Here is a 57671-nt window from a genome sequence, read left to right on the forward strand (position 1 = left end):
CGACGCCTGCTATGAGGGCATGGTTATTGGCGAGAACCCCCGCGCCGAAGATCTCGATGTGAACATCACCAAGGAAAAGAAGCTCACCAACATGCGTTCGTCGACTGGAGACGAACTCGAGCGGCTCCAGCGTGCTACGAGGCTTGACCTCGAGGGAGCGCTCGAGTTCTGCGCCGGTGACGAGTGCGTCGAGGTCGGACCCGATGTAGTCCGGGTGCGCAAGGTCGTCCTCGGTGGTACCGAACGCGCTCGTGAACGTTCTCGCGCGAAGGCCCGCGACAACGCCGTCACCTGATTCGCGCCCCGCGCCACGCTGCACGCAGTGAGGTTGCCGGGTTGCGTGCCGCTCCATGTGACGCATGGCACGATTGCAGGGAGACGTGCAGGGGGCAGGGGAGGTTCAGTGCTGAGATCCCGGAAGGCGGGTGGCGCGCCGCGGCGGGGCAGATACACATCGGTTCTAGCTGCCGGTGGTGCTGCCGTGGTGGTCGCGATCACGAGTTGTACCGCGAGCCCGCCGCCGCCGATCGAGAGTACTGGCACCGTCACTCCCACCGCGGCGCCTCCGGCCGAGATGACCAACGAGGTTGTCGTGGCTATCGACGACATCGGCCTCGGGTTCAACCCACATCTGCTGTCACACCTTTCCCCGGTGAGCCGCGCGGTCGCTGACTTGGTGCTCCCGAGTCCATTCCGGCCGGTGCACGATCCCGCGATGTCTGGGGGAGTGGCGTGGGAGCCGGATCCGTCGCTGATCGTTTCGGCCGACGTCATCGACGACGGGACTGGCGAGTTGCCCTTCACGGTCGAGTACGTGCTCCGCAACGAGGCGCAGTGGTCCGATGCGGCACCTATTGCCGCGGAAGACTTTCAGTACCTATGGCGCCAGATGACCACCCAGCCGGGCGTCGTTGACCCCGCCGGATACGACCTGATCGAGGCGATCACCTCGTCTTCCGGCGGAAAAACGGTCAACGTCCGCTTCAGGGAGCCGTACCCTGCCTGGCGCGAACTTTTCACGCACCTTCTGCCGGCGCATCTGATCAAGGATTCGCCGGGTGGTTTTGACGCAGGCCTCACCGATACCATCCCGGTGTCTGGGTCACGCTTCCACATTGACCGAGTCGATCGAGGGCGCGACGACATCCGATTGGAGCGCAACGACCGCTTCTGGGGTGTTCCTGCTCAACTCGATCAGATTCAGTTGCGGCGCGGCGGAACGTCGGCGCAGATCGCCGATACGCTTCGCAGCCAGGACGCGCAGATCGCCGACGTTCATGGGGGCGGCGCACTCCAGGCGCAGCTTTCCGCGATTGCCGGTCTCGAGACGGCTCGCAGCTACCAGACCCGGTCGCTGCAGCTCGTGCTGAATACGCGCGTCACGCCGTTAGACAGCGCTGATGTCCGCACCGCACTTCTCAGCTTCCTGGATCCCGATGTGCTTGCCACTGTTGGTGGAGGCGGAGCGGCGACCGTGGCGCCAGATCGGGCGCAGATTCTGCCGCCTTCCTCGCCCGAATACGTTTCCACCGCACCGGCGCGGCCTCGCTACGAAGATGCACTCTTTGCGCTGAATAGTGCTGGATACGAAATGGTCGACGGGGTACTCCGGGAAGGCGGAATCCCTACCGGGTCTGCGCTGACGATCGTCATTGGGGTACCTGCCGGTGATGAAGCAGCACGTGCAGTCGCCAACACGGCTGCCGATCAGCTCCGGCAGGTCGGTGTGCGGCCGCGCGTGACACAGATGGCACCAGCTCGGCTGTACGGGGAAGCGCTCAGCGGCGGTGAAGTTGACGCCGTTGTCGGCTGGGTGCAGGCGGGATACGATCCGGCGACAGTCCTGGCCTCCCGGTGGGCGTGCCCGCCGCCCAGGCCAGACGCTGATGCGCCCGACCTGGATGGCGAGGAATCTGACGACCCCGCTGAAAGGGACGGCAGTAGATCGTTGCGGGACGTGATGCGCGCACCGAGCAACCTCTCGGGCGCATGTGTCCCTGAGCTTGCCGACCTGATCGAGTCAGTCCTGACCGGCCGTCAGGATCTCCGTGACGTTCTGCCGGGCATTGAATCTCAGCTGTGGCAGCTTGGCGCAGTACTGCCGATATTGCAGGACGTCACACTGCTCGCAGTGACCGATTCGGTTGCGGGAGTGCAACTCGATGTGCCGGTGCCTGTTGGAATGTTCACTTCCGCTTCAGAATGGGTCAGGCTTCCTGAATGAGCATAGAGACCCGGCGTGTCATGTTCGTGCATGCGCATCCCGATGACGAAACCCTTATTACCGGAGGAACGATCGCGCGCTGCCTTCGGGACGGTGCAGAGGTAAGGGTGGTGACCTGCACTCTCGGTGAGGAGGGCGAGGTGATCGGCGATGAATACGCGTTGCTCTGCTCCGGCGAAGCCGATCAGCTCGGCGGCTACCGCATCCTCGAACTGACAAGGGCTCTTGAAGCGCTGAGCGCGGCGGCACCTGGCCCCACGGTGAGACCGATTTTTCTGGGCGGCGCTGGAAGGTTCAGGGATTCGGGGATGGCCGATATGCCGTCAAGTGAGAATCCGCGAGCCTTCGTGAATGCCGACATCGCCCGTGTCGCGGCCGAACTCTCTGAGTTGATCTGCACGTTCAGGCCCCATGTTGTGGTCACATACGACCCTGACGGGACGTATGGGCACCCCGACCACATTCGGGTACACGCTGTAACCCACGCGGCGATTGACCACGCAGCCGCGACGAAATGGGATGTCCCCAAGCTGTACTGGGCAGTGGTCGGCAGGGAGTATGCGCGGAGCTCCATCGAAGCTCTGCACGACATCCCAGCTGGCTGGGGAGACTCCCCGGAAGAGGGCCTCGGCAGATACCCAGACGGGGCGATCACAACCCGAATCGACGTCACCGATGTATTGGAGGAGAAACGCAGCGCTATGCGCGCACATGCGACGCAGGTATCGGTGAGCCGGGACGGCCGGTGTTTCGCGTTGTCCAACAATATCGCTCAGCCGGTACTGGCAGAAGAGCAGTTTGTGCTGGTCAGAACGAGTTCACAGGCTGCTCAGTCGACTCACGCCGGTGGCAGGGACGAAACGGACCTGTTCGCCGGACTGTGACTGCTTATCAAGCGCTACTCTGTGCATAACATCGTGGGAGGTTGGAAAGCATGGACATTATCGCCTGGATCATGGATCCGGTTCGCTACGAGGCGGAAATTTCCGCAGCGTATTGGGATGCGATTTACGCGTGGGTCGACTCGGTGAGCGCGTACCTGACGCAGATGGGATACCCACCGGTTGGATGAGGCTCAATCGAGCCGGCAACCGAGTGACGGCCGAGAGAATGCTGTGAACCGAACTTTCGCAGATACCGAGCCCGGGCGTACATCTCCGCAGACCAGGACGCTCAGCGTGAGGGGAGTCGCGGATGCTGCTCGCGCTGCTCGCCTGCCGTTAGGCGATCCAGCAGATCTTGCCAGGATTGACTACATCATCCTGGGGGTCCTGTGCGTCGACGGGTTCGTTCTTGGGCTTATTTCCGTGTTTTACCTGCCCAGTTACCTCGGCGGCGTGCCTTTCCCATTCTCTGTGTTCCTGGCGGCGGTCGGCAACATACTGCTGGTGGAGGCCGCGCGCAGGCTGGGGTTCCGCCGCTCGCTCGCGGCATTGCCCGTTGTTGGCTGGGTGATAGCGGTCCTGCTTGCGTTCGCGGGCGGGCCTGGTGGTGACATCGTGGTTCCCGCAGCCGACGCTCGTGGCTTGTTCCTCGTTGTCGGCGGACTGGTTCCCGTCGGATTCTGGCTCTTTCGCGATGTGGTGCAGCGCGACCCGTCGCAGGCGTCTTCGGAGCGAAAGCTCTGACCTTCTAGTGCTGGAAGGTGCGGCTCATTCCAGGCGTTACGGCCTCAATCAGGTCCCACGCGTCCTTGGCGGGCATGTCCTCCACGAAGTAGCCGCCGCTGCCCGCAGGCGTCGCGGCGGTGACAGTTGCGAGACCCGCGCGTCGCTGAAAGAACGTCTGCGTCACGGTCCAGCCGATAATGCCCTGTGCTGCCACACAATCGCGCGCGCGAGTGAGCGACCCGCTCTGGCAGATCAGCCAGCCCGGAACTGTCGCATGGCCTAGCCCGCGGTACCGGTCGATTCCCAGGATCACGGAGAGGACGACGACAGCCGCTGCGAGGAACCACACCCAGCGCGGCAGATCAGCGACGGTGGCGTCAACGACGACAAGCGCTGCGACGGCCACGACAGGCAGCGCGAGGGCGCGGAAAAGCCTGCGCTGGAGTGCTTTCGGTCCGTGGCGCCGTAAAGACACCTGAGCGAGTGTGTCGTCATGCAGTACGGCCCCGAACACTTCCAGTGCTCGCTGGTGCGGTGCGTCGGGAAGGATCAGCGACGACTCACCTGAGCCCTCGCGGAGCCCGGTCATGATTGCCCGTGCCCGCGCGCCGCCCACGAAGCGCAGAAGTATCGGATTCTCTACCGTCACCCCGCGAAGGCGACGACGATCGAGCGTGCTTTCACGGGTGTTGAGTAACCCGTGGCGGACCCGCAAGGTCCGCCCGTCATCGTGGAGTGTGAACCCCGAGTAGGTCACAAAGTAGCGCGTCATAGCAATGAGGCTCGCAAGCACAATCAGCAGCACCACGGCCACCGCGCCCGCAAGGATCGGATCCAGATCCCTTACAGTGTTGGCGCTTTCGGTGATGAACTCTGAGTCGAGCAGCCGCTCGTACACCGCACCTGACTGGAAGATCAGACCCAGGCCAGCAAGGATGATCAGCACTCCGGTGAAGCCGAATGGTGCATACCACGTCCACTTAGGCGACCAGCGCGCGAGCTCCGGACCCGGATCGCGGGGCGTGGGCAGACCGTCGCGACTGGTGTCCGGTGACTCTCCGGGCTCTTGCGGAGCGCCCTCGATCTGCGCCTCATCACCCCGTACGCCAGCGAGCAATTGTTCGCGCAATGCGTCGACGTCGCTTGCTGCGATCGCATCGAGTTCGAAGCTGGAAGTACCTGCTCCCGAACCCTGCCCAGTGCCGATTCTCAGGACGGCGAGCCTCAGCAGCCGGTGCATCACGGTGGCGCGGACATCGACGGAGCGGATGCGTGAGCGCGGGATCGAAAGCACGTTGCGGCTGATCAATCCGGTTTTCAGTTGTACATGAACGGGGCCCACCCGGTAACGCGTCATGAGCCAGTCGATGCCAGCGACGTAGACGAATGCGGCAGCGCCAACCAGGATCCATGTTGGGTTGCCGGTTTGGGCGCCGACGAACAGGGGGACGATAATCGCTGGCAGCGCGCGCACTCCCTGCGTGATGGGCTTGACCAGAAGCATTCTGGGGTCGAGTTGCTTCCAGGGCACAGCCTCATCTGCTGGCGTGGTTTTTTCCGCCCCGGACACTGGCTGGTCAGGGGGTTCGCCGTTCGGGCCCGCGGGGGGTGGGGGTGCCCACACGTCACGCGGCTCATCCTGGCGCCCCAAATGTGGGCTGCTCACGTCGCATCCCCCCGCGTGCGTGCCGCAATCTCGGTCAGGTCCCGGACAGTCCGATCGGCGATTTCCTCGTCGAGCGCCGTGATCGTCACAGCCCCGGCTGATGACGCGGTGGTTACTGTCACTGTGGCGAGGCCGAGGAGCCGGTCGATCGGCCCGCGTGTGGTGTCGACGGTCTGGACACGCGAAATCGGTGCGATGCGCCGTTCCTGAACAAACCAGCCCTGCCTCGTGTAGACGGCTTCGTCACTGATCTCCCAACGGTGGACGTGATACCGCCAGATGGGGACGCCGATGATGTGCATCGGTGCGAGAACCAGTGTTGCGGTGAGAGCGGCGATGTGCGGCCAGCTTGTCGGGTCGCTATCCGCCAGCGCCCAGATGAACTGGGCAATCAGGACGAATGCCCAGCCCAGCGCCGCGTTGAAGGCCCACAGCAGGGGCGCTTTCTTACTCGGACGCCAGGCTGGATCAGCCATTCGTACGCTTCCCTGCTGCTGCAGCGACACAGTCACTCACTTCCTCGCCGACAATTTTGGCGGCCTGGATTGCCCGTCGTATTGACGTTGACGTGCTCAAATCCATCGTTTGTCAGTTCAACTCTACGGGTTTGTGGCCGCTGGCCGCTGGTCGCAGCCCCACGTATGGAGCATGATCGAGGGGTGACGTTTCCCATGCCGGACCTGCCCTCACCCTCCGCTGTTCGTCGGGTACTGCGGCGTGCACGTGACGGGGTGACCTTCAACCGCGACGAGGCGGCGGTAGCCCTGCGGATGCGGGGTGACGATCTCAAGGCGCTGTGTCAGGCGGCTGCGAATGTGCGTGACGCGGGGCTGCGAGAGGCGTATGGCGGCGACGGGCCGCTGCCGATCACCTACTCGAGGAAGGTGTTCATCCCGCTGACGCGCCTGTGCCGTGATCGGTGTCACTACTGCACTTTCGTCACTGTTCCTGGCAAGTTACGAGCCGCCGGGCACTCACTGTTCCTTGACCCGGACGAGGTCATCGAGATTGCGCGCCAGGGTGCGCAGCTCGGCTGCAAGGAGGCGCTGTTCACACTCGGGGACCGCCCTGAAGACAGGTGGCCCGAGGCGCGGGAGTGGCTTGAATCGCGTGGGTATCACTCCACCCTTGAATACGTGCGGGCGATGGCGATTCGTGTTCTCGAAGAGACTGGGCTGCTGCCGCACGCGAACCCTGGTGTGATGTCGTGGGACGAGATCGCGGCCCTCAAGCCGGTGTCGCCTTCGATGGGAATGATGCTGGAGACCAGTTCACGCAGACTCTTCGAAACCCCTGGCGAGTGCCACTATGGGAGTCCGGATAAGGACCCTGACGTGCGATTACGGGTGCTGACAGACGCGGGCCGTCACTCTGTCCCGTTCACTACGGGCATTTTGGTGGGAATCGGTGAGACAGTCGAGGAGCGCGCCGATTCAATTTTCGCTATTCGCCAGGTGAACAAGCAGTTTGGCCACATTCAGGAAGTCATTGTTCAGAACTTCCGCGCTAAGCCTGATACCGCAATGCGAGCGGTTCCCGACGCGGATATCGAGGAGTTCATCGCCGCTGTAGCGGTGAGTCGTCTGGTTCTGGGACCCGCAATGCGGGTGCAGGCTCCGCCGAATCTCGTCTCGCCCGAAGAGTGTCACGCCCTTCTCGCCGCCGGTGTTGACGACTGGGGTGGTGTGTCACCACTTACCCCTGACCACGTCAACCCGGAACGGCCATGGCCGCAGCTTGATGCTCTCGCCGGGCTGACATCGGCTGCGGGTTATGCGCTGACCGAGAGGCTCACCGCCCACGCACCGTTCGTGCGTCAGGGCAGTCCCTGGATTGATCCGCGCGTCGCCCGACATGTCAGCGCGCTCGCGGATCCCGCAACCGGGCTTGCGCGTGACGTTCACCCGTCCGGACTTCCCTGGCAAGAGCCGGACCCGGCGTGGGAATCGCGCGGCCGCACCGGCCTTCACGAGGAAATCGACATCTCGGGCCGCGCGTCCGAGCACCGCAGCGACCTTGCCAGCGCATTCGGCGACTGGGATTCAATCCGCGAACAGGCGTTAGCGTCGCGGGCGCCAGAGCGGATCGAACGTGATGTGGCTGGACCGCTTCGCCGAGCGGAAACCGACCCCGCTGGACTTTCGGATGCGGACTACGTCGCGCTCGCGAGCGCTGAGGGTCCTGCGCTAGATGCACTGGCTGGGCTGGCCGACAGCATTCGCCGTGACGTTGTCGGCGACGACGTCACCTACGTCGTCAACCGCAACATCAACTTCACGAACATCTGCTACACCGGGTGTCGTTTCTGTGCGTTTGCACAGCGCAAAGGCGATGCCGACGCATTTACCTTGTCAGCGGATGACGTGGGGGACCGCGCCTGGGAAGCGCACGTCGCCGGCGCTACCGAGGTGTGTATGCAGGGCGGTATCGATCCGGAGCTTCCGGTCACCGGGTATGCGGACCTCGTGCGAGCCGTGAAAGCGCGAGTGCCTTCTATGCACGTGCACGCTTTCAGTCCCATGGAAGTGGTCAACGGCGCATCTCGGTCGGGCGTCAGTATCCGGGAGTGGCTTGGCGGTCTGCGGGAGGCAGGTCTCGATACGATTCCCGGCACCGCTGCGGAGATTCTCGACGACGAAATCCGCTGGATCCTGACGAAGGGCAAGTTGCCCGCGAGCACATGGATCGAGGTGGTCACCACCGCCCACCAGGTGGGGCTGCGTTCAAGCTCGACAATGATGTACGGCCATGTAGATCAGCCACGCCACTGGGTGGGGCACTTGCGAGTGTTGCAGCGAATCCAGGATGAGACGGGCGGCTTCACCGAATTCGTACCGCTCCCGTTCGTCCACCAGAGTTCCCCGCTATACCTAGCCGGTGCCGCTCGGCCGGGACCGACGATCCGCGACAACCGCGCTGTGCATGCTCTCGCTAGGATCATGCTGCACGGCCGCATCGCGAATATTCAGACAAGCTGGGTGAAGCTCGGGGTGGCCGGCACTCGTGTGATGCTGCAGGGCGGCGCAAACGACCTGGGCGGCACGTTGATGGAAGAGACGATCTCGCGGATGGCAGGGTCCCAGCATGGCTCCGCGAAAACGATAGGTGAACTGCGTGATATCGCGGAGGGGATCGGCCGCACTGCCCGCCAGCGCACAACAACCTATGACGCGGTAGCTCCGGCCGCTGCGGCGACCATCGCGGTCAGGTGACCGCCCTTATCGGCGCCCAGATTATGGGCTCCCAGAGGCACGACGGTAGGCTTGGGTTTGCTTCAGCAATGAGGGGCGATCGTAACGATCGAGCTTGAGCGAGACGCACTTCAGACGCTGAAGTGAAGACAACACCACGTACCGCACAGCCCGCGGTTCGTGTTAGCCGACAGGTGGCCAGATCGCGAGGGCCTGGTGAGAAGGACAGGAGAGCTGCTGTGACGTACGTCATCGCAGAGCCGTGTGTCGATGTGCTGGACAAGGCATGCATTGAAGAATGCCCTGTCGACTGCATCTACGAGGGGGAGCGGATGCTCTACATCCACCCCGACGAGTGTGTGGACTGCGGCGCGTGCGAACCTGTCTGTCCGGTCGAAGCGATCTTCTACGAGGATGACGTTCCCGACGAATGGGACGCCTATGTGGCAGCCAACGTCGACTTCTTCGATGAGCTTGGTTCGCCCGGTGGCGCCGCGAAGGTCGGGCAGAAGCCGTTCGATCCACCGTTCATCAAAGAACTCCCGCCGATGAACGAGGAGTGACGTGCACCGTACTCCGGTCGCGCGCACACTCCCCGACTTTCCGTGGGATTCACTCCTCGAGGCGAAGGCCCGCGCCCAAGCGCATCCAGATGGCATCGTCGACCTCTCGGTTGGTACGCCGGTTGATCCCGTAGCGCCCCATATTCGTGAGGCGCTGTTGTCGGTCGCTGACCAGCCGGGTTACCCGACGACGCACGGCACCCTGGCTTTGCGGACAGCGGCCGCGGAGGCGCTCCACCGCCGCTACGGAGTGACTGGGATCGACCAGGCCACGGTGCTTCCCGCTATCGGCACCAAAGAGCTGATCGCCTGGCTGCCCCGGCTTCTCGCGCTAGGGCCGGGCGACACAGTGGTTATTCCGGAGTTCGCCTACCCGACCTACGAAGTCGGTGCCCTGCTCGCGGGTGCTGAGGTAATCCGCTCCGATGGTGTCTTCGCGCTCGGTCCGCAGCGAGTGGGAATGATCTATCTGAATTCCCCATCCAACCCGACTGGGCGCGTACTGGGGGTTGAGCACCTGCGGAAGGTCGTCGAATGGGCGCGGGAACGTGGCGTGATTGTGGTCTCGGATGAGTGCTACCTCGGCCTCGGGTGGGACACCGATCCAGTGTCGCTGCTGGACCCGCGGGTGTGCGAGGGCGTGTTCGATGGGTTGCTCGCTGTGCATTCGCTGTCCAAGACGTCGAACCTGGCGAGCTATCGGGCGGGGTTTGTGACGGGTGACCCTGAACTGATCAGCGATCTCCTCGAAGTGCGTAAGCACGCAGGCATGATGGTGCCGCTGCCGATTCAGGCCGCTGCAGCGGCGGCACTTTCGAGCGACCAGCACGAAGCCGAACAGAAGCAGCGGTACCGGCATCGGCGTGACGTCCTGCGTAGCGCTGTCGAAGCGGCCGACTTCCGGGTTGACCATTCGGAGGCGGGGCTGTACTTGTGGGCAAGTCGCGGCGAACCGGCGTCCGACACTGTCGCATGGCTGGCCGAGCGCGGAATTCTCGTGGCACCAGGTCACTTCTATGGTCCACGTGGTGCTGAGCACGTCCGGATCGCGCTCACGGCAACCGATGAACGTATCGAGGCGGCCGCGAAGCGACTGGCCGCATAATTCCTGACCCGTCTGATTTACGGCACCGTAACCACTGATACCGTTTCGTTTCCGCAGGCAGGGTGCATGTTGTCCGGGTTCGCGGTACCGTTTGGTGTCGAGAGGAGAGCGAGATGGCATTGCCACTGATCCCCATTGCTATCGGGGTGGGTGTTGCCGCGTTCGGTGCTGGGCGAAAACTGCTCAAGAGCATGGAGACGACCCGCCTGGCTGATGAGTCAAAGGCGAAGGCGCGGGGCGCGTACCTGCAGCTCGCATTCGCTGTTGACACGATCCGTGCGGATGATGACCCCATAGCCAGCGAACACCTCGGTCGTGCGAAGGACTTCCTGGACAGCGCTCGGGTGATGCTCGACGTGGCGACCACACCCGAGGCCGCCGACGCGGCAGGTGAGGTTGTGTCTGAAGGGTTTGAGCAGGTTGAGATGGCCTGCGCAGCATTGGGAATCGAGCCCCCCAGGCGGCTGAGCGAGCTGTGACGGCTGCCGCCAGCCCACTATGCTGGCGGTGTGCTTCTTACCTCACTGCACGACGCGGCCATCAGTGATGACACTTCGCCTGCCTTCACGATCGGCGGTGAGTCCCTAACTCGGCAAGCGCTGATTGGCGCAGCGACGGCTGCTGCGGCGCGTGTCCAGGGTGCGGCGGCGGTAGCGGTGCTGGCCAGTCCTACGGCGAAAACCATTGTCGCAGTGACTGGGGCGCTCCTCGCTGGCGTGCCCGTGGTACCTGTGCCGCCGGATTCAGGGCCAGCAGAAGTAGGCCATATTCTCCGTGACTCCGGTGCGCAGGCATGGCTCGGCTCCGCACCGGACTTGCCTGGAATTCCGCAACTGCGCGCAATCCCTGTGCGCATACACGCCCGCGATTGGCATCAACTGTTCGAGCCGCTCCCGGACACTCCGGCCTTCATTATGTACACGTCCGGAACTACTGGACCGCCAAAAGGAGCGGTACTCAGCCGGGGTGCCATCGCAGCGGGCCTCGACGCACTTGCTGAAGCCTGGGCATGGACCGCGGAAGATACTCTCGTGCACGGTTTGCCGCTGTTCCACGTTCACGGTCTGGTTCTAGGGCTGCTCGGCCCGCTTCGCACGGGCTCACGTTTGATCCATACCGGTAAACCCTCGCCCGAGAGCTACGCGGGGGCGAAGGGCTCCCTGTACTTCGGTGTGCCAACTGTGTGGTCACGGATAGCGGCAGATCCCTCAGCGGCTAAAGAGCTTTCGGGAGCCCGTCTCCTGGTGTCAGGAAGCGCCGGCCTGCCAGCGCCGGTTTTCGAGAGTATGAAGTCGTTGAGCGGGCATCGGCTTGTGGAGCGTTACGGGATGACCGAGACGCTGATCACCGTGAGTGCACGGTCCGATGGTGAGCGCCGTCCGGGCTGGGTGGGACAACCCCTTCGGGGAGTGAGTACGCGGATTGTCGGCGAGGATGGCAGTGAAGTCAGTCATGACGGGGAGTCCATCGGACAATTGCATGTCCGCGGCCCCATGATGTTCAGCGGCTACACCGGCCAGCCAGAGGTGACTGCCGCTGCGTTCGCTGCGGACGGGTGGTTCCGCACGGGCGATATTGCCGCGATCGACGAAGGCGGATTCCACCGGATTGTGGGGCGAGAGTCCACGGACCTGATCAAATCAGGCGGCTACCGGATAGGCGCAGGCGAGGTGGAGTCCGCGTTGCTCGCTCATCCAGGAATCACTGAGGCCGCGGTCATCGGCGTGGCTGATGACGATCTCGGGCAGAAGCCAGTCGCGTACGTGGTGGGCGATGTCGACAGTTCCGACAATGGCGCTGCCGTCATCGAGTTCGTGGCGAAGTACCTGTCAGCGCACAAGCGGCCCAGGGAAGTCCGAGTCGTCGATGCGTTACCCCGCAACGCGATGGGGAAGGTGCAGAAGAGGCAGCTCAGCTAAATTCGAGTTCACCCCGGCGTAGGCCTCGCCGCCGTTCGTTCAGGAACGCGAGAGCGGTCAGTATGAGGCACAGGATTGCCGTCGAGATCAACTGTTCGCGTGCAGCGGTGTCTGTAAGCATCAGCATGATGAGACCACCGAGAAGCACCAGCGTGAACCACGTCAGATAGGGAAATGCCCACATGCGCAGGGGCAAGTTCCCTTCCCGTTCGAGGCGCGGACGCAAACGCAACTGGGAGACAGCGATAAAGATCCAGATGACCAGGAGCGATGCGCCGACGGCATTGAGCAGGATGCCGAGCAGGGTGTCAGGAAGCCACCAGATGAGCACGACACTGACGAGGCTGAAGAAAACGGAAAGCGATACCCCATAGATCGGCACGTCATTCGCGGAGAGCCGTGTGAGGATCCGCGGCCCGTCGCCGCGGCTTGATAGCGAGTACGCCATCCGTGAGGTGGCATAGATCTGGGCGTTGTAGGCGGACAGCAGCGCCACGACGACGACGAACTCCATGAAACCCGCCACGCCGGGTACGTTCGCGAGGCTCAGCACGGAAACGAAGGGGCTTTGCGCGAGGCTTTCCGAGTTCCACGGCAACAGAAACACCATGACAGCGACAGAGCCTATGTAGAAGACGCTGATCCGCCAGATCACGCTGCGTACCGCGATTCCGATGCTGCGCTCCGGGTCGCGGGATTCGGCTGCAGCGATTGTCACGATCTCAATCCCGCCGAATGCGAAAGCGACGATCAGCAGCCCGGCAGCAATGCCCGCGATGCCGTTGGGCAGGAAACCTTCATGACCGAGCAGGTTCGTGAAGCCAACGGGATCGGTGCCGGGCATAAGGCCGAAGATCAGCAACACTCCGAGAATCAGGAAGCCGATGATGACTGCGACCTTGATGAGCGCGAACCAGAACTCGAACTCACCGAAGTTGGCGACGCGGGCAAGGTTTACCGCGGCGAAGAAACCGACGATTATCAGCGCAATGACCCACTGGGGGACCGCAGGAAGCCAGGTGTGCATGATCGCGGACGCGCCGGTGATCTCCGCGCCGATGACCATGATGAGCAGCGCCCAGTACAGCCAGCCCATGACGAAACCCGCCCAGGGGCCAATTCCGATGCGAGCATAGTGCGAGAACGATCCGCTGGCCGGGATTGCTGAGCCCATTTCGCCCAGCATGCGCATCACGAGGACAACAACAATCCCTGCGATGCAGTAGGAGATGAGGATTGCGGGGCCCGCGGTGGCGATTCCCGCTCCGGTGCCGAGAAATAACCCGGCGCCGATAGCTGATCCAAGTCCCATCATGGTGAGATGGCGGACCCTGAGGCCATGCCCGAGGTGTGCGGGCCGTGGCGTCTGAGTAGATGTTGTCAATTTCTCTGCGGTCTCTGTGTTTCCGTGTGCTTCGGGCTTTTCGTTAGTCGTTAGCGTGCAGTGCGGCGTTGAGTTCGATTCCTGTGCCTTCCCGTGCAACGACTTCCACAGCGCCGGACTGCGAGTTGCGCCGGAATAGGAGGCCGCTGGCGCCGCTGAGTTCACGCGCTTTGACCGTCTGGGTCTCGTCCGGCGTGATGACCGTTACTTTGGTTCCTGCGGTGACGTACAGTCCGGCTTCAACAACACAGTCGTCGCCCAGGGATATTCCCACTCCAGCGTTGGCGCCGAGAAGACAGCGCTTGCCGACCGAAATCACTTCTTTGCCGCCACCAGAGAGCGTGCCCATGATCGATGCGCCGCCACCAACGTCTGAACCGTCATCGATCACCACTCCGGCCGAGATCCGGCCCTCCACCATCGACGTGCCAAGCGTGCCGGCGTTGAAGTTCACGAAACCCTCGTGCATGACGGTGGTTCCAGAAGCAAGATGAGCGCCGAGTCGTACCCGGTCGGCGTCGGCGATGCGAACACCAGAAGGAATGACATAGTCGACCAGGCGCGGGAACTTGTCGATGCTGTAAACCGTCACGGGGCCATGCCTGCGCAGAAGGGCGCGCACCTTCTCGAAGCCCTCGACAGCGCACGGGCCGTAGTTGGTCCACACCACGTTGGACAATTTGCCGAAGACACCATCAAGGTTGAGTCCGTGCGGCTGAACCAGGCGGTGCGAGACGAGGTGCAGGCGCAAGTATGCGTCGTGAGCATCGACAGGAGGCTCATCGAGGGACGAGATAGTCGTTCTCACGGCGACTTTCTGGACACCGCGCTCATCGTCATTGCCGACCAGACTTATCAGGTCCGACGGGGTGTCCGCCATGTTCAGAGTTTCCGTGCCGGCCGCCCCGAACGTCCCAAGTTCCGGTTCCGGATACCACGTGTCGAGGACGGTGCCGTCGGTCGTAATGTTGGCGATGCCGATCGCTTGTGCACCCGTTGCTGCAGTACTGTTTGTGCTCACGGGCAGACAGGTTACCGCCCCGCTCTGACACATGGGGAAATCTCGGCGTCATGAGGGTGACTGGAACCCCTGCGGCCTAGCGGACCGGAGCGGCCGATAGCCTGGGACCTGTGACTCTCGACCTTCGTGCAGACCCCATCGCGCTCACTGCGGCGCTCGTCGACATTCCGAGCGTCTCTCACGATGAAGCATTGATTGCTGGGGAAGTTGAAGCAGCGCTGCGGGAGCAGACCACAGGATACGAGATCGTCCGTAACGGAAACGCGGTGCTCGCCCGGACCAGCAGGGGAATGCCGAGGCGGGTGATACTCGCTGGACATCTGGATACAGTGCCGATCGCGGACAATGTCCCATCGAAGCTTGACGGCGACATCCTTCACGGTTGTGGCACGGTGGACATGAAGTCAGGGGACGCGGTCTTCCTCCACCTCGCCGCCACTCTGGAGAATCCGCGCTTCGATGTCACGTTGATCTTCTACGACTGTGAGGAAATCGCGGCTGTTCACAATGGTTTGGGCCGCATTGAACGTGAATTGCCGGAGTGGCTTGAAGCCGACGTTGCGATCCTCGGTGAACCTACGGCCGGTGTAATTGAGGCGGGCTGTCAGGGCACGCTCCGCGCTCGGCTGACTGCGAACGGCGTGCGGTCCCACTCCGCGCGATCGTGGATGGGCGAGAACGCAGTCCACAAGCTCGGACCGGCTTTGACTCGCCTGGCTGAGTACATCCCACGCTCAGTCGACATTGACGGGTGTGTCTATCGGGAGGGCCTGTCCGCGGTGAATATTCGCGGAGGAATAGCGGGCAACGTCATCCCCGATGACGCATCGCTAGATGTCAACTTCCGATTCGCTCCCGATCGGTCCGTGGAGGACGCGGTGGCGCACGTGGCCGGTGTCTTTGACGGCCTCAGCCTGAACTTCGAGATCACAGACAGCTCGCCCGGAGCCTTGCCGGGCTTGTCGAATCCGGCAGCTGCGGAGCTGGTCGCCGCAGCCGGAGCGGTGCGTGCGAAGTACGGCTGGACGGACGTGTCGCGTTTCGCTGCCCGTGGCGTGCCGGCGGTGAACCTGGGGCCGGGCGATCCGAATCTGGCTCACCGCCGTGACGAGCACCTTCCCGTTGAGCAGATCACCTCGGTGACGGCACTGCTGCGGTCTTATCTGGCGGACTAACGGCTTCTCGCGAGAGGCTTCCTGGCCACCAGATAATCGGTCCCGCTTCGCGCACGACTGCGGGCACTATGAGGGAACGCATGATGAGGGCGTCGAGTAGCACGCCGAAGGCGACGATAAACGCGATCTGCACCATGAAGATCAGCGGTATCACCGAGAGTGCAGCGAAGGTCGCCGCGAGGACGATCCCCGCGGAGGTGATCACACCGCCAGTGACGACCAAGGAGCGCAGAACCCCGTCTCGCGTGCCGATCTGCAGTGCCTCCTCTCGCGCACGCGTCATCAGGAAGATGTTGTAGTCGATGCCGAGTGCGACTAGGAACACGAAAGCGAACAGCGGAATCACCGGATCGGCCCCAGGGAATCCCAGCGCGTAATTGAACACCAGCGCGCTCACACCCAGGGTCGCGGCGAAGGATACGACGACGGTGCCAATCAGGAAAAGCGGTGCGAGCAGGGCGCGAAGGAGAACTGCGAGAATCGTGAAGACAACCAGTAGCACCAGCGGCATGATGAGCGCACGGTCCCGCTTGGAGGTGTCGTTAGTGTCGATCTGGACGGCCGTTGGGCCGCCCACTTTGGCCTCTGCGCCCTCAACTCCGGCCACGGCGCTGCGCAGTTCTCGCAGGACATCTTCGGCTTCAGCTGAATCAGCGGGCGCTGCGAAGGTGGCTTCGATCTGGACAAGACCGTCCCGAACGAGCGGTTCGCCACTTGCGCGGTCCCGCAGGAGAACCACATCGGCAACCCCTTCGATCTGTGCCGCAGCGAGGACCTCGTCGCCGGCGGTTTCGTTGGCGATGATGATGGCCGGTGATCCGGCGCCCGCGTCGAAATGCCGTTCGAGGGCTTGCTGGCCTTCCTGCGACTCAACTTGCAGCAGGAATATTTCGGACTGGGCCACGCCATCGGCACGCAGCAGCGGCAGGAAAGCGGCGAAGGCAAGAACCACAATGAGCGGGACAGTCCAGTATCTGCGCGGATGCGCCTCGATCCGCTTTGCCAGCGCTGCCCAGAAGCGGTAGTTACGGAAGGTTTCGCTCTCCGCATTCGGTGAGAAACGCGGACGTGAGGGCCAGTAGGCGCTGCGCCCGAGCAGGGTGAGAATCGCGGCCAGAAAAGTCATGGTCGCGATGAATGACGCGGTGATGCCGATGGCCGCGATAGGCCCGAGGCTCCGGTTGGAGTTCAGGTCGGAGAGAAGGAGGCATAGCACGCCCGCAACGACGGTTCCGGCGGAAGCGGCAATGGGAGGCAGAGCGGCACGCCATGCGCGCAGCATCGCGCCGAACCGGTCAGTCGAGGTCCGTAGCTCTTCCCGGAACCGTGCGACGAGTAATAGTGCGTAGTCGGTTGCCGCGCCAAAGACGAGGATGAAGAGGATGCCCTGGCTTTGCCCGTTGAGCGTTACGGTCCCCGCGTCCGCGAGCAGGTAGACAACGAGGCTGGCCAGTGTAAGGGCAAGGATTGCACTGAGAACGACGATGAAGGGGAGCAGTGGGCTGCGATAGACGATGACCAGGATGATGATCACGACTACAGCGGCAACGATCAGGAGCAGGCCATCGATACCGGCGAAGGCCGCTCCAAGGTCGGCGCTTGATCCGGCTGGACCCGTCACGAACACGTTGAGGCCGTCAGGGGCACCGACAAACCCGTTGCGCAGTTCATCGACCGCATCGGCGACTGATCCGTTGGCGTCGACAGGCACAACGATCTGGATGGCCTGACCGTCGCTCGAGGGTATGGGCGGCGAGGGGGGTCCTGCGAATCGCTCACTCTGGGCGACGTCCTCGACCGTGCCGGCGAGGTAGGCAAAGTCAGCGTCCTCGGTGCCGCCCTCGCGCTCGGCGATTACGATCGCAGGGATGGCGGTGGTGTCCGAGAACAGGCGCTGCAAGTCTTGTACCTCAGTCGACTCAGCCGATTGAGGCAAGAAGGCGGCAGCGTCGTTGACCTGTACTTCGCCGAGCTTGCCAGCGAACGGCCCAGCAACTCCTCCGAGGGCGAGCCACGCGACGAGGAGCAATGCGGGCAGGAGCCAGCGGATGGTTCGGGTACTGGTGTTCATGATTCAGCCAATTATTCAGCAAGCTGAACATTTTGCAACTGGGTGGGGTAAATGAGCAAAGAAATCAGCGATGAACTTGCAGCATGGCCGACTGGCAGGCTCCTGTCCGTCGCGGCACGAAAGCTTGAGCACGCGTGGGAGCGAATTCTGGACGAACGCGGTCTGACCCACGCGGGACTGGTCGCCCTTCACTGTGTCGCGCGGGGCGCTCAGTATCAGAGAGAGATCGCAAAGCAGTGTCGCGTGACCGACCAGACGATGAGCCGGACAGTCGAGCGGCTAAGTCAGCTCGGATACATCACCAAAAGCCGCGACGCGCACGATGCGCGCCGGAGCACTATCAAGATCACCGATGGTGGGTACCGGATTTACCGGGAACTGCACGCCCTCGAGCGCGACGATCCACGTCTGGTAGCGGGCCTGCCGGAACACGGCGAGCTCCGCAGGCTCCTTCTGCAACTGCTCGCACATCTAGACACTCTCACTACCGGTGAGGCCGGAGCGGCGCAGATTCGATAGTCTTCGCCGCATGGCGTCAGAGAAGATCCCATCGCAGAGTCCCGATGATTCGATGGGTAAATGGTGGGATCAATATTGCGGTCCGGTTGTCCAGCGGCGAGATGGTACGTCAGCTGTGACAACTATGGATCAGCAACTGCTTGATAGCCGCGGGCCCAATGACTGGGTGCGTACGGACCCCTGGCGCGTCCTGCGGATCCAGGCAGAGTTTGTGGAAGGCTTCGGCGCGCTTGCTGAGGTGCCCCGGGCGGTGTCCGTATTCGGATCCGCGCGATTGCAACCAGGCAGCGAGGATTACGAAGCAGCGCGGAACATCGGCGCAGCACTCGTGCGCGCCGGGTACGCCGTCATCACCGGCGGTGGGCCAGGAGCCATGGAGGCTGCGAATCGAGGGGCCCGCGAGTCCGGCGGCTACTCCATCGGGCTCGGCATCGAATTGCCATTTGAACAGGGACTCAACGAGTGGGTGGACCTCGGTATCAACTTTCGGTACTTCTTCGTTCGCAAGACAATGTTCGTGAAATATGCACAGGCTTTCGTGTGTGTGCCAGGAGGGTTCGGCACGCTGGATGAACTTTTCGAAGCGCTGACCCTGGTGCAGACCAACAAGATCACGAGGTTTCCGGTAATCCTGTTCGGCTCGTCTTTTTGGGGCGGCCTGGTGGACTGGATCCGCGAGCAACTCGCCGGCACGGAGAAGATCGGCGCAACCGACGTCGGTCTCATCCATGTCACGGACAGCGTGGACGAAGTCGTCGAACTCATCGACGCCGCCCAGCAGTTGCTTCACCAGCAAATATCGACAGATAGGCAGTGACAAAGATGAAACGGCGAGGCCAGCTCATGGTGGCCGTGTACTGTGCCTCCGGCCCCGTTCCAGCTGAATACCTCGAACTCGCGGCTGAAGTAGGCGAGGCAATCGGCGATCGGGGATGGGGACTCGTATCGGGCGGCGGCAATATCTCGATGATGGGTGCGGTCGCCACCGCGGCGCGCTCAGCCGGCGCCTGGACCGTCGGTGTGATCCCCAAGGCGCTCGTACACCGTGAGGTCGCCGATACGGATTCCGACGAACTGATCGTCACCGACACCATGCGACAGCGAAAGAAGCACATGGAAGAACGCGCGGACGCGTTCCTGACACTGCCTGGCGGGATCGGAACGCTGGAGGAGTTTACCGAGGCGTGGACCGCCGGGTACATCGGTATGCATCGAAAGCCGCTGGTCGTCCTCGACCCGATGGACCATTTTGCAGGCTTCTTCGACTGGATCAAGTCGCTCGTGCCGAGCGGGTTCGTGAGTCAGCATTCGCTCGACAGGATCCAGATAGCGACGTCAGTTGGGGCCGCGCTTGACCTGTGCGCCACGGACTCTGGTGTGGGACCGTAAGCCGCTAGTCGCTGGATAAGGTCAATAGATGGATTGGGCGATAACTGCAGTCGGTGCACTGCTGGTGTGCACGGTGCTTTGGGACATATTCCATACCTTGTGGCACACAAGCGGCCAGGGGCGGATTGCGCATGTGGTGTTGCTCGCGGTCTGGAAGGCCACCGCGGCGCTGGGCGGGCGCGGGCGCAGGCTCAGTGGCCCGCTAGCCATGTTCGGTGTCATCGGTACGTGGGGCGCGCTTGTGGTACTCGGCTGGGCGCTCATCTACTACCCGCATATGCCGGACAGCTTCAGCTACGAGCTGGGACTGGATCCAGAACGTCCCGGGCAAGCTCTCGACGCCCTGTATATGTCGCTTGTCACTCTTGCGACACTCGGATACGGCGACATCGTTCCGACAGCGGAATGGCTGCGCATCGTGACCCCGCTCCAGGCGCTCGTCGGCTTCGCGCTGCTCACTGCGGCTGTTTCGTGGGTGTTGCAGGTTTATCCAGCGCTCTCGCGGCGGCGAGTGCTTGCGCGGCGGTTGGAGATGCTAGCTGTGGGAGGTCTCGCGGACAATCTCAATGAGATGCATGCGTGTACGGCCGCAAGGGTGCTCGATGAAGTCGCGGCCGGTCTCGCGCAGGTCCGGATCGATCTGGATCAGTATGCGGAGACGTACTACTTCCGCGATGGCGGCGCTCAATCGACCCTTGCCACGAAGCTCGACTTCGTCGCATCGCTCGCCCGTGAGGCGCAACGGGCGGAACTGGCTGACGTGCGGATCTTGGGCCGTGTCCTCGAAGACGCGCTAGACAGGCTGGCTGACCTCATTGATCACCGATTCGTCCGGTCTGGGGGCGATACTGCCGCGGTCCTCGACATCTACGCAGCGCAGCAGCGGGTCTGAGATCACCACCGTGACACGATGGGAGTATGCACTCCCGATGCCCCGCGTTGTCGCCAACACTGTGCGGCAAGCCCGTACCCGTGAACCGGGCTCTCGTGATGGCCATAGTCAACCGCACGCCGGACTCCTTTTATGACCGCGGCTCCACTTTCAGAGACGAGGCAGCCATGGAGGCGGTCCGTCGCGCGGTCGATGAGGGCGCCGATGTCATCGACATAGGCGGCGTGAAGGCAGGCCCCGGACGGGAAGTCGACGAAGCGGAGGAGATGCGCCGCGTAGTGCCGTTTGTCGCTGCGGTCAGGAGCACATTTCCAGACGTCGTCATCAGCGTCGACACATGGCGCGCGAACATTGCCCGCAGGGCATGCGCGGAGGGCGCGGATCTGATAAATGACACGTGGGCGGGCGCTGATCCAGAACTGGCGGCCGTTGCTGCTGAGCTTGGTGCGGGAATAGTGTGCTCGCACACTGGAGGCGCCGAACCGCGTACGAGACCCCACCGCGTGCGCTATGCCGACGTTGCGGCCGCAGTGGCTGAGGAAGTGACCCGAGCTGCCGATCGAGCGTTGTCGGCTGGCGTGCGTGCAGACGGTATCCTGATCGATCCGACACATGATTTCGGCAAAAACACTTTTCACGGGCTCGATTTGTTGCGGCGATTGGACGTTCTTGTGAATTCCGGATGGCCAGTCTTGATGGCGCTGAGCAATAAGGATTTCATCGGGGAGACTCTAGATGTGGGTCTGACCGAAAGATTGGAGGGCACCTTGGCAGCGACAGCTGTAGCAGCCTGGTCTGGTGCGCGAATGTTCCGGGTGCATGAGGTGGCCCAGACGCGGAGGGTTCTCGACATGGTGGCTGCAATAGCCGGAACACGCCCGCCCGCCCGAACAGTGAGGGGTCTCGCATGACAATCACACCGCTGCGCCATGATTGGATGCAGACCAACAGCTGGACTGAGCCGGAGTGGACAGTAGCTGAACTCGTCGCCGCGAAACGCGGCCGGACGGTTTCCGTGGTGCTGCCTGCGCTCAATGAGGAGGACTCAGTTGCTGGTGTGCTCGATACCATCCGCCCGCTGACTGCCGGTCTTGTCGACGAACTCATCGTCCTCGATTCTGGGTCGGAAGATCGCACTGCTGACGTAGCTCGCGCTGCAGGCGCCACCGTGTTCTCACGCGAGGAAGCGCTTCCCGATCTCGATCCGCTTCCAGGCAAAGGTGAAGCGCTGTGGCGCGGTGTGGCTGCAAGCACCGGTGACATCATTGTGTTCATCGACTCTGACCTCATTGAGCCGGACCCCATGTTCGTACCGCGATTGCTGGGACCGCTGCTGACGAGTCGTGGAATACACCTCGTCAAAGGCTTCTACCGGCGGCCACTGCTCGATGGAGGTGCGGAGCACTTTCACGGTGGCGGCCGTGTTACCGAGCTCGTCGCACGACCGATGCTCACCGCGCTGCGCCCGGAGCTTTCGGCGGTATTTCAGCCTCTTGGCGGGGAATACGCGGGCACACGTGAGCTTCTCGAGTCGGTACCCTTTGCCCCCGGTTACGGCGTGGAAATTGGGCTCCTGCTTGACACCTACCATCAATGGGGAATCGATGCGATAGCTCAGGTGAACCTGGGTGTCCGTAAGCATCGCAACCGGCCGCTGACCGATCTCGGCTTCATGAGCCGTCAGATACTGGCGACGATGCTCGAGCGGGTGGGTGTCACGGATTCAGGAGTGGGGCTCACCCAGTACCTGCCGGCCGGAGAGTCGTTTTCCTCAGTGACGTCGACCGTGGCCCTCCAGGACAGGCCCCCTCTCGTGCGCCTTGCGCATGAGCTCCATGATCGGGGCAAGATGAGAGCGTGACAACCGCTCTGCTTTATGTCCTGATTCTCGCCGGGGTCGCGGGTGTGTTCTTCTTGCTCGCCGCGCTCGTTTTCGGGCGCGGCGAAGCGCTGCCACCGCTACCACCGGGCACTACACCAACGGCGCTACCGTTGACCGACATTCGCGGAGATGACGTCCGCGAGCTGACGTTTCAGCAAGCGCTCCGCGGCTATAAGACATCGGAGGTGGACTGGGCGCTCGACCGTCTCGCAGCGGAGATCGACCACCTGCGCGCTGAGCTTGACGAGGCGCGGGAGTCGCGATGTCGCTGATAAACGGGCAAAACCCCGGGCTGCGCTGCCCTTGGGCCCGGGGAGATCCGCTCTATGAGCAGTACCACGATGAAGAATGGGGCAGGCCGCTGCACGGGCGCGATGCGCTCTTCGAACGACTTTGTCTCGAAGCATTCCAGTCGGGGCTGTCCTGGATCACCATCCTCCGCAAACGTGAGGCATTTCGCGCGGCATTCGCTCAGTTTCACGTTGAGACAGTTGCGCAATTCGGTCCGGACGACATCGAACGCCTGCTCAGTGACTCAGGCATTGTCAGGAACAAACGAAAAATTGACGCGTGTGTGAACAATGCCTCCCGTGTTCTTGACCTTGATTGCGATCTCGACGAGTTGTTGTGGTCATTTGCGCCACCAGCGCGTCCGCGCCGTTTGCGCGAAATTGCAGAAATTCCCGCGATAACCGCTGAATCGACGGCAATGGCCAAAGAACTCAAGAGCCGTGGTTTCGCATTCATTGGGCCGACCACCGCGTACGCACTTATGCAAGCGACCGGAATGGTCGACGACCATCTAGAAACGTGCCCGGTACGGGTGAATAGCCCTGCCTGAGCGATTAAGCGCGGCCGGATGTGCGGTGTCGTGCTGCTCGGAACTAAGCTGTTCAGGGGAGAATGAGGAGCGTACAGCGCCAGCGCCCGCGCGGGACAGGTTCCCGGGCACGGCGGCGGCACGATTAGACTAAGTGTCTGACTCGGCTATTCCGCCGTCAGCGGAATGTGCACAGATTTTGGAGGGAGCAGAGATGGCGGCGATGAAGCCCCGGACTGGTGACGGTCCTCTCGAGGCAACCAAGGAGGGGCGCGGGATCGTAATGCGTGTGCCGCTTGAGGGTGGTGGGCGACTAGTCGTCGAGCTAACGCCAGACGAAGCCGCTAATCTGGGAGAGGCGCTGAAGACTGTGACCAGCTGAATTGCTGATCGCCAGCCCCGATCATCTGGGCCCTGTGTTCCGCTGGTTCACCCACTGGTTCACGGGGCCCTGGCATGCGAGGTGAAATGACCGAAGGTCCCGCAATTCCGACGCCGCTCGCTGCAGTGACGTGGATATCGTCTGCCGATACCAAGGAAAGCGCAGCGGCGGAAATAGTCGTTGAGTTCGTGTCGCCCGCGTCGAATCGTCCTGAAGTCGAGATCCCAGGAGATGCGGGCGGCCGCTGGCAGGTGCGTGTCGACCGGCACGCCGGAGACGCCTGCGCTGGTGACGGTATTGAAGACCGGGGCAAGCCCTGGCGTGCGGCGGGCGCCACGCTGATCCGTGCTCTGCGTGAGCGCGCTGCGCGGCGGTCCTCAGGCGGAGTCGACATCGTGCTTACCGTTGATATCGACGACCTATCCATTGAGGCACTGGTGATCGGGCTTGTTGCGGGTTCACATGAGTTGCGCCTCAGCGGGAGTGGGGAGGAAAGGCACCTTCCTCACGTGCGGCTAGTCAGCGAACGTGACGTCAGCAGCGCTGTGCGTCGCGGCAACCTATTGGGCCGTGCCACCGCATTTGCACGGGACCTCGCGAACCTTCCCTCAAATCTGAAAAGCCCCCAAGGGCTCGCCGAATACGCGCGACGCGCACTCGCATCCGCGAATGTCGACTTTCGCGTCAGGGATGAACGCTGGCTGCTGGACCGCGGATTCGGTGGAGTGCTCGCGGTGGGAGGCGGCTCGTCCGAGCCACCGAGGTTCATGGAAATCTCCTGGGCGCCGCCGGAATCGGCTGGTGAAGCACTCCCGCATGTCGTCCTTGTGGGCAAAGGGATTACCTTCGACACCGGCGGAATATCTGTGAAACCGCCCGCGAACATGCACTTGATGAAAACCGACATGGCCGGGGGCGCGGCGGTTCTCGCTGCAGTAAGCGCGATAGCTGACCTCGCTCCGCGCGTACGTGTCACCGCGCTGGTCCCGAGCGCGGAGAACATGCTCTCCGGGAGTGCGTACCGGCCTGGAGATGTGGTGACGCATTACGGGGGACTGACGACAGAGGTGTCGAATACCGACGCGGAGGGCCGCATGGTGCTCGCCGACGCGCTTGCCTACGCGGTTGAGGACCTGGCCCCTGACGTCCTGATCGATATCGCAACACTGACCGGGGCCATGAAAGTTGCACTCGGCATGCGGACTGGTGCTGTATTCACAGCCGACGCCGCACTCGATGCGGCGATTCGCAACAGCGGCAGCGCAGTTGGTGAGCGGTGGTGGCGACTACCGCTATCTGAAGAGCACGCCGAAGCAGTGCGTTCGACGATTGCCGACCTCCGGCAGGCGCCAGGCGGCCCAGGCGCGATCACCGCTGCCCTGTTCCTGAAAGAGTTCGCTGGCGACGCGCGCTGGGTACACCTCGACATCGCAGGCCCAGCGCGGTCTGAGGACGCGTACGACGAAGTGAATCCAGTTGCGAGCGGATTCGGGGCGCGGACCCTCGCAACGTTCGTCGAATGGTGTGCGGAAAACGTGGAACCAGCACGGACCCCACCCAGCCAGCCGTGAGACATCGTGCTTGATACTGCGGTCGAATTACTGATGTGCCCGCACTGCAGCGGGCCACTGCGGAAGTGTGAACGCCAGTTGAAATGCCCGGCCAGCCATTCGTTCGATATCGCGCGCCAGGGCTATGTCACGCTACTCAAGGGGCCGCTGCACGGCATAACTGGGGATACCAGTGGGATGCTCGCGGCCCGGCATGAGTTTTTGAGCGGGGGTCATTATCAGCCAATCCAGGATCACGTCACACAGATCGTCACCGCGCGACACTGTCGAGGTTCCTCATCGCTCGAAGCGTCGCCCGTTGTGGTGGACGTCGGTGCCGGTGCGGGGGATTATCTTTCGGCAGTCCTCGCCGCTTGTCCGAGCGCCCAGGGGATAGGACTCGACGTCTCGAAGTTCGCCGCACGCCGTCTCGCGCGCCACCATGTGAGAAGCTGCGGGGTCGTTGCGGACACGTGGCGACAGATCCCGCTACGTGATGGAACTGCGGACGTCGTCTTGTCTGTTTTTGCGCCGCGCAACGTTCCGGAGATCGCGCGGGTTTTGCAGGAAGAGGGCACCTGGATTGTTGTCACACCCACGCCACAGCACCTGCGCGAGCTAACTTCCGTGCCGGGCGTCGTGAGCGTTCATGAAGATAAGGCGGGCAAGCTTGCCAGCCTTGCAGCGGCGAGATTCGCGCTGGATGAGCGGCGCCGCATCGAATTCCAGTGCGCGCTTACCACCGCCGCCGCTGAACTGCTGCTCGCAATGGGTCCAACAGCGCATCATCTCAACGACGCCGAGCGGCACCGCGTCATTGTGTCCGCCGCTGAGGCGGCGAATAGCGGCCGGGACGCGGATGCGGCCTTCTCCGTGACAGTTTCAGTTGACGTGTCCGTATTCACGCAGACGTGACCTAGCCTCGCCGTGCCGAAGGTTGGCAAGCTCTGCACGCGACGATAGGTTGAGAAGCGTGAGGAGTCAGCCGCACGTTCTCGGGATCGTTCTCGCTGGCGGTGAAGGCAAGCGCCTCTATCCGCTGACCGCAGACAGGGCTAAACCTGCCGTGCCTTTCGGCGGTGCGTACAGGCTCATCGATTTTGTGTTGAGCAACCTAGTTAACGCCGGCTATCTGAAGATTTGTGTCCTCACGCAGTACAAGTCCCACTCCCTCGATCGCCATATTTCGCAGAACTGGCGCCTGTCTGGGCTGGCGGGCGAGTACATCACTCCTGTCCCCGCCCAGCAGCGGCTCGGTCCTCGCTGGTACACGGGAAGTGCGGACGCGATCTTTCAGTCGATGAACCTCGTATTCGATGAAGACCCGGAGTACATCGTGGTGTTCGGCGCTGACCACGTATACCGCATGGACCCGGAACAGATGGTGGCGCAGCACATCGAATCTGGTGCCGGAGTCACCGTCGCGGGCATTCGCGTGCCGCGAGCCGAAGCGCGGGCTTTCGGCTGCATCGAAGCGGACAGTTCAGGCCAGATCACCCAGTTTCTCGAGAAACCGGCTGACCCGCCAGGTACACCGGACGACCCGAGCGTCACCTTCGCCTCGATGGGCAATTACGTCTTCAGTACGAAGGCGCTCGTCGACGCGCTGCGAAGCGACGCGGAAGATTCGGACTCCGACCATGACATGGGTGGCGACATCATCCCGATGCTCGTGTCGCGGGGCGAAGCTGCGGTCTACGACTTCAACGACAACCACGTGCCAGGTGCGACAGAACGCGACCGTGGCTACTGGCGGGACGTCGGCACCATCGATGCCTTTTACGACGCTCATATGGATCTGGTATCGCCGCAGCCCGTGTTCAACCTCTACAACCGTCGCTGGCCTATTCGCGGCGCAGCCGAGAACCTCGCTCCAGCCAAGTTCGTCGAGGGTGGGATTGCCCAGGAGTCCGTTGTCGGTGCGGGTAGCGTGATCTCCGCGTCGGTTGTCCGGCAATCAGTCGTGAGCTCGAATGTCATCGTTGACGCTGGCGCCACCGTTGAAGGCAGCGTGCTCATGCCAGGAGTGAGGATCGGGCGTGGAGCTATCGTGCGCCACGCAATACTCGACAAGAACGTCGTCGTCGGTGAAGGCGCAATTATCGGGGTGGATCAAGAGAAGGACCGCGAACGATTTGCCGTCAGCCAGGGCGGCGTCGTCGCAGTCGGAAAAGGCGTCTGGGTCTAGCGCCTGAGCTTCGTCGAGGCTCGCGCAGGCTTGGTTACTTTCGCGCCGCGCAGAGCAGGCCTTCGCCAAGCGGAATGAGGACGCTAGTCAGGGTCTCATCGTCCGCTATCAGTTGTGCTGCCTCCCGGGCACTGAGTGCCGCCGCGTCCTGCTGGCTAGGATCACCAACACGCCCACCGAGCATGGAGGCATTGACGACGAGAGCCCCACCTGGCCTGAGCAGCCTGGTGCTTGCAGCAACATACTGCGGCTGATCGACGACATTTGCGTCGATGAAGACAAGATCGTACGACGCGTCCGCGAGCCGTGGGAGCACGTCGAGTGCTCTGCCGTTGATCAGACGGGTTCGCGTGGACGAAATGCCCGCTTCCTGAAATGCGCGGCGTGCGGCCCGGAGATGCTCCGTGTCGGTGTCGATCGTCGTCAGGACGCCGTCGGCGCGCATGCCACGCATCAGGCACAAGCCACTCACGCCAGCGCCCGTGCCGATTTCGACGACAGCGCGAGCATCCGACAGTCGCGCAAGAAGGGCAAGCGTCGCGCCGATCGCAGGCGTGACCGCGCGTGCACCGAGATCGTCGGCTCGCTCGCGGACCGCGCGGAGGACGTCGTCCTCGATCGTTGACGATTCGGCGTGGGAGAGCATGAGGTCGGCATTTGCAAGCACGGCTTCGAGGTTATCGCCAGATCAGCAGGTAATTGTGGCAGGCGCGCGGAAAAAGGTTTCTCAGGCTGTACTCAGGGCACTCATAGTACGTGCACATTCGGGCCGGCGAGAGTGACAGATCAGAGTAGGACCGGTGCGACTGCACAACGCGATGCGCAGGCGTTCAGGCGACTGGACGTTTCCGGCATCGCCCGAGCGGGAATAATCTCGGCGAAGCCGGAGGTTGACACTGACAATGATGTCGCGTGACAGTGGTCTTGACGGGGAGGCGGCACAAAGCTTGATGCGCGTACTGGGCTCGGGAGCGAGCAAAAAGAGAGCCTCATCGACGGGTGAGGAAGCCGAAGTTCACAACACTGATATGGACCCGGACCTGTCAGGCACGGGCGCATTCGACGCGTCCGACGGGCAGGTCCCCTTGCCGAGCTGGGATGAACTCGTCCGCGAACATGCCGACCGCGTGTACCGGCTCGCCTACCGACTTTCCGGTAATGCTCACGACGCCGAAGACCTGACCCAAGAAACCTTCATCCGGGTTTTCCGCTCATTGTCGAGTTATCAGCCGGGCACGTTTGAAGGCTGGCTGCACCGAATCACCACTAACTTGTTCCTCGATATGGTGCGCAGGCGAAGCCGGATCCGGATGGAAGCGCTGCCCGAAGACTACGAACGCGTGCCCTCGGGCGGTCCTGATCCGGAGCAGATTTACCACGACTCGCGACTCGACCCGCACCTGCAGCGGGCGCTTGACGGACTCGCTCCGGACTACCGTGCCGCAGTGGTCTTGTGTGACATCGAAGGGCTGTCCTATGAGGAGATCGCCGCAACACTCGGTGTGAAGCTCGGAACTGTCCGCAGCCGGATTCACCGCGGACGCCAGGCGTTGCGTGAAAACCTCAGGCAGATGGGTGTGCTGGGCACTCAGGGGCTGGCACCTACCTCTGTGTGACGGGATGGCGGGAGCAACTTTCGGTACTGTGGAGAAGCGCGCGACCAAGTATTCTGGCGTACCTTGGATAGAGCAGAAGTGATCGAGGAGGTGTGATGGTGTCACCAGGCGGCGTGCCGCGCCGAATGTTTGGCTGGAGGCTTCCGTCCTTCTCCGCTTGGAGTGCAGGTTCGGGGTTTCCGGCGTCTATGTCTCCGATCTCCCCAGCATCGACCCAGCGTGCTCCACGTCAGCGCGCGTTTCGGGCTACCGAGCACCTCGCTCACGAAGCGATCGCCGCGTATGTCGACGGGGAACTGCCGATGTCTGCCTATCTCAGGGCTGGCGCGCACCTGTCGATGTGTGATGAGTGCCGCGATCAGGTGAGCGCGCAGATACAAGCCAGGTCCGCACTGCGGCAATCCGGACCCGTAGGAGTTCCCGAGTCATTGCTGAGTGTGCTCTCGCAGATTCCTGCCAGTGCTGCACTGCGCTCGGAATTTCCGGGCTCCGAATTTCCTGTGGCGTCACCCACCGAATCCGCGCAAGCTCGGCGGAAGCGCCGGTAAGGGTGCCAGCGCCAGTGAGAGTGGCAGCGCTCGCCGTTGCCCGCCCCGCCGAAAGTGCTGCCGCGCCGCTAGTGGGGCGTGGCGAAAGATCGAGAAGACTGGGTGGCTAGTGGACGACGGTGATATCGGGCGGTCCCGCGATCGCAGCGATCGCCCCCGGCTGGAGCCCCGCCCGATCTCGAGTCCGGAGGTTGACCCCCAAACGCAGCGGGTGTTCCGGCGGCCGGACGGAGTGTCTGGTTCGTTTACTCCTGCGAACGCCCGCGAACGCGAGACTCCTGAGATTCAGATTCAACCGGCCGATCCAGTGCTCGCTGAAGCATTCGGCCGCCCGCCTGACACTTCTGAGCAGTTGCAGCGCCCACCCGAGCAGCACGCTAGCCCGCACGAGGAGCTGACTCAGTCAGATCCCTGGCGGGATCCAGACTCCGCTGTGCAACTGGGGTCCCCGGCGCGCGAGACGGTGGCAACGGATCCAGCGGATCAGCCTCCGGCACCACGGCTCACCGCACGCGATGTCTTGTTCGGTCGCCGGGTATCAGTGCGCGGGCTCGCTCTACTCGGAGCGATCGCATTAGTCATCGGCCTGTCTGGCGGCCTGCTCGGCAGGTTGACGGCTGAAGTCTACGAAGCGCGGACCAGTTCACGCGTGACGATCGCGCAGCAATCATCGGACGGGGACAACCCACTAGGTCCGATCTCTGCGGTCGCGCGAGCTGTCACCCCGGCGGTGGTCTCCATCCGTGTCCGGGCAGGAAATCAGTCAGCCACGGGTTCCGGTGTCGTGATTGACGGAGACGGATACATCGTCACGAACAACCACGTGATTTCGATGGCTGCGCGCGGTGGTGACACCGAAATCGAAGTCCTCTTCTTCGATGGCAGCAGAGCGCCGGCAGACATCGTTGGCCGTGACACTCGCACAGATCTTGCTGTCATCCGGACCTCAGCGGACAACCTCACCGTCGCTGACTTCGGCACATCCGAGTCCGTGCAGGTGGGGGAAGAAGTTCTCGCAATAGGTGCACCGCTCGGACTTGATCGCACGGTGACCAGGGGAATTGTCAGCGCACTCAACCGTCCAGTTCCTCTCATTGGGGAGGGGACTGACACAGACGGCGTGATCGACGCAATACAGACGGATGCCTCAATCAACCCAGGCAACTCCGGTGGACCGCTCGTCGACCTTGAGGGACGAGTGATAGGAATCAACACGGCCATTCGATCCGCGACGGGCGGTTCGATTGGCCTGGGCTTCGCGATCCCGTCTGACATTGCCGTAGCCGTAAGCGAGCAGCTCATTCGCGACGGACGGGCAGAACACCCGAGTATCGGGGTTACCGCTCGAACTGTGGCAAATGAGGCCGCAACGGGCGCCGAGATCGCCAATGTCAACAGCAACAGCCCTGCCGAACGTGCCGGAATCAGGGAGGGCGATGTCATTGTCCGAGTCGGCGAGCGCGAGGTATTCAGCGCCGACGAGCTTTCAGTCGCGGTGAACAGTCTCGCGATCGGTGAGACGGTCACGTTGCAGCTGATCAGAACCGGCAGACTGATCGATGTGGAGATCACCCCCGAGGCTCTGCCGTGAGGAACGGGGCAAGCTCTCTCACATGGCGTTCGTTCCTCTTGCGAAGCAAGTAAGCTAGCAACGTGTTCAGCAACATCGGTTGGGGCGAGATCTTCATTCTCATGGTCGCTGCCCTTGTCATCCTGGGACCTGAGCGGCTTCCTGGCGCCATGACCTGGACCGCTCGCGCGTTGCGTCAAGGACGCGATTACGTTGCCGGTGCGAGTAAACAGATCCGTGACGAGATGGGCACCGATTTCGATGATTTCCGTGAGCCTCTCAACGAGTTGCGCAACCTTCGCAACATGTCGCCGCGGGCAGCAGTGACGAAACATCTACTCGACGGTGACGACTCGATTTTCACAGGGAACTTCGACTCCCCAGACCAGGCCTCTTCTGGTGCGGCGGGCCGAAAACCTGGCGGCAGCAAGCCTCAGATGAATCCAGAGAAAGCGCCTCTCAGCATGAATGAACAGCCACCCATCGACACGGATGCGACGTGATATGCAGAACAACCGGCTGCTCATGGTGTGGGCTGTGCTCGTGTCACTCGTGGTAGTGCTCTCTGTCCTGTCGTTCCTGATCAACAATTGACCTGATAAAGGCTGCGGTTTCGCCGACGGCCTGCTGAGCCTCGGGTACCAGATATACCATGGCCGGAAAAGCATGGAGCTGCTGAGTCCATGCATGAACCTCTACGCGCACCCCGCGGCGGTGAAGTTCACGCCCGAACTCGTAGATATCCGCGGCGAGAAGCTCATTGTGCGCAGCGGTGAGGAACACCGGCGAGGTGATGAGGTCAGACGCATGAAGCGGGGACAGGACGCCCTCGACGGGAACCTCCCCAGACAGCCAATGCCGCCGGACCCGCACGACCCGCCTGGCTGGGAGGTACGCGTCCTTCGCTGGCCGGGCCACGTGGTAGCGCTCAGGGAACATCGACAGCAGCGGAGAAAAGCCGATGAGTCCGTCCGGGACTTGCAGGTCCCGCCGCGCGGCCAGTTCACCTACCTTCATTGTCAGGTACCCGCCTGCCGAGTCACCCGCTACGAAGATCTTGCGCGACGGCCGCACTGTCTCGGTTAACTCCTCGTACGCTTTGATGGCGTCAGCTATCGACGTGCCTACGCCGCCGTCCGGCAGTTGCCGGTACGCGACCGACACGACATCGGCATCAACAGTCAGTGCGAGCGCGGTACAGATCGGGCGGTGCGTCCCGAGACCGCCGAAATAGAATCCGCCGCCATGGAGGTAGAGGATGACCGGCCGGTTTGCTTTGGGCGGGGAGTTCCGGGGCGACACCCATTCCGCCGGGCAGCCGCCCAGTTCAGCTGGCGTGTACGTGCACCGGGAGGATTTTCCGCGCGCAGTCAGACGACGATCAACGCGTCCCGATAGCGCGACGATCAGCGAGAAGCCGAGCACCCCGAGCGGCCACAAAAGGAAGAGGGGCCGGACGAACAACCAAGTGCACCACCAGATCACCCGTGATCGCGCACTCGGCGGACCATGGTGCACGGTGAAGGCGCTGCCGTCCTCATCCGCAGTAGAGGCAGCGTCGGAAGGATCATCATAGGAGATTCTGTCGGCCTGCACCGTGCCTCTCCCTTCTCGCTGCCCGAGTGGTGCTGGGTCAGCTCAGATGCCGCGTGGTGTCGATGCCCAGCGACATCCCAGCGAGCCCGCGCTGCCTTACGGCGAGCTTCTCAGCGATAGCGAGCAAAGCCTCGCCGGCCGCGGAGTCAGGGTGGCTCAGCACGATCGGCATTCCGGCATCGCCGCCTTCCCGGATCGCGGGATCGAGGGGCACCTGGCCGAGTAGCGGCACGCTCGCACCGATGGATTGAGTCAGCCGGTCCGCCACCACCTGGCCGCCGCCGGAGCCGAAAATATCCATGCGCGTGCCGTCAGCTAGTTCGAGCCACGACATGTTCTCGATGACGCCAGCGACGCGTTGCCGCGTCTGCAAAGCGATAGCGCCCGCGCGTTCCGCCACTTCCGCGGCCGCCTGCTGCGGAGTAGTGACAACGAGGATCTCAGCGCCAGGAATCAGCTGTGCGACAGAAATCGCGATGTCCCCTGTGCCGGGCGGCAAGTCGAGCAGGAGGACGTCCAGATCACCCCAGAAGACGTCGGCAAGGAACTGCTGCAGAGCACGATGCAGCATTGGCCCCCGCCAGACCACTGGAACGTTGCCAGTGGTGAACTGGGCAATCGAGATGAGCTTCACCTCATGCGAAATGGGCGGCAGGATCATCCGCTCGACTTGTGTTGGTTTCGCGTCAGTCCCAAGCATGCGCGGGATCGAATGCCCGTAGATATCGGCGTCTAGGACGCCCACGGAAAGTCCCCGTGCCGCGAGGGCAGCGGCGAGGTTGACGGTGACGCTGGACTTTCCGACGCCACCCTTTCCGGAAGCGACCGCGTACACGCGCGTAAGTGAGTTCGGCTGAGCGAAGGGAATGACCGGCTCCGCGGAGTCACCGCGGAGCTTCTTTCGCAGCTCGCTGCGCTGCTCATCGTCCATGACGTCAAGGGTGACGCTCACATCGCGTACCCCAGGAACGTCCGCTGCAGCCGACGACACGCGGTTCTCGATTTCAGAACGCATGGGGCACCCGGACACCGTGAGGTATATGCCGATCGCGACATCACCATCGCCGGTGATGTCGATGCTTTTCACCATGCCAAGTTCAGTTATGGGCTTGCGGATCTCGGGGTCTTGCACCCGGGCAAGCGCTGACCGGATGGCCGATTCAGTAAGTTGGGACATCACCATCGATCATAGGCGCCGCCCCCAGCGTGCGGCGACTTGCCCGTCAGCTGGGGGCGGATTCCTATCACGGGAATGGGAGCCGGAGGTCGGGGAGACCGGGAATTTCAGGCAGCGACGGTGGCGGCGGAGGCGGTGCCCCCTCGTCACCCTGACCTGGCCCGGGCTGCGGAGCGCAGAAGATCACGCAGGGGACCTGAGGCGGCGGTGGAAGCATCTCGGCCAGCTCGTCGAGTGGGTTCCGTGGGCGGTCCTCATCGCGGGTCTCATCCTCGTCCCCGTCGTCGAGTTCGCCATCCTCACCGCGTCGCAACTCGTCGATCAGCGAGGACATCGGGTCCCTAGCTGCGTCCGCGGAAGGATCTGGCAACTCCCAGGGAAGTGCGCCGGCTGGCGGCAGATCGGTCGGGGTGGGAAGTACACCGGTCGCGTAGGCGGTTGCCCAGTTCCGCACGTTATTCAGGTAGCTGCGCGATGCGTTGTAACGCAGGATGGCTCGCTCCTGGTTGCCGGCCACGGTGAGATCCCCGCCGGCGTCGCACAGGTACTTCGCCGCCGCGACCGTCGCGTCGTAGACATTGTGAGGATCCGCCTGGCCGTCACCGTTGCCGTCGGTGGCGTACATCCGCCACGTGCTCGGTATGAACTGCATCGGGCCGACAGCACGGTCGAACTGGCTGTCGCCGTCAAGTGCGCCGCCGTCGGTATCACGGATCACGGCAGTATTCGGTGTGGTCCCATCCAGCCGCGGACCCAGGATCGGACGCAGTGTGCGCCCGTTTACGTCAACCGCGCCCCCAGATGCGTGCCCCGACTCAACGTGTCCAATGCCTGCAAGGAGGGTCCAGGAGATGCCGCACGAGGGGCGCAGTGCCTCCATCTGGGCTGCAGCTTTCTTGTAAGCCTCGAGCATGACAGCGGGAATCGCGAACGCCCCCAGGTTCACTGTCACATTGTTCAGAGCTTCACCCACGGCAAGGTTGAGGCCCTCAAGCAGGTCTTCCCCTGCCTGCTGGGCAATCGCGTCGGCTGCGACCGTCTGCTGGCTGCGCAACACTGTCGGATTGCGCAGTACGGGCGTCACCATGCCAACAGACGAGTCGTTGTAGGCGGCTGCTGCGGCGTGGCTGATCTCGACCTCATGCACGGCCTGCGCGGCCGTGTCGGACGATTCAAGGTCTGATGCTGCTGCAACCCCGAACAGCCCGGCCGGGAGCAGACCGGCCATCGCGAGAACGCTGCTGCGGCGGTTGCGTGACGTGTCGCGGCGCTTCTTCGTCGGCACTGGCGAATTCCTCACCTTCGTTGTCAAAACGTGACTAACTTTACATACACGTTGCCGAGTTGCGCGCATCGATTGACCAAGTTGATCCGCGGTCCGGTCAACTCTCAGGAACTAGGCCGTACCATTGGTCTGGATCTGTCGGTTTTGCGCCGAAGATCCGGATGTCACGCGTGGGATTAGAGTCACAGTTGAGCACTGGCTGGCACTTCCCGCGTGCGCTGTGCGTTATCGGGAAAGAAGCAACTATTCGGGACGGCAGGCCGTGCTGCGCAGACCGGCCGAAAGCCTCATCACCCTCGAGGAGAGTGACGATGACAAGTCCGCTTAGCGGGGCGAAGAAGTTTGGGCTGCCCACCCCGCCAACTGGATGGCCTATTGGCGCGTACCCGACCTACGCTGAGGCACAACGTGCGGTTGATTATTTGTCTGACCAGCAGTTCCCGGTGCAGGACGTCACCATTGTCGGAGTCGACCTCATGCAGGTCGAGCGGGTCACCGGTCGGCTGAACTGGCCACGCGTGATCGGTGGGGCGGTGGTCACCGGTGCATGGATCGGCGTTTTCATTGGTCTGCTCATCGGAATCTTCACTGGGCAGTTGCTCGAGCCACTCGTCACCGGAATCTTCTTCGGCGTCCTGTTCTGGGTAGTCATGCAGGCCGTCCAATATGCCGCCTCGCGCGGACAGCGCGATTTCCAGTCGACGATGCAACTTGTAGCAGGCCGATACGACGTGTTATGCAATCCGACGAATGCGGAGCGGGGGCGTGACTTGCTCGCGCGCCTAGCGGGGGGCCACTGAACCATGTCCGCGCGTGATCTGCCAGCCCGAGTGCGGGCTCACATCACAACTGAACTTGCGATCGGCGAACCCGCGGCCGCGTCGGTGACCTTCCTGGGCGTGGAACCCATCGAAGTCTTGCGTTTCGGCCCCGCGCCCGGCGGCCTCGTCTACTACGCGACGTGCGGCTGCAGCCAGCAACCCATGGGCGATCCCGCGGATATCATGGCCGACCCGGTGCGTGGCCCGCGCGCGGAGGTTGTCATGCGACTGCGCGGCGGAGTCGACCAAGTCCTTCGCCCGCTCGCCGTGATCGCCGCTTCGCCCGGTGTTGAAGGATTGATCCTCGCGGAAGATTCCCTCATCGACCTGAGTGAGCCGTTGTGGCCCGGTGCAGCGTTCACCGCAGTGGTCCTGGGGCGCAGTGAGGTGCAACCGCTCACTCTGTCGGATCCCATGTCACCTATCGAGTTCTTCGATGCGGTGCCGATTACCTCGACGGAAGCGGCGTGGGTGCGCCTGCGTGGCGTTCCAGCGCTGCGGGAAGCCTGGGCAGAGGCGTCGATCGACACGACTGACCCCGCTCGATCTGCAGTTCGGATGACGTGACGATGTGGAGTGGGATGATGCGGAGATGACGCGCATCGATCTGCACACTCATACGACAGCGTCGGATGGCACAGACTCCCCGGCACAGCTGATCGAGAATGCTGCTGCTGCCGGAATCGACGTGCTCGCCCTGACTGACCACGACACGACGTCGGGATGGGATGAGGCTGCCGCGGCCTTGCCTGCGGGAATGGTGCTGATCAGGGGCATGGAGATGTCGTGCGTCGGCAGGGGAGAAGACGGATATCCCGTTTCCGTCCACTTGCTGGCGTATCTATTCGACCCGAACCATTCTTCGCTTGCTGCCGAGCGGAAACGGCTACGTGAAGCGCGGCGCGCACGCATCGCAACCATGGCGGAACGGATGCAGGCGGACGGACTCCCCATCGATGCCGAACGGATTCTCGCGGAAGCGGGGCCAGCGGTTGGGCGTCCACACCTGGCCAGAGCCCTCACAGAAGCGGGCGTCGTCTCATCGGTGCAGGAGTCCTTTCAGCACTTGCTTTCGCCGCGCGGTCCTTACTACGTGCCGATGCGGAACACCGATCTCGGCTCTGCGGTCGCAATGGTGCGAGAAGCAGGTGGAGTGCCTGTCCTCGCCCACGCCCGAGCAAGTGCGCGGGGCCGGCTTGTCGACCTCGAGCACATTGAAAACCTCGCGGAGAGCGGCGCGCTCGCCGGGCTCGAGATCGACCATCCAGATCATTCGGCGCCTGACCGTGAGCTCCTGCTTAAGATCGCGCACCGCTACTCGCTGATCATGACGGGCTCGTCGGACTATCACGGAGCGAACAAGCACATCAGGCTGGGCGCCTTCACGACGGCCCCCGCTCAACTCGATGCCATTGTCGCCGCGGGCACCGGCGTCGAGGTCGTAGTGGGAGAGTGAGAGTGGTGTACGAGAACACGCAGAGCTTGCATGGGTACGGCCAGCAGGGTGCGGTCGCCGCGCGCGACGGAATGGCTGTGCGGGCGTTCCGTGGTCTGTCCGGGGCCCTGGCCGCTGGGCTCGCGGTGCTGACGATCGTGGTGGTTGTCGTGAGCCACTACGCTCCCGAGCGGGGCCTTGCCGGGCCGGGATCGGCGTCGGTTTTCTGGCACGTTACTGGCGGTGTGGTTGCTGTGGCGGCGCAAATCGTCGCTGACCGGACTCGTGGTCTGCTCGCTTTCCTCTGGAGCGTGATCGTTATCACTACAGTGGGTGTTGTTCTCTTCGCGCAATGGTGGAGCTGACGGCGTCCCCTGTTCAGCGCCCGCTCACCACGGACGAGGTATGGCTGTGAGGCGCGCAACCTGTTGTGCTGGCGAGTTGCCAGGTTGATCCGGCGCTGGCGGCGGTGGCAGACTGTGAATGCTTGCGCCACAGCTACCGCCGTGGTGAAGCGGCAAACACACGTAGAGTGGCGGCCCGGGGTTGATCCCTCATCTGGCACGGCGTCACTCATCGAGGCCCGTCCTGATTTTTTGTGCTGCGCCGCAACTCGACTAGGCCCCGACTTGGCCCAGCGAAGACTCAGTGAAGAGGCGGCGAAACAGCCATCGGGCAGGCCAGTGCGCGCCCGTGAAGTAACGCGGGTAGGGTCAAATGATCGCAATATGCCCTAAACCGGTCTGCCGGTTCGGGTTGGAGAGACCACTAACCGCTGCGGTTGTGCTGGTCGTAATTGTGCAGGAGTAGCTGACGTGTCCACCGTTTCGGAAGCGGACCGCCCCGGCGGGGGTGAGGCGGGTAACCAGGGAGCAGCAGGCCCAGGCCCGATCACCGAACAGGAGATCTTCTCGAGCCACGAGGGGGGCAAGCTTTCAGTAGAAATCACAGCGCCGCTCGATAGCCAGCGCGCGCTTTCTATCGCTTACACGCCGGGCGTCGCACAGGTTTCCCGCGCAATCGCCGCTGACGAGACTCTGGCTGCTCGGTACACGTGGACCAGCCGGCTCGTGGTGGTGGTCAGCGATGGCAGCGCTGTGCTTGGTCTCGGCGACATCGGGCCCAAAGCGTCTTTGCCGGTGATGGAAGGCAAAGCGGCGCTATTCAAGTCTTTCGCAGGACTCAACTCGATTCCGCTTGTTCTCGACACGAAGGATCCCGACGAAATCGTCGAGACGCTGGTCCGTTTGCGCCCCTCGTTCGGCGCGGTCAACCTCGAGGACATCTCAGCGCCACGATGCTTCGAGATCGAGCAGCGAGTGATCGAGGCGCTCGATTGCCCGGTCATGCACGATGACCAGCATGGAACCGCCATTGTCGTGCTTGCCGCGCTGACGGGCGCAGCGCGAGCACTCGGCCGTGAGCTTGCGCCCATGCGTATTGTCATCGCGGGCGCGGGAGCAGCCGGCGTCGCATGCGCGAACATCCTGCTCGCAGCCGGAATCAACGACGTAATCGTGGTGGACTCAAAAGGCATCGTCGAGCCGGGGCGTTCAGACCTCAACGGGGTAAAACAGGATCTCGCGGCGCGGACGAATCCAACTGGCCGCAGGGGCGGAGTCGCAGAAGCGCTCGATGGTGCAGACGTGTTTCTCGGTGTGTCAGCCGGAAAAGTTCCCGAGCCGCTCATTGCGACTATGGCACCGAATTCGATCGTCTTCGCGCTGTCGAACCCTGATCCGGAGATTCACCCCGAAATCGCTCGAAAGTACGCGGCCGTTGTTGCAACTGGACGCAGCGACTACCCGAACCAGATCAACAACGTGCTCGCATTCCCGGGCGTGTTCAAGGGTGCACTCGATACAGGTGCGCGGCGAATCACTGAAAAGATGAAAATCGCTGCGGCAGAGGCGATTCTGTCAGTTCTCGGTGATGAACTCTCGGCGGAGAAGATCGTGCCGAGCCCACTTGATCCACGTGTAGCTCCAGCGGTAGCAGAGGCTGTCGCACGTGTGGCCAAAGAAGAGGGCGTCGCGTAACAGAAGAAAAATCGTGGAGCCTTTTTCCCTCGTGCAGAGGGAAAAAGGCTCCACGATTAGTTTGTGCTGACCGTCAGACTGCGGACTGTCCGGCCTTCTTCATCACGCGGCCAGCCGTTGCGGCGAAGATCCGCTGATAGCCCGAGCCGGTTGCCCGCTGGAAAAGATCCAGTGCGCGTGCATCAAGCCCGATCAGGCAGCGTGCGCGATTGCGGCGAACGTCAGTGAGAATTCGCTGGGCCGCCGCTTCCGGACTAGTGCGGGCGAGGTGCTTGTCGAAGAACTCGCCGAGAGACGAGGCGTCGGTACCTTCCGCAGCCGTCGCGGTACGCGCGATTGCGGTCTTGATGCCCCCGGGGTGAACGCATGTCACCTTGACGGGATGGCCGTTGGTGATCATCTCCATCCGCAGCGCCTCAGTGAAACCACGCACTGCGAACTTCGCGGCGTTGTATGCCGACTGCGACGGAATGGCGACGAGACCAAACAAACTCGAGATGTTCACGACGTGTCCGTCACCCGACGCAATCAGGTGTGGGAGGAAAGCCTTCGTACCATTCACCACGCCCCAGAAATCGACGTCCATGATGCGCTCGATGTCTTTGAACTCGCTGACTTCCACGTCACCGGTGAACGCAATACCCGCATTATTGAAGATCAGGTTCACCTTGCCGAAATGTGCAGCGACTTCGTCCGCGTATGCGAGGACCGCTTCGCGCTCAGCAACGTTGAGGGCCGCGGTGTGCACCTCGGCGCCAAGCGCGCGCGCCGCCTGTGCGGTCTCATCGAGGCCGATCGTGTTGACGTCGGAAAGGGCGAGCCTTGCGCCCTCCTTGGCAAGCTGCAGAGCGAGGGCGCGTCCGATACCGGATCCGGCGCCAGTGATGACGGCGACCTTTCCTTGGAACTTGGTCATCGGCGGGCCTTCTTTCCGGTAGAGGTAGCTTCGACAGGCTCGCTGTCAGCAGGGGTGGCGGTCGGGTCTGGGTTTTCGGCCATGACGGTGATGCCGTAGTTTTCCGCATCAAACTTCTTAAGCATGTTGCGGAAGGAGAACGTGAAACCTGGCCAGAGCGTGGTGTTGTTCCCGTGCTTGTCGAGGTACCAGCTCGCGCAGCCGCCGGTCATCCACACGGTGGGCGCCAGTTGCGCCTGCAACTCGCTGTTGAATGCGGCTTGAGCTTCCTTGTGGACCTCGAATGTCGCGATGTTGTCGCGCTCGATTGTCTTGAGTGCGTCGACAACGTAGTTGAGCTGCGATTCGATCATGAAAACCATGGAGGTGTGACCGAGGCCCGTATTAGGCCCGACAAGGAAGAAGAGGTTCGGGAATCCCGCTACGGTAGTGCCCTTGTATCCCTGCATGCCGGACTCGTCAAAGACCTCGGCGAGGGAGCGGCCCTCGCGGCCGTAGATGCCTTTGAACGTCGGGGAGTCGGTGACATGGAAACCAGTGGCGATGATCAGTGCATCGATTTCACGCTCGGTTCCATCCGCGGTCACGATGGAGTTCTCACGGACCTCCGTGATCCCGTCGGTGACCAGATCAACGTTGTCCCGGTCGAGAGCAGGGTAGTAGGCGTTCGAGATCAGCATCCGCTTGCAGCCGATGCGGAAGTCGGGTGTGACCTTCTTGCGTAGCTCGGGGTCGCGGATCTGCGCGAAGATCATGCCTTGGGCGAGAGCTTGGAGCCCCGCCATGAGTTTCGGTGCCTTTGCGAGACCCACAACCTGGGTTTCACGCGCAGCGTATACACCGGCGCGGGCGAGGCGCTGCAGACCTGGAATATTGCGGAATGCCCACCGCTCGATACCGAAATAGGGCCGGTCGAAACGGGGCAGCACCCACGGCGCTGTCCGCTGATAAACATCGAGCTGTGCGACTTCGGGAGCTATCGAAGGCACGATCTGGATTGCGGAAGCGCCGGTGCCGATGATTGCGACGCGCTTGCCCTTAAGGTCTGACGAATGATCCCAGCGTGCAGAGTGGAACATCTGCCCGGTGAAAGATTCGATGCCCGGGATGGCGGGGAGTGCAGGTTCGCACAAGGCTCCGACACCGGAGACTAAGAACCGCGCGGTGACGCGCCCCGCTGAGGTTTCGATAACCCACTGGCCAGATGCGGTGTCCCAGCGTGCCTCTTGTACCTCACAGCCGAAAAGGTGGTTCTCGACGACGCCAGCGTCCTCGGCGACCTTGCGAAGGTATGCCTGGATCTCGGGCTGGCGGGAGAACGACCGGGACCAGTCACCCAGTGCGAATGAGTAGGAGTACAGCTGCGAGGGGACGTCGCAGGCGGCACCAGGATAGGTGTTGTCACGCCACGTGCCGCCGACTTCGCTGCCACGCTCTAGGACGACGAAGGAGTGGGTACCGAGCTCCTTCAGTTTGATTGCTGCGCCAAGGCCGGAGAAGCCGCTGCCGATCACGGCAACGTCGACATGGCGCGCAGCGGTTTTTGTACCCGAATCTTCAGACCTCACTGTCATGCCAATGACGATAGCCCGCTACTGAGTATGAGTCAATAGCCTTGCTGAATTCCGGTCAATAACTACAATGGGTGACTATGGCAGGTTCAAAACGCACACGACTATCGCCTGAGCAACGGCGCGCACAGCTCATTGAGCTGGGCATGGACCTGCTGGCACGCAAGCCGATCGAGGAAATTTCGGTCGAGGACATCGCCGACGAAGCCGGTGTTTCCAAGGGGTTACTCTTCCACTACTTCGGATCGAAACTCGAGTTCCAGGCTGCACTTGTCCGAAACGCTGGGGAACAGCTCGTGGCCGCGACCGCGCCGGACCTCTCCCTAGCTCCCGTCGATGCTCTGCGCGGTTCGCTTAACCGGTACATCGATTTTGTCGAGCAAGCTCCAAACCTCTATGTTTCGATGTTGCGTGGCGCGTTGAGCGACGTACCTGGAATGTCAGGGGCAGTCGAAAAGTCCCGCGGGCAGATCGCCGGCCGAATACTGACCATCATGCCCGCGCTTGGGATTGAGCACAGCCCACTGCTCGACTTCGCGGTCCGCGGCTGGATCGCGCTCGTCGAGGAGACCGTCATTCGATGGCTGCACGAGCGCACCGTCAACCGTGAAGAGATTCTGGAACTGCTTACGGGCGCACTGCCCGGCGTCGTACTCGCGCCGATGCTGGGCAGCCACGAGGTGCTGGAACAATTCTTCCCAGGATTTTCCGGTGCGATGGAGCCACCCGTTCCGGACGCCGCCGCCGGATAACCCACCGTGACACAGTTAGAGCCGGGCGATAGCATCGCCCGGCTCTACCTGTCTGTCGGCTACTCGAATGCAGTATCGATGAGGTGCTGCTGCTCCACCGCGTGAACCTTGCTGGAACCCGAGGACGGTGCAGACATCGACCGGCGCGAAACTCTTCTGAGCTTCGGGAAAACGTCGGGAAGAACCTCGGGCAGGTTCAGGCCGAAGAAAGGCCACGCACCCTGGTTCGCAGGCTCTTCCTGGACCCACCGGAACTCTTTGACATTGGGGTAGTTGGCAATCGCCTCACGCAAACGGTGCCGCGGAACCGGGTAGAGCTGCTCGATCCGGATCACCGCGACATCCTCACGGTTTTCCTTCTTCTGATGGGCCGCAAGCTCGTAGTACAGCTTTCCGCTGCATAGCAGAATCTTGGTGACCTTCGACCGCCGCTCTTCTGACTCACCAGCCAGCGTGGGATCGTCGATAACACTGCGGAACTTGCCTGTCGTGAAGTCCTCGACGGGGCTCACAACAGCCTTGTTGCGCAGCATCGACTTCGGTGTGAAGACCACCAGCGGACGGTGCACGCCAGCCTTCGCGTGGCGACGCAGCAGGTGGAAATAGTTCGCTGGGGTCGATGGCACCGACACGGTCATCGAACCTTCGGCGCACAGCTGCAGGAACCGCTCGATTCGGCCAGAGGTGTGGTCCGGGCCCTGACCTTCGTGGCCATGCGGCAAGAGCAGTACGACGTTCGAGAGCTGCCCCCATTTCGCTTCACCAGATGAAATGAATTCGTCAATGATCGTCTGTGCGCCATTGACGAAGTCCCCGAACTGGCCTTCCCACAGCACAAGTGCCTGTGGGTTTCCGACGGAATAGCCATACTCGAAGCCGAGACCGGCGAACTCCGTAAGAGCAGAGTCATACACCATGAACTTGCCCTCGCCGTCATCGGCGAGCGTCGTAATTGGGCAGTACTCAGATTCGGTCTTGCGGTCGATGATCACGGAATGGCGCTGAGTGAACGTTCCGCGCCGAGTGTCCTGTCCTGTCAGACGGACAGTCCGCCCTTCGGCGACGAGGGATCCGAACGCGATCAGCTCACCGAACGCCCAGTCGATGTTGCCCTTTCGGGTCATTTCGTGTCGTCGCTCGTACACGGGCTTGACACGGGGGTGCGGGGTGAAACCCTCGGGCATGTTCAGATGAGCATCGCCGATCCGCTCGACGACCTCTTCGTCAATAGAGGTCTGAACGTTCGTGGGTAGCACCTGGTCCTCTTCGACCGATGGGCTGGGTGCCGGTGGATACTTCTCGAGCTCGCGAACCTCATTGAAGACGCGTTCGAGTTGCCCTTGGTAGTCGCGGAGCGCATCCTCGGCCTCTTTGAGCGAGATGTCGCCACGTCCGATGAGAGCCTCGGTGTACGTTTTGCGGACGCTACGCTTCGTGTCGATCAGGTCGTACATTCTCGGCTGCGTCATTGACGGGTCGTCGCCCTCGTTGTGACCGCGACGGCGATAGCAGATGAGATCGATCACGACGTCTTTGTTGAACTTCTGGCGGAAGTCCACTGCGAGCTGTGCCACCCAGACGCATGCTTCAGGATCATCACCGTTGACGTGGAAGATCGGCGCGCCGATCATCTTCGCCACATCGGTGCAGTATTCGCTCGATCGCGAGTGCTCGGGCCGTGTGGTGAAGCCAACCTGGTTGTTGACGACAATGTGAACGGTTCCGCCGGTGCGGTAGCCCCGCAGCATCGCGAGGTTGAGTGTCTCCGCTACGACGCCCTGGCCAGCGAAGGCAGCGTCGCCATGCAGCAGGAGCGGCACAACGGAGAAGCCTTCCTCGCCCTTGTCGAGCAGGTCCTGTTTTGCCCGGACGAGACCTTCAAGAACCGGGTTGACGGCTTCGAGGTGGGACGGATTCGCTGTCAGCGACACTGTGATGTCGTTGTCGCCGAACATCTGGATGTAGGTGCCACTCGCGCCGAGGTGGTATTTCACGTCACCTGAACCGTGCGCCTGCGACGGGTTCATATTGCCTTCGAACTCGGTGAAGATCTTCGAGTACGGTTTCCCGACGATGTTCGCCAGCACATTGAGGCGACCGCGGTGCGGCATACCGACGACGACCTCGTCGAGCGCATAGTCCGCGGAACGGTCAATGACGGCGTCCATCATCGGGATGACCGACTCAGCGCCCTCCAGCGAGAATCGCTTCTGGCCTACGTACTTAGTCTGCAGGAATGTCTCGAACGCTTCGGCTGCGTTGAGCTTCGACAGAATGTACTTCTGTTCAGCGACTGGCGGCTTCTGGTGCTTCACCTCGACGCGCTCCTGCAGCCACTGGAGCTGCTCTGGCTCGAGGATGTGCATGTACTCGACGCCGATCTTGCGGCAGTACGAATCGCGCAGCACACCAAGCACATCGCGCAGCTTCATCCGCTCGCGGCCTGCGAATCCACCGACGGTGAACTCTCGGTCGAGATCCCACAAGGTCAGGCCGTGCGTCTTGACGTTCAGGTCTGGGTGGCTCGAGAGCGACTCGACGTTGTAGCGCAGGGGATCGGTGTCGGCCATCAGGTGGCCACGGTGCCTATATGCAGCAATCAGCTGTAGAACGCGGGTGTTCTTGTCGATCGCCCCAGGCGGGATATCCCGGCTCCAGCGGATCGGCTCGTAGGGGATTCCAAGCGCGGTGAAGATCTCGTCGTAGAACTCGTCAGACAGGATCAGCGTATGAATCTTGCGCAGGAACTCGCCGGATTCAGCACCCTGGATGATGCGGTGATCGTAAGTCGACGTCAGTGTCATCAACTTGCCGACACCGAATTCTGCGATCTTTTCCTCGCTAGCGCCCTGGAACTCAGCGGGATACTCCATCGCGCCTGCGCCAATGATCGCGCCCTGGCCTTGCATTAGCCGTGGCACAGAGTGAACGGTGCCGATCGTGCCGGGGTTCGTCAGGGAGATCGTCACTCCCTGGAAGTCTTCGGCGGTGAGCTTGCCATCACGAGCGCGACGGACCAGGTCCTCGTATGCGTGCCAGAACTGAAGGAAGTTCATCGACTCGCACTTCTTGATGGCCGCGACCACAAGGGTTCGACTCCCGTCCTTGCCGGGCAGATCGATCGCCAATCCGAGGTTGGTGTGTGGCGGGGTGACAAGATTCGGCTTCCCGTCGACCTCTGCGTAGTGGCGGTTGATGCTCGGGTAGTTCTTGACCGCCTGGACGATGGCGTACCCGAGAAGATGGGTGAAAGAAATCTTGCCGCCACGGGTACGGGCGAGATGGTTGTTGATCACCAGGCGGTTGTCGATCATTGCCTTGGCAGGTACAGCACGCACACTCGTGGCGGTCGGGACGGTGAGCGACGTATTCATGTTTCGCGCAACCGTCGCGGCAACGCCGCGCAGCACCTTGGACTCTGCGGTCTTCGGTTCTGAGGAAGAAGTCTGTGACGCTGCCTTGGGCGCAGGCTTTGACGCCGCGGTTTTTGAGTCGGCGGTTTTTGAGTCGGCGGACTTGCTTGACGTACCTTTGCCGGCGGCAGGCTTGCTGGCGGGCTTGGCGGGGGCGGATTTCGTTGCTGCTTTGCTTGTGGCGGCAGCAGATTGTGAACTCGACGAAGTCGTCGTCTTCTTTGATTGCGAGCTATTCTCTCCGGGCTTGTAGTCCTTGAGGATGTCGTGCCATGCGGGATCCACGGACGAGGGGTCGTCCTTGTATCGCTGGTACATCTCTTCGACCAACCACTCGTTCTGTCCGAACTGTGAAAGTGAACTGCTGGTCACGGCCGTTCTCGCCTCGTTTCCCTCTCGATCACCGACTTGGCGCCTCCCATGTAGAGGCTAGTCCCTCGCCGGAGTGTGTACCTGTTTGGCACGCTAGTCCCTCAGTGCTACGGGATGGTTACCGACTCCCCGATCGCATTGTCGTCTGACGGTGAGGTCTCCGGGGCGCGATTGAGCGGATTCCCACAGATTGGCATAGGTTCCACCGCACCTCCGCAGTTCCTCATGTGTGCCAGCTTCGACGATTGCGCCGCGGTCAACTACAAGTATGCGGTCTGCGCGTGCGGCGGTTTCCAGCCGGTGTGCGACAACGACCGATGTCCGGGTTGACAGAAGCCGTTCGCTCGCCCGCAATACAAGATTCTCTGTCGCAGGATCGAGGGAAGCTGTGGCTTCATCGAGGAGCATGAGATCGGGTGAGGCGAGCGCTGCCCGCGCAAGCGCGATGAGTTGGCGCTCGCCGGACGAGAGCCCGCGGCCCCCTTCGCCGATGGGTTCATGCATGCCATGCGGCAATCGCGAAATCATGTCGATCGCACCGACTTCTGCTGCCGCGTGCTCGATGGCGGCACGGGGCGCGTCCGGACGGGCGAATGCAATATTGCTTGCGACATCACCAGTAAAAAGGTGTGGTTCCTGCGGAACAATTCCAATCTTGCCCCGATATTCGCTAAGAGCGAACTCTCGGATGTCACGTCCGTCGGCCCGGACCGCCCCAGCAGTCGGGTCGTAAAACCGGGCAAGCAGCTTGACGAGCGTGGATTTGCCCGCTCCAGTGGGTCCGACCAGTGCAGTCGTTGTTCCCGCGGGGAGATTGACGCTGACGCTGTGCAGTACGGGCTGACCTGCACCGTCGTAGGTGAACGCAACGTCTTCGAAGGAGAAGTCGCCCTGCGTGCTAGTTCCGATGGCACGCTCACGTCCGGGCGGTACGGCACTAACAGATTCGCGCGTCTGGAGTAGGTCTGCGATGCGTCGCAAACCTACTCGGGCCTGCTGGTATCCGTCGAAAACTTGGGAGAGCTGCTGAATAGGGGTGAACAAGAGTCCCAAATAGAGCACGAACGCAACTAGGACTCCCGGTGATGTCGTGCCGTCGGCGATCCGATAGGCCCCCACGAACAGCACCACAGCCAGTGCGAGGTCGCTGAGGAGAGCTATCCCGGGAAAGTACACCGCGATTGCGCGCTGCGCCCGCATGCGGCTCCGGCGGTAACGTTCGGCCCGGTGCGAGAAGCGCTGCGCGGCGTGCTCCTCGCGGTTGTACGCCTGCGAAGTACGCAGCCCCGCGATGTTTTCCTGGAAGTCCGCATTCACAACGGAGATCCGCTCGCGAGCCTGGGTGTATGCCGCACTCGAGATGCGCCGGAAGACGACAGTGGCGGCAATGAGTAGCGGAAGCACCAAGAGCGCGATTCCAGCAAGTGTGAGATCTGTCACAAGAAGGGCGGTTGAGACGCCGAACAGCATGAGTACGCTCACAACTGCTGTGGCGAGGCCCGTTTGCAAGAAGGACGACAACGCGTCGATATCTGTCGTCATGCGCGTCATGATGCGGCCAGACTGCTCGCGCTCGTAGTAGTCCATGCCGAGCCGCTGCAAGTGCGAATAGGTACGCACGCGAAGGTTGTAGAGCACTCGTTCGCCGGCACGGGCAGTGACAAGAATCATAATGCTCGCAGCGATCCAGCCCGTCGCGACAAGCGAAACTCCGGCGCCGACCGACCACCAGATCATTTCGGGACGCCCGTTGAGCACTCCGCTGTCGATCGCGATGCGGGCAGCTGTGGGAAGGAGCATTGTCGTTGCCGCGTCGACTGCGAGCAGTCCCACCGCGAGCGCGAGTAGCGCCCGGACTGGACGCAGAGTACGCGTGAGACGAAATTCCCGGTCTGGTTCGGGTCCCTCACCCTCATCAGGGGGTGGCGAATCACACACCTCGGGCAGTGCCGTGAGCGCGTCTACGAGTTCAGGTCGGGTTGCGGGGGTATTGGGTTGCGCAGAGTCAGGTGTGCGCGCCCATAGAGACGCAGGCTGATGCACGTGAAGGGGTGTATCTGTCGGCTGGAGCGTGGGGCGCGCAGCGGTGCTCTCGTTTTCGGAGAGATCGGTGGCCATCAGAGTCCGGAAGAGTTCGCACCGGGCAAGCAGCTCGTCCTCTGTGCCAACGTCGACCACACGACCGGCATCAAGTACGGCGATCCGGTCTGCCACGCGCAACGAGGACTTCCGATGTGCCACGGTAATCGTGGTCCGAGGCTGTGCTCCATTCCGGAGCCTCCCCAGAATCTTTGATTCGGTGACTGAATCAACTGCGCTCGTTGCATCATCGAGTACAAGCAGTCGGGGCCGGGCATACAGCGCCCTCGCGAGAGCGATGCGCTGCCTCTGACCGCCCGACAGGGTTAGCCCCCGCTCTCCGACGCGCGTGTCATATCCATCAGGCAGTGCCTCGATGAAATCACTCGCCTGCGCATGTTCTGCGGCCTCACGGATGGCCTCGAGCGCAGCGTCAGCCTCGCTCAGCGCGATGTTCGACGCGATCGTGTCTGAAAAGAGGAAGGGTTCGTCAAACGCCAGCGCGACGTGCTGGCGCAATTCAGCCGTCCGGATGTCCTCCACGCTCACGCGGCCCGAGTCGCTGTAGAGCTCAATCGATCCGGTCTCGGGTGCGTAGAACCGCGGAATGAGCTGAGCCAAAGCGGATTTGCCCGAGCCCGGGCGACCTACGATCGCTAGGCACTCGCCAGGACGAACGCGCAGCGACAACCCAGACAACACGCGACTCTCGGAGCTGAACCCGAAGTTCACGTCCCGGAACTCGATACCGAGTGCACCCGCGGGGACCTCGCGGGGGTGATGCGGGTCGGCGAGGTGAGGCTCAGTGTCGATCAAGTCGAAGACTCGCTCAACTGCTGCGCGCGACAGTTGCGCCGTGACGATCAGTCCGGACAACAGTCGGGCAATCCCCGTCATCGCGGTGAGGTAGGCGGCGAAGGCGAGAAATGTGCCAATCGTGATGGTCCCGCGGAAAGCCAGGACACCGCCAGCAGCGATGACGCATACCAAACCAAGCTGAGGGATGGTGGACATCGTGGGGGTGAAGCGTGCGTTGATGCGCGCCGCGCGCATGCGTTCCCCATACAGCTTCCGGCCGAGGCTGCGGAGTACCTGAACCATGCGCTGCTCTTGACCGAAGCCTTTGACGATCCGGACCCCGGTGACGGTTTCCTCAACGTGCTGAGCGACGTCCGCGCCGCTCTGCTGAGCGGCCCATGTGGCTGCGTACAGCCGCTGACGGTAGTGGCGCACAGTCAGCCAGATTGCCGGTGCCACTGCGACGACAGCCAGGGTGAGCGGAATCGACAAATAAGCCATCGCGCCGAGAGAAAGGAGGAACTGCAAAACGGCGCCCGCGGACAACGGTGCCATCGCAAGCAGCCCCTGGAGCTGCTGGAGATCGCTGATAGACCGGGAAACAACCTGACCGGTGCTGAGCTCGTCTTGTTTCTTGCCATCAAGCCGCTGCATCGTTGAAAGCAGTTCGAGTCGCAAATCGTGCTGGACGTCGAGCGATAACTTCCCGGCAAGCATCCGTCGCAGGAACTGTCCACCGAATCGAACGACGGCCATGGCAGCGAGTGCCAATGCCGCGATGCCGACTACTGCTGTGTTTCCGGCCATCGCCTCATCGACAACCAATTTGGTGATGAGCGGGACCGCAACTTCGATAGCCGTGGCGATGAACGTAGCCCCGAGCGCACCTGCGACCAGCCGGGGATGCCGCAAGCACTGAGCGATGAGACGCCGCAGCCACCCCGTCGGTGCCGGTGGACTCGATTGTTCGTGCATTGTCATTCGACGCTACTCGTGGCTACTGACAAAAACGCAATCGTCAGATGACTGCAGGCGGCGCCTCATCTGGCCGGACCGGGGGTGGAGCGGTGCCATCGCCAAAGGGGCGGCCGCCGAGTTCGTCACGGTGGTGGGCGGTGAGCAATGAGTGCAGTGCCGGGCCTCGCGGCACGATTCTCGTGGGATTGATGTCCGTGTGAACGATGTAGTAGTGGTCCTTGATTTGTCCGAAATCAATGGTGTCACCAAAACCGGATGTCTGGTAAAGGTCCCGAGTGTACGCCCAGAGCGCCGGGTACTCGGCGAGCTTCTTTCCGTTGCATTTGAAGTGACCGTGATACACGGCATCAAAGCGGATGAGGGTGGTGAACAGCCGGACGTCCGCCTCTGTGATGGTCTCGCCGACAAGGAAGCGCTGGTCTGAGAGTCGGGATTCGAGCCAGTCCAGACGGTCGAACAATCGGGCATATGCTTTGTTGTACGACTCCTGACTCCCGGCAAAGCCACACCTGTACACGCCGTTATTGACGTCCCGGAATACGAGCTCCATCACCTCGTCGATCTCGTCACGGTGCGGCTCGGGGTAAAGGTCAGGGGCACCTGGCCGGTGATACTCCCGCCATTCACTGGAGAAGTCGATCGTCATCTGGGGAAAATCGTTCGTGACGACTTGGCCCGTCGGCACATCCACCATCGCGGGCACCGTGATCCCGCGGTCGTATTCAGGGAACCTGGCGAAGTAAGCGTTCTGCAGACGCGGGATGCCAAGGACGGGGTCGACACCACCAGGATCGAGGTCGAACGTCCAGCTTCGCGCATCGTGTACCGGACCGCAGAGGCCTAGCGAGAAGGCGTCTTCGAGCCCAAGAAGCCGCCGAACGATTACCGCGCGGTTTGCCCACGGGCACGCACGAGCGGCCACGAGGCGGTAACGGCCAGGCTCCACAGGGAAGCCGTCGCGACCGTCCTGGGTGATGCGCGTGGCGATATAGCGCATGTCACGGGTGAATTCCTTGCCGGTCTCGACGTAACTTCCGAGGCGGTCGTTCTCGCTCATCACAACCCTCAATTGTTGACGACTAAACCACTTACACTCTACTCGTGCGGTTCGTGCCGTCCCCAAACACCGCGCGTATTCGCCCGTGCACCCGAGATTCGTTCACCGAGGTGACGAATTGATGATGGGACTCTGCGGGCGCTCCCCGTCGGCCCCAAAGCGCTGGTCTTGGCTGCGAAGAGACATACGGGTTGCCGACAACGGTCGTCCGCACAACTGAAGGCTCGGCGAGGATCGCTGCTGCGACACCATCGTGAGCGGTAAATATCGGTTCCGTACTGGCGTAATAATCGGTGCAGTACTGGACGTACTTTCCATGAATCGCGCGGAGTAGCCCGGGTACTGGCTCCGAGGCCCCATCCGCGGCCCCGTCGGCAAGAAATTCTGCGGCAGAAAATCGAAACAGTCCGGTGACGTTCATTCCTGCCCAAACGAAGCAACCTGGGGCGGCGGCCACCTGGGCCGCCGCATCGGGGGCACGCAATGTGTTGGTGTCTCCCTTGTCGAGGAACTGCGGGTAGCGGACTCTGACAGCCGTGACCTCGTCGTCGAGTCCCATCCCGCCGGAAACGACGACGCTGTGGAAGTTGCGCAGCGCGTTGCCGTCAAGATCCAGCGCACACGCTAGGTTGGTCAGCGGACCGAGTGCGAGTAGCGAGACATCGCCCGCCCGGCTCGCACCGATCCGGGCGATGAACGCGCCAGCGGTACTCTGGCTGCTGTTCTGAGCAAGAGGTGCTGCGCTGGAAGTCGCCAGCGCTCCGGACCGCACGTCGCCAAATCCGTCTCGCCCGTGCGGAGAAGGCGGCAAGTTCTGCAAGCCGGGGCGCCCCACCGCGATGGGGATGTCGCGGACTCCCGCGCATTCGAGTACACGACCGACATTGATCGCGGCCTGCTCCGCTGAGCAGTTTCCGTCTGTCGTACTTATGCCGACAACCTCAATCTGTGGATCGGAGAGCAGCAACGCCAGCGCTACCGCGTCGTCGACCCCAGCGTCAGTGTCGACAAGCACGGGGCGGCGTTCCACAAGTGGGGTATCGCGTCAGCCGAACGACACGGTCGCCAGCACGCCGATTCGATGGAATCCCAGCGCTTCAGCTAGGTGCCAGGCGCTGGTGTTCGTGCGATGCGCCCTCCATTGCGGCACGAGCCCCTCATCAAGTGCGACATTGGTGGCGATGAGAGCGACCGTTTTCGCATATCCCTGCCGACGGGCATCCGCAACGGTGAGCGCAGTCATGTTGGCCACAAATCCCTGCCATTCCCGATAAGCAGCGCAGGCAACCGGGTCCATGGTTTCTTCGAGGAGTGTGAACCAGTGGGTCTGTTCATCGAGGTCGGCCGCAGCGACATCATCAGGAGGACATAGGCGTTCGAGCCGCTCAGCCATTTCACGCTCACGTGAGATAAGAGGAGCTTGGCTTGGGTGCATCGACGGCGGTGGCAGGTAATCGGGTGTGAATAGGATTGTTTCCGCGCGTGCCCGGTGAGCGGCGCGGTCTTTCGCGACCTCTAGTAACCCTCGCTCGCTGCCGAGTGCCTCGTTCGACAGCGTTGCGGCCCTCTCCACCGCCCACTCCGGGCCGAGGAATACGCTCGCTCCGAAGAGATTGAGAAAGGTTATTTCCCGCGTGATTTCGGGGATAACGACATGCGTTCTTTCTGATGTGATGTCGCGGTCACCTATTCCGAGCGAGCGAGCCCAGGCGACCTTGAGGATCGAGGCGGCGTGTTCTGTAGCGGCGTCCATCACGAGTTTTCCTTATAGCCCTAGGTCGCGGCCGATGAGTTCCTTCATTATCTCGTCGGTTCCCGCCCAGATTCGCGTTACCCGTGCGTCCATCCATGCGCGTGCGACGCGGTACTCCCGCATGAAGCCGTATCCGCCGTAGAGCTGTACACAGTGATCGAGGACTTCATTTTGTATCGCGGCCGACCACCATTTCGCCTTTGCAGCGTCAACAGGCGTGAGTTCGCGTCGCGTATGGGCGTCAACACATTGATCAATGAATGCTTGCGTCACCTCGAGCTTGGTGAGGATCTCCGCTAGCAGGAATTTGTTGTGCTGGAACTTGCCAATCGGCTGTCCGAACGCCTTTCGTTCCTTGGTGTACTCGAGCGTCTCTTCGTAGATCGCGACCGCGTGGGCGGTGCTGGCTACACTCGCGCTGAGGCGTTCCTGGGGGAGCATCTGCATCATGTGGATGAAGCCGTTATCGGTGTCGCCAATGACGTTCGCCTGTGGCACCCGAACACCGTCAAAGAACAGTTCGGCAGTGTCCGACTCGGGCTGACCAACCTTGTCGAGTTTTCGCCCCCGTTCGAAGCCAGCCATTCCCGCTTCCACGCCGAAAAGCGTGATTCCGCGAGCTTTCTTGGCAGGATCGGTACGCGCCGCGACGATTACGAGGTCGGCACTGTACCCGTTGGTGATGAACGTCTTGGAGCCGTTGAGAATCCAGTCTGAGCCGTCTCGGACGGCTGTGGTCTTGAGAGCGGCGAGGTCTGAGCCACCGGACGGCTCAGTCATACCGATCGCCGTGACGATTTCACCCGAACAGAAGCCTGGCAGCCACCGCTGTTTCTGTTCGTCAGTCGTCAATTCGACTAGATACGGTGCGCAGATATCGGTGTGAATGCCGAAACACGATGCCAGGGCGGCGCTGTGACGAGCGAGTTCCTCCGCAAAGACCGCATTGAAGCGAAAATCTCCAGCTTCACTGCCTCCGTATGCCTCAGGTATCTCGAGCCCCAGCAAACCTGATTCTCCCGCAGCGAGCCAGATATCACGCGGAAGAGCCTTGTCCTCGATGAGTTCTTCACTGCGGGGCGCTACATACCTGTGCACGAACTCTCGGGCAGACTCGCGAAAGGCCTGATGGTCAGGGCCGAAGAGGGTGCGGTTCATCATTCCTCCGTGCACAGGGCTGCTGCCGGATTTGCTACCGAGTAGGACGCTACCGCGATCGTGATCTTTGCGGGGCCACACTGGCACGACTCAAAAGAAACTTGCCGCAAACACGTGAGCCCTGGCGCCTGTCGGCTCGCCAGAATGCCCGGTGCGTGGCAGTCTGCTTCTGTGGGAGATGACAGTCGCGGCATTGACGGCGAAGAAAACGCCGTAGTTCATTTGACTTCCGAGTTCACTGTTGCTGGTGCGCGATTCGCTGTAATCACCATCGACAATCCGCCGCTGAATCTGTTCAGCCGGCCGGTTTTCGCGCAGATGATCGAGCACCTCGAGGCCTTACGGTCTGATCCACCTCGCGCTGTCCTCATCGAAGCTGCCGGGAAGGTCGTTTCTGGCGGGGTTGACGTCCAAGTTTTCGAGGGGCTCGACCCGGCCGCAGGGTCGGAGCTTTGGGAAGAACTGTTCGGCAGAATCATCCATCCCATCGAGGAGCTTCCCTGCCCGGTTGTTTTCGCAGCGCACGGTCTTACATTGACGGCCGCCTTCGAGATTGCTCTTGCCTGCGACCTCATCGTCGCGTCGCCCAGCGCGAAGTTCGGACTCGTTGAGACAGTGGTAGGACTCACGCCATCGATGGGCGGGCCTCAGCGACTCGCCGAGCGCGCAGGATCGGGCCGGGCGCGTGAACTAGTCATGACCGCCGACTTGTATCCCGCGGACACTTTGTTGGGCTGGGGAGTCGTTAACAAGCTCGACGACGACGTTGCCGCTGCAGCGCGCGCGCTCACTGAGAAGCTCGCTGACGGTCCAACACGCGCTCACCGGGCTACCAAACGAATTGTGGCGGCTTGGCGTTCCGGCGGTGTTCAGCATGCCGACGCGCTGACACCGGACATATCGGGTGAGTTGTTTGAGACTGAGGATCTCAAGGCCGCGGTTCAGAGTTTCCTGACCCAAGGGCCAGGCAACGCATCATTCACTGGGCGGTAGCTCCAGCGGGTCTTTGCTCCCGGTCGTGTCGTGGACGACCGTCAGCCACCGCCGCGGGGGCAGCCCGAAAGCGCGATGGGCGTTGATGACCATGGCTTTCCCCAGCGTGCGGTTACTTGCGGCCCCGATGGCTGCGCCGACTCCGAACGGGACGATGCGTCCAAGTGTCATGAAGCCCCGAGTTTGGGCCATTCGAATCAGCATCCGTCTGGCGAGAGCCGCGTTCAGCTTTCCCAATGAGGGCGCGGGCAGGTAGTTCGCGACCGAATCAGCCAGGCTCTTTCCTCTTCTGATTGCCGCCTTTTCGGAGAGGATGGAGCCTGAGCCGCCGAGTGCAATGCTCATCACGAGGGCTCTGCGGCGCTCGATGTCGTCGAGCGGCAGGCCGTAGACCTCAGCCAGTGCAAGAGTGTAGAAAGCGCTCGTCGCAACGAAGACTGCAGTCTCGCCGCCCGCGGCGGCAAGTGCTGCGACGGTGCCGACGCCAGGAACTGCTGCGGTTGCGCCGACGGCAGCTCCGCTTGCGGTGACTGTGTTGAGGAAGAAGCTGTCGATGCGATCGACGATCTGAGCGGGTGTTTCGTCAGGGTGCTTCGCACGGAGGTTCTGCACGAAACCCGCGATAACCGGTCCAGGGATATGGACGCCCCGGTCGAGCATTCGCATCACAATGCGTCCCGTAAATCCCGGACTATCGTCAGGTGCGGGGTTCTGGGTCTTGTTAAATGGGGACTCTTCGCCGTCACGGCCTTTGTGGAGCTGCACGGTTTCTTTCTACCGCACCCTGCTGGTTATATCTGGGTTGTCGCGGGCTTCGTCATCGGCTGTCCGCCGGAGGATCAACTCATTGACGTCGTCCATGACGGCTTCGGTAGCGTCTCGACCAGCCTGAATAAGCGCGGGGACGCCGCTCGCGGACCAGCGGGAATGTTTGGTTGTATCCGGGGTGATCAAGATGTCAGGCGTTTCATCATCGAACCCGCCCATGGCCTGCCGTAACAGTGCCATTGGGCGCATCGTGCGCTCCGGCGTCAGCCGGACTGTGATGACGCGGTCAGCGCCGAGGAGGCGGGCACCCCACGTGGGTGCATTCGAGCTGAATGCGCCATCGATGAGCAACGCGTCACCGATGCGGACAGGTGGGAAGAGCCCCGGGACCGCGATTGTCGCCAGCAGAGCTGTGGGTACCGGACCAGAATCGAGCAAGGTGGGTGCGAGTGTGCGGAGATCTGTCGCGACCGCTGCGAAACGGCGCGGCAGAGCCTCGATTTCTCGCTCTCCGGCAAATCGCTCGATAGTGCCAGCCAGCGCTGCCGGATCGAGCACGCCAAGTTTGCGCGGAACCGTCAATCGTCCGAAGTCGCGCCACTCCGCGCTTCTGATGATCTTGTCGAGCAGCCGTACCGACATCCCCGCGGCGTAGCCCGCGCCGATAAGGGCGCCCGCGCTGGTTCCCACCACAACACCGATCTTGACGCCGGCGTCTTCGAGGGCCGACAAAACTCCCACGTGCGCCGCGCCCAGTGCGGCACCACCACCGAGCGCGAGCCCGACGACAAGGTCACCGCTATCCCTTACTGCGGGCACCGGAGCGGGACGCCGCTGTGCGCGGCCGGCTGCGCCGAACGGCCCTGGCCAGGCGTCGAATTGATCACTCATTGTGCCTGCTGTCGGTGTATTCACGGTGCTACTTACGCTACCCGAAACGTGGAGTAGATCAGACCCGGCTAGCGGTGAGCTCGGAGAATCTCTATGACCTCTGCATCCGGCACCTGGTGGAAGTCCTGAAACCACAATCCGACCGCGCCAAGATCGGGGGTTATGAGAGGGCAAACGACAGCGTCGCAATGGTCCCGCAGACGCTCTATGGCCTGGCTGGCGGCTACTGGAGCAGCGAGCACAACCTTTCGCGCGTTATGAGCCCGGGCCACTTCACACGCCGCCGCGGCAGTCGCGCCCGTCGCGATACCATCGTCGACGACGATCGCGATTCTTCCCAGTAGGGGAATTGGAGGAGCGCCTTCCCGAAACTCTGCTGCCCGCCTGGACAGTTCTTTGAGTTCCAGGTTTTCCGTGATCGAGATATCACGCGAATTCACGCGGGCCGAAGAGATCACGTCATCGTTGAGGATCTCCACCCCGCCTTCGCCGATCGCACCCATTGCAAGCTCGCGATGGTGTGGCACGCCTAGT

Annotated in this window: 54 protein-coding genes (2 of these 54 only partly in view); 34 read left to right on the forward strand and 20 right to left on the reverse strand. The window is 62.3% G+C overall.

Going from position 1 to position 57671, the window contains the following annotated elements; all coding sequences use genetic code 11:
* The 5 genes from typA to FHU29_RS02560 form a co-directional block, all read left to right on the forward strand.
* A protein-coding gene (typA, locus tag FHU29_RS02540; RefSeq protein ID WP_232322921.1) for a translational GTPase TypA crosses the window boundary here: on the forward strand, positions 1 to 295 show its 3' portion. It extends 1715 nt beyond the left edge of the window; 295 of the gene's 2010 nt are visible here — the last part of the coding sequence; its start codon lies beyond the left edge, outside the window; its stop codon occupies positions 293 to 295.
* 108 nt (positions 296 to 403) lie between these two features.
* Positions 404 to 2224 carry an ABC transporter family substrate-binding protein gene (locus FHU29_RS02545; RefSeq protein ID WP_083962232.1) on the forward strand — a complete coding sequence of 607 codons (1821 nt, stop codon included), beginning with the start codon at positions 404 to 406 and terminating at the stop codon, positions 2222 to 2224.
* Positions 2221 to 3108, forward strand: coding sequence for an N-acetyl-1-D-myo-inositol-2-amino-2-deoxy-alpha-D-glucopyranoside deacetylase (mshB, locus tag FHU29_RS02550; RefSeq protein ID WP_064439726.1), 888 nt, complete (start codon positions 2221 to 2223; stop codon positions 3106 to 3108). The genes FHU29_RS02545 and mshB overlap by 4 nt, the downstream gene beginning before the upstream one ends.
* A 50-nt stretch (positions 3109 to 3158) precedes the next feature.
* A complete protein-coding gene (locus FHU29_RS02555) occupies positions 3159 to 3296 on the forward strand; it encodes a hypothetical protein (RefSeq protein WP_157095001.1) in 138 nt (45 codons plus the stop codon).
* A gap of 106 nt (positions 3297 to 3402) precedes the next feature.
* Positions 3403 to 3852 carry a hypothetical protein gene (locus FHU29_RS02560; protein WP_083962233.1) on the forward strand — a complete coding sequence of 150 codons (450 nt, stop codon included), beginning with the start codon at positions 3403 to 3405 and terminating at the stop codon, positions 3850 to 3852.
* A 4-nt stretch (positions 3853 to 3856) separates the two neighbouring features.
* On the opposite strand, the gene FHU29_RS02565 is transcribed toward FHU29_RS02560, so the two are convergent.
* A complete protein-coding gene (locus FHU29_RS02565; protein ID WP_232322922.1) occupies positions 3857 to 5500 on the reverse strand; it encodes a PH domain-containing protein in 1644 nt (547 codons plus the stop codon).
* Positions 5497 to 5976 carry a PH domain-containing protein gene (locus FHU29_RS02570; RefSeq protein WP_064439846.1) on the reverse strand — a complete coding sequence of 160 codons (480 nt, stop codon included), beginning with the start codon at positions 5974 to 5976 and terminating at the stop codon, positions 5497 to 5499. Before FHU29_RS02570 ends, FHU29_RS02565 begins: the two co-directional genes overlap by 4 nt.
* A gap of 165 nt (positions 5977 to 6141) precedes the next feature.
* Here FHU29_RS02570 and FHU29_RS02575 point away from each other — a divergent pair, with 165 nt between their 5' ends.
* The 5 genes from FHU29_RS02575 to FHU29_RS02595 all read left to right on the forward strand — a co-directional run bounded on the left by FHU29_RS02575 (position 6142) and on the right by FHU29_RS02595 (position 12278).
* Positions 6142 to 8712, forward strand: coding sequence for a bifunctional FO biosynthesis protein CofGH (locus FHU29_RS02575; protein ID WP_064439727.1), 2571 nt, complete (start codon positions 6142 to 6144; stop codon positions 8710 to 8712).
* 218 nt (positions 8713 to 8930) lie between these two features.
* Complete coding sequence (fdxA, locus tag FHU29_RS02580) at positions 8931 to 9254, forward strand: ferredoxin (RefSeq protein WP_013808155.1); 324 nt, start codon at positions 8931 to 8933, stop codon at positions 9252 to 9254.
* 1 nt (position 9255) lies between these two features.
* On the forward strand, positions 9256 to 10359 hold the full coding sequence (gene dapC, locus FHU29_RS02585) for a succinyldiaminopimelate transaminase (protein ID WP_064439728.1): 1104 nt from the start codon (positions 9256 to 9258) through the stop codon (positions 10357 to 10359).
* A 113-nt stretch (positions 10360 to 10472) separates the two neighbouring features.
* Positions 10473 to 10838, forward strand: a complete 366-nt coding sequence (locus FHU29_RS02590; protein WP_064439729.1) for a hypothetical protein — start codon at positions 10473 to 10475, stop codon at positions 10836 to 10838.
* 30 nt (positions 10839 to 10868) lie between these two features.
* On the forward strand, positions 10869 to 12278 hold the full coding sequence (locus tag FHU29_RS02595) for an acyl-CoA synthetase (protein WP_064439730.1): 1410 nt from the start codon (positions 10869 to 10871) through the stop codon (positions 12276 to 12278).
* Here FHU29_RS02595 and FHU29_RS02600 read toward each other — a convergent pair.
* Complete coding sequence (locus FHU29_RS02600) at positions 12271 to 13593, reverse strand: amino acid permease (protein ID WP_064439731.1); 1323 nt, start codon at positions 13591 to 13593, stop codon at positions 12271 to 12273. The two genes, FHU29_RS02595 and FHU29_RS02600, sit on opposite strands and share 8 nt — an antisense overlap.
* A 112-nt stretch (positions 13594 to 13705) precedes the next feature.
* Positions 13706 to 14683 carry a 2,3,4,5-tetrahydropyridine-2,6-dicarboxylate N-succinyltransferase gene (dapD, locus tag FHU29_RS02605; protein WP_232322923.1) on the reverse strand — a complete coding sequence of 326 codons (978 nt, stop codon included), beginning with the start codon at positions 14681 to 14683 and terminating at the stop codon, positions 13706 to 13708.
* A gap of 110 nt (positions 14684 to 14793) precedes the next feature.
* Here dapD and dapE point away from each other — a divergent pair, with 110 nt between their 5' ends.
* A complete protein-coding gene (gene dapE / locus FHU29_RS02610) occupies positions 14794 to 15858 on the forward strand; it encodes a succinyl-diaminopimelate desuccinylase (protein WP_183377456.1) in 1065 nt (354 codons plus the stop codon).
* Here dapE and FHU29_RS02615 read toward each other — a convergent pair.
* Positions 15815 to 17929 carry an MMPL family transporter gene (locus FHU29_RS02615; RefSeq protein ID WP_064439734.1) on the reverse strand — a complete coding sequence of 705 codons (2115 nt, stop codon included), beginning with the start codon at positions 17927 to 17929 and terminating at the stop codon, positions 15815 to 15817. The two genes, dapE and FHU29_RS02615, sit on opposite strands and share 44 nt — an antisense overlap.
* Positions 17930 to 17980: 51 nt before the next feature.
* Here FHU29_RS02615 and FHU29_RS02620 point away from each other — a divergent pair, with 51 nt between their 5' ends.
* The 12 genes from FHU29_RS02620 to glgC all read left to right on the forward strand — a co-directional run bounded on the left by FHU29_RS02620 (position 17981) and on the right by glgC (position 27551).
* Positions 17981 to 18448, forward strand: a complete 468-nt coding sequence (locus tag FHU29_RS02620) for a MarR family winged helix-turn-helix transcriptional regulator (RefSeq protein ID WP_064439735.1) — start codon at positions 17981 to 17983, stop codon at positions 18446 to 18448.
* A 52-nt stretch (positions 18449 to 18500) separates the two neighbouring features.
* Positions 18501 to 19265: an LOG family protein gene (locus FHU29_RS02625; protein WP_064439848.1), complete on the forward strand. Its 765-nt coding sequence runs from the start codon at positions 18501 to 18503 to the stop codon at positions 19263 to 19265.
* 5 nt (positions 19266 to 19270) lie between these two features.
* Entirely contained in the window at positions 19271 to 19837 is a 567-nt protein-coding gene (locus FHU29_RS02630) for an LOG family protein (protein ID WP_064439847.1), read from the forward strand.
* A gap of 28 nt (positions 19838 to 19865) precedes the next feature.
* A complete protein-coding gene (locus FHU29_RS02635) occupies positions 19866 to 20729 on the forward strand; it encodes a potassium channel family protein (protein WP_064439736.1) in 864 nt (287 codons plus the stop codon).
* Between the two features lie 26 nt (positions 20730 to 20755).
* The gene (folP, locus tag FHU29_RS02640) at positions 20756 to 21640 is read left to right on the forward strand and encodes a dihydropteroate synthase (RefSeq protein ID WP_064439737.1); all 885 of its coding nucleotides are present in this window, start codon (positions 20756 to 20758) and stop codon (positions 21638 to 21640) included.
* Positions 21637 to 22590, forward strand: coding sequence for a glucosyl-3-phosphoglycerate synthase (locus FHU29_RS02645; RefSeq protein WP_064439738.1), 954 nt, complete (start codon positions 21637 to 21639; stop codon positions 22588 to 22590). Before folP ends, FHU29_RS02645 begins: the two co-directional genes overlap by 4 nt.
* Positions 22587 to 22883, forward strand: a complete 297-nt coding sequence (locus tag FHU29_RS02650) for a DivIVA domain-containing protein (RefSeq protein WP_064439739.1) — start codon at positions 22587 to 22589, stop codon at positions 22881 to 22883. The genes FHU29_RS02645 and FHU29_RS02650 overlap by 4 nt, the downstream gene beginning before the upstream one ends.
* Positions 22874 to 23452, forward strand: a complete 579-nt coding sequence (locus FHU29_RS02655; RefSeq protein WP_064439740.1) for a DNA-3-methyladenine glycosylase I — start codon at positions 22874 to 22876, stop codon at positions 23450 to 23452. Before FHU29_RS02650 ends, FHU29_RS02655 begins: the two co-directional genes overlap by 10 nt.
* Before the next feature lie 193 nt (positions 23453 to 23645).
* Positions 23646 to 23813 carry a DUF3117 domain-containing protein gene (locus FHU29_RS02660; RefSeq protein WP_013808139.1) on the forward strand — a complete coding sequence of 56 codons (168 nt, stop codon included), beginning with the start codon at positions 23646 to 23648 and terminating at the stop codon, positions 23811 to 23813.
* 86 nt (positions 23814 to 23899) lie between these two features.
* Positions 23900 to 25384 (forward strand): leucyl aminopeptidase family protein, encoded by a 1485-nt coding sequence (locus FHU29_RS02665; protein ID WP_232322924.1) that lies wholly within the window; start codon positions 23900 to 23902, stop codon positions 25382 to 25384.
* A gap of 6 nt (positions 25385 to 25390) precedes the next feature.
* A complete protein-coding gene (locus FHU29_RS02670; protein WP_064439742.1) occupies positions 25391 to 26278 on the forward strand; it encodes a putative RNA methyltransferase in 888 nt (295 codons plus the stop codon).
* 58 nt (positions 26279 to 26336) lie between these two features.
* Positions 26337 to 27551 (forward strand): glucose-1-phosphate adenylyltransferase, encoded by a 1215-nt coding sequence (gene glgC / locus FHU29_RS02675; RefSeq protein WP_064439743.1) that lies wholly within the window; start codon positions 26337 to 26339, stop codon positions 27549 to 27551.
* Between the two features lie 34 nt (positions 27552 to 27585).
* Here the strand turns inward: glgC and FHU29_RS02680 are convergent, their stop codons facing one another.
* Positions 27586 to 28218 (reverse strand): O-methyltransferase, encoded by a 633-nt coding sequence (locus FHU29_RS02680; RefSeq protein WP_064439744.1) that lies wholly within the window; start codon positions 28216 to 28218, stop codon positions 27586 to 27588.
* A gap of 235 nt (positions 28219 to 28453) precedes the next feature.
* On the opposite strand from FHU29_RS02680, the gene sigE reads away from it, so the two are divergent.
* From sigE to tatB, 4 genes are all read left to right on the forward strand, one after another.
* The gene (sigE, locus tag FHU29_RS02685) at positions 28454 to 29167 is read left to right on the forward strand and encodes an RNA polymerase sigma factor SigE (protein ID WP_423785860.1); all 714 of its coding nucleotides are present in this window, start codon (positions 28454 to 28456) and stop codon (positions 29165 to 29167) included.
* 95 nt (positions 29168 to 29262) lie between these two features.
* On the forward strand, positions 29263 to 29715 hold the full coding sequence (locus FHU29_RS02690; RefSeq protein WP_064439745.1) for a zf-HC2 domain-containing protein: 453 nt from the start codon (positions 29263 to 29265) through the stop codon (positions 29713 to 29715).
* 109 nt (positions 29716 to 29824) lie between these two features.
* On the forward strand, positions 29825 to 31306 hold the full coding sequence (locus tag FHU29_RS02695) for a S1C family serine protease (RefSeq protein ID WP_232322925.1): 1482 nt from the start codon (positions 29825 to 29827) through the stop codon (positions 31304 to 31306).
* Positions 31307 to 31368: 62 nt separating this feature from the next.
* Positions 31369 to 31788 carry a Sec-independent protein translocase protein TatB gene (gene tatB / locus FHU29_RS02700; protein WP_064439746.1) on the forward strand — a complete coding sequence of 140 codons (420 nt, stop codon included), beginning with the start codon at positions 31369 to 31371 and terminating at the stop codon, positions 31786 to 31788.
* 43 nt (positions 31789 to 31831) lie between these two features.
* Here the strand turns inward: tatB and FHU29_RS02705 are convergent, their stop codons facing one another.
* The 3 genes from FHU29_RS02705 to FHU29_RS23595 all read right to left on the reverse strand — a co-directional run bounded on the left by FHU29_RS02705 (position 31832) and on the right by FHU29_RS23595 (position 35343).
* A complete protein-coding gene (locus FHU29_RS02705; RefSeq protein WP_064439747.1) occupies positions 31832 to 32881 on the reverse strand; it encodes an alpha/beta hydrolase in 1050 nt (349 codons plus the stop codon).
* Between the two features lie 37 nt (positions 32882 to 32918).
* A complete protein-coding gene (locus FHU29_RS02710; protein WP_064439851.1) occupies positions 32919 to 34058 on the reverse strand; it encodes an Mrp/NBP35 family ATP-binding protein in 1140 nt (379 codons plus the stop codon).
* 67 nt (positions 34059 to 34125) lie between these two features.
* A complete protein-coding gene (locus FHU29_RS23595; protein ID WP_064439748.1) occupies positions 34126 to 35343 on the reverse strand; it encodes a lytic transglycosylase domain-containing protein in 1218 nt (405 codons plus the stop codon).
* A 311-nt stretch (positions 35344 to 35654) separates the two neighbouring features.
* Here FHU29_RS23595 and FHU29_RS02720 point away from each other — a divergent pair, with 311 nt between their 5' ends.
* From FHU29_RS02720 to FHU29_RS02740, 5 genes are all read left to right on the forward strand, one after another.
* A complete protein-coding gene (locus FHU29_RS02720; protein WP_064439749.1) occupies positions 35655 to 36143 on the forward strand; it encodes a YflT domain-containing protein in 489 nt (162 codons plus the stop codon).
* A gap of 3 nt (positions 36144 to 36146) precedes the next feature.
* The gene (locus FHU29_RS02725) at positions 36147 to 36731 is read left to right on the forward strand and encodes a suppressor of fused domain protein (protein ID WP_064439750.1); all 585 of its coding nucleotides are present in this window, start codon (positions 36147 to 36149) and stop codon (positions 36729 to 36731) included.
* Between the two features lie 25 nt (positions 36732 to 36756).
* Positions 36757 to 37620 (forward strand): PHP domain-containing protein, encoded by an 864-nt coding sequence (locus FHU29_RS02730; protein ID WP_064439852.1) that lies wholly within the window; start codon positions 36757 to 36759, stop codon positions 37618 to 37620.
* 2 nt (positions 37621 to 37622) lie between these two features.
* Positions 37623 to 37964 carry a hypothetical protein gene (locus FHU29_RS02735; RefSeq protein ID WP_083962236.1) on the forward strand — a complete coding sequence of 114 codons (342 nt, stop codon included), beginning with the start codon at positions 37623 to 37625 and terminating at the stop codon, positions 37962 to 37964.
* A 525-nt stretch (positions 37965 to 38489) separates the two neighbouring features.
* On the forward strand, positions 38490 to 39638 hold the full coding sequence (locus tag FHU29_RS02740) for an NAD(P)-dependent malic enzyme (protein ID WP_064439854.1): 1149 nt from the start codon (positions 38490 to 38492) through the stop codon (positions 39636 to 39638).
* A gap of 73 nt (positions 39639 to 39711) precedes the next feature.
* On the opposite strand, the gene FHU29_RS02745 is transcribed toward FHU29_RS02740, so the two are convergent.
* Positions 39712 to 40554 (reverse strand): SDR family NAD(P)-dependent oxidoreductase, encoded by an 843-nt coding sequence (locus FHU29_RS02745; protein ID WP_064439751.1) that lies wholly within the window; start codon positions 40552 to 40554, stop codon positions 39712 to 39714.
* Complete coding sequence (locus tag FHU29_RS02750; protein WP_064439752.1) at positions 40551 to 42128, reverse strand: flavin-containing monooxygenase; 1578 nt, start codon at positions 42126 to 42128, stop codon at positions 40551 to 40553. The genes FHU29_RS02745 and FHU29_RS02750 overlap by 4 nt, the downstream gene beginning before the upstream one ends.
* A 77-nt stretch (positions 42129 to 42205) precedes the next feature.
* Here FHU29_RS02750 and FHU29_RS02755 point away from each other — a divergent pair, with 77 nt between their 5' ends.
* Positions 42206 to 42877, forward strand: a complete 672-nt coding sequence (locus tag FHU29_RS02755; protein ID WP_232322926.1) for a TetR/AcrR family transcriptional regulator — start codon at positions 42206 to 42208, stop codon at positions 42875 to 42877.
* 59 nt (positions 42878 to 42936) lie between these two features.
* On the opposite strand, the gene FHU29_RS02760 is transcribed toward FHU29_RS02755, so the two are convergent.
* The 6 genes from FHU29_RS02760 to FHU29_RS02785 form a co-directional block, all read right to left on the reverse strand.
* On the reverse strand, positions 42937 to 46662 hold the full coding sequence (locus tag FHU29_RS02760) for a multifunctional oxoglutarate decarboxylase/oxoglutarate dehydrogenase thiamine pyrophosphate-binding subunit/dihydrolipoyllysine-residue succinyltransferase subunit (RefSeq protein ID WP_064439754.1): 3726 nt from the start codon (positions 46660 to 46662) through the stop codon (positions 42937 to 42939).
* Positions 46663 to 46755: 93 nt separating this feature from the next.
* Positions 46756 to 50514 (reverse strand): ABC transporter ATP-binding protein, encoded by a 3759-nt coding sequence (locus tag FHU29_RS02765; protein ID WP_064439855.1) that lies wholly within the window; start codon positions 50512 to 50514, stop codon positions 46756 to 46758.
* A 43-nt stretch (positions 50515 to 50557) separates the two neighbouring features.
* Positions 50558 to 51574, reverse strand: a complete 1017-nt coding sequence (locus tag FHU29_RS02770) for a glutathione S-transferase family protein (protein WP_064439755.1) — start codon at positions 51572 to 51574, stop codon at positions 50558 to 50560.
* A gap of 31 nt (positions 51575 to 51605) precedes the next feature.
* A complete protein-coding gene (locus FHU29_RS02775) occupies positions 51606 to 52604 on the reverse strand; it encodes a nucleoside hydrolase (RefSeq protein ID WP_064439756.1) in 999 nt (332 codons plus the stop codon).
* Between the two features lie 15 nt (positions 52605 to 52619).
* Complete coding sequence (locus FHU29_RS02780) at positions 52620 to 53327, reverse strand: GNAT family N-acetyltransferase (protein WP_064439757.1); 708 nt, start codon at positions 53325 to 53327, stop codon at positions 52620 to 52622.
* A gap of 12 nt (positions 53328 to 53339) precedes the next feature.
* Positions 53340 to 54485 carry an acyl-CoA dehydrogenase family protein gene (locus tag FHU29_RS02785; protein ID WP_064439758.1) on the reverse strand — a complete coding sequence of 382 codons (1146 nt, stop codon included), beginning with the start codon at positions 54483 to 54485 and terminating at the stop codon, positions 53340 to 53342.
* 171 nt (positions 54486 to 54656) lie between these two features.
* On the opposite strand from FHU29_RS02785, the gene FHU29_RS02790 reads away from it, so the two are divergent.
* Entirely contained in the window at positions 54657 to 55478 is an 822-nt protein-coding gene (locus tag FHU29_RS02790; RefSeq protein ID WP_232322927.1) for an enoyl-CoA hydratase/isomerase family protein, read from the forward strand.
* On the opposite strand, the gene FHU29_RS02795 is transcribed toward FHU29_RS02790, so the two are convergent.
* The 3 genes from FHU29_RS02795 to FHU29_RS02805 all read right to left on the reverse strand — a co-directional run.
* Entirely contained in the window at positions 55461 to 56243 is a 783-nt protein-coding gene (locus FHU29_RS02795; protein ID WP_157095003.1) for a hypothetical protein, read from the reverse strand. The genes FHU29_RS02790 and FHU29_RS02795 overlap by 18 nt on opposite strands.
* A gap of 9 nt (positions 56244 to 56252) precedes the next feature.
* Positions 56253 to 57137 carry a patatin-like phospholipase family protein gene (locus FHU29_RS02800; RefSeq protein WP_064439759.1) on the reverse strand — a complete coding sequence of 295 codons (885 nt, stop codon included), beginning with the start codon at positions 57135 to 57137 and terminating at the stop codon, positions 56253 to 56255.
* A gap of 68 nt (positions 57138 to 57205) precedes the next feature.
* A protein-coding gene (locus FHU29_RS02805; RefSeq protein WP_064439760.1) for a phosphoribosyltransferase crosses the window boundary here: on the reverse strand, positions 57206 to 57671 show its 3' portion. Its footprint extends 167 nt past the window's final position; the window shows 466 of its 633 coding nt (coding positions 168–633); the start codon falls outside the window, past its right edge; the stop codon is at positions 57206 to 57208.

The organism is Hoyosella altamirensis, from assembly GCF_014191505.1.
Classification (GTDB): Bacteria; Actinomycetota; Actinomycetes; order Mycobacteriales; family Mycobacteriaceae; genus Hoyosella; species Hoyosella altamirensis.

Coding starts and splice junctions, on each gene's coding strand:
- FHU29_RS02710 (WP_064439851.1), bottom strand. CDS start 34,058: ATGTCCCAACTTACTGAATCGGCCATCCGGTCAGCGCTTGCCCGGGTG.
- FHU29_RS02615 (WP_064439734.1), bottom strand. CDS start 17,929: ATGAACACCAGTACCCGAACCATCCGCTGGCTCCTGCCCGCATTGCTC.
- FHU29_RS02590 (WP_064439729.1), top strand. CDS start 10,473: ATGGCATTGCCACTGATCCCCATTGCTATCGGGGTGGGTGTTGCCGCG.
- FHU29_RS02625 (WP_064439848.1), top strand. CDS start 18,501: ATGGGTAAATGGTGGGATCAATATTGCGGTCCGGTTGTCCAGCGGCGA.
- FHU29_RS02600 (WP_064439731.1), bottom strand. CDS start 13,593: ATGATGGGACTTGGATCAGCTATCGGCGCCGGGTTATTTCTCGGCACC.
- FHU29_RS02755 (WP_232322926.1), top strand. CDS start 42,206: ATGGCAGGTTCAAAACGCACACGACTATCGCCTGAGCAACGGCGCGCA.
- FHU29_RS02800 (WP_064439759.1), bottom strand. CDS start 57,137: ATGAGTGATCAATTCGACGCCTGGCCAGGGCCGTTCGGCGCAGCCGGC.
- FHU29_RS02575 (WP_064439727.1), top strand. CDS start 6,142: ATGGAGCATGATCGAGGGGTGACGTTTCCCATGCCGGACCTGCCCTCA.
- FHU29_RS02785 (WP_064439758.1), bottom strand. CDS start 54,485: ATGAACCGCACCCTCTTCGGCCCTGACCATCAGGCCTTTCGCGAGTCT.
- FHU29_RS02725 (WP_064439750.1), top strand. CDS start 36,147: ATGTCCGCGCGTGATCTGCCAGCCCGAGTGCGGGCTCACATCACAACT.
- FHU29_RS02645 (WP_064439738.1), top strand. CDS start 21,637: ATGACAATCACACCGCTGCGCCATGATTGGATGCAGACCAACAGCTGG.
- FHU29_RS02630 (WP_064439847.1), top strand. CDS start 19,271: ATGAAACGGCGAGGCCAGCTCATGGTGGCCGTGTACTGTGCCTCCGGC.
- FHU29_RS02720 (WP_064439749.1), top strand. CDS start 35,655: ATGACAAGTCCGCTTAGCGGGGCGAAGAAGTTTGGGCTGCCCACCCCG.
- FHU29_RS02690 (WP_064439745.1), top strand. CDS start 29,263: ATGGTGTCACCAGGCGGCGTGCCGCGCCGAATGTTTGGCTGGAGGCTT.
- mshB (WP_064439726.1), top strand. CDS start 2,221: ATGAGCATAGAGACCCGGCGTGTCATGTTCGTGCATGCGCATCCCGAT.
- FHU29_RS02730 (WP_064439852.1), top strand. CDS start 36,757: ATGACGCGCATCGATCTGCACACTCATACGACAGCGTCGGATGGCACA.
- FHU29_RS02655 (WP_064439740.1), top strand. CDS start 22,874: ATGTCGCTGATAAACGGGCAAAACCCCGGGCTGCGCTGCCCTTGGGCC.
- FHU29_RS02780 (WP_064439757.1), bottom strand. CDS start 53,327: ATGGACGCCGCTACAGAACACGCCGCCTCGATCCTCAAGGTCGCCTGG.
- FHU29_RS02770 (WP_064439755.1), bottom strand. CDS start 51,574: ATGAGCGAGAACGACCGCCTCGGAAGTTACGTCGAGACCGGCAAGGAA.
- FHU29_RS02660 (WP_013808139.1), top strand. CDS start 23,646: ATGGCGGCGATGAAGCCCCGGACTGGTGACGGTCCTCTCGAGGCAACC.
- folP (WP_064439737.1), top strand. CDS start 20,756: ATGCACTCCCGATGCCCCGCGTTGTCGCCAACACTGTGCGGCAAGCCC.
- FHU29_RS02635 (WP_064439736.1), top strand. CDS start 19,866: ATGGATTGGGCGATAACTGCAGTCGGTGCACTGCTGGTGTGCACGGTG.
- FHU29_RS02620 (WP_064439735.1), top strand. CDS start 17,981: ATGAGCAAAGAAATCAGCGATGAACTTGCAGCATGGCCGACTGGCAGG.
- sigE (WP_423785860.1), top strand. CDS start 28,454: ATGATGTCGCGTGACAGTGGTCTTGACGGGGAGGCGGCACAAAGCTTG.
- FHU29_RS02750 (WP_064439752.1), bottom strand. CDS start 42,128: ATGACAGTGAGGTCTGAAGATTCGGGTACAAAAACCGCTGCGCGCCAT.
- FHU29_RS02765 (WP_064439855.1), bottom strand. CDS start 50,514: ATGCACGAACAATCGAGTCCACCGGCACCGACGGGGTGGCTGCGGCGT.
- FHU29_RS02745 (WP_064439751.1), bottom strand. CDS start 40,554: ATGACCAAGTTCCAAGGAAAGGTCGCCGTCATCACTGGCGCCGGATCC.
- FHU29_RS02570 (WP_064439846.1), bottom strand. CDS start 5,976: ATGGCTGATCCAGCCTGGCGTCCGAGTAAGAAAGCGCCCCTGCTGTGG.
- FHU29_RS02555 (WP_157095001.1), top strand. CDS start 3,159: ATGGACATTATCGCCTGGATCATGGATCCGGTTCGCTACGAGGCGGAA.
- FHU29_RS02665 (WP_232322924.1), top strand. CDS start 23,900: ATGACCGAAGGTCCCGCAATTCCGACGCCGCTCGCTGCAGTGACGTGG.